At 71.8% G+C, this 56,970-nt stretch carries 50 protein-coding genes (1 of these 50 running past the window's edge); 32 read left to right on the forward strand and 18 right to left on the reverse strand.

Annotation, left to right across the window (positions count from 1 at the left end; all coding sequences use genetic code 11):
• Positions 1-176: 176 nt before the first annotated feature.
• The 5 genes from leuA to ABT137_RS01300 all read left to right on the forward strand — a co-directional run bounded on the left by leuA (position 177) and on the right by ABT137_RS01300 (position 5,858).
• Positions 177-1,898, forward strand: a complete 1,722-nt coding sequence (leuA, locus tag ABT137_RS01280) for a 2-isopropylmalate synthase (RefSeq protein ID WP_351700496.1) — start codon at positions 177-179, stop codon at positions 1,896-1,898.
• 185 nt (positions 1,899-2,083) lie between these two features.
• A complete protein-coding gene (locus ABT137_RS01285) occupies positions 2,084-2,779 on the forward strand; it encodes a TerB family tellurite resistance protein (RefSeq protein ID WP_351700498.1) in 696 nt (231 codons plus the stop codon).
• Positions 2,780-3,046: 267 nt separating this feature from the next.
• A complete protein-coding gene (locus tag ABT137_RS01290; protein WP_351701122.1) occupies positions 3,047-4,225 on the forward strand; it encodes a sialidase family protein in 1,179 nt (392 codons plus the stop codon).
• Between the two features lie 71 nt (positions 4,226-4,296).
• Complete coding sequence (locus tag ABT137_RS01295) at positions 4,297-4,830, forward strand: SigE family RNA polymerase sigma factor (protein WP_351700501.1); 534 nt, start codon at positions 4,297-4,299, stop codon at positions 4,828-4,830.
• The gene (locus ABT137_RS01300; protein WP_351700504.1) at positions 4,827-5,858 is read left to right on the forward strand and encodes a hypothetical protein; all 1,032 of its coding nucleotides are present in this window, start codon (positions 4,827-4,829) and stop codon (positions 5,856-5,858) included. The genes ABT137_RS01295 and ABT137_RS01300 overlap by 4 nt, the downstream gene beginning before the upstream one ends.
• A gap of 28 nt (positions 5,859-5,886) precedes the next feature.
• Here the strand turns inward: ABT137_RS01300 and ABT137_RS01305 are convergent, their stop codons facing one another.
• On the reverse strand, positions 5,887-6,525 hold the full coding sequence (locus tag ABT137_RS01305; RefSeq protein WP_351700506.1) for a TetR/AcrR family transcriptional regulator: 639 nt from the start codon (positions 6,523-6,525) through the stop codon (positions 5,887-5,889).
• Positions 6,526-6,672: 147 nt separating this feature from the next.
• Between ABT137_RS01305 and ABT137_RS01310 the strand changes: the two genes are divergently transcribed.
• The 11 genes from ABT137_RS01310 (at position 6,673) to ABT137_RS01360 (ending at position 17,893) form a co-directional block, all read left to right on the forward strand.
• Positions 6,673-7,089 (forward strand): nuclear transport factor 2 family protein, encoded by a 417-nt coding sequence (locus ABT137_RS01310; protein ID WP_351700509.1) that lies wholly within the window; start codon positions 6,673-6,675, stop codon positions 7,087-7,089.
• 251 nt (positions 7,090-7,340) lie between these two features.
• Positions 7,341-8,945: an ABC transporter substrate-binding protein gene (locus ABT137_RS01315; RefSeq protein ID WP_351700512.1), complete on the forward strand. Its 1,605-nt coding sequence runs from the start codon at positions 7,341-7,343 to the stop codon at positions 8,943-8,945.
• Between the two features lie 4 nt (positions 8,946-8,949).
• Positions 8,950-9,909 (forward strand): ABC transporter permease, encoded by a 960-nt coding sequence (locus ABT137_RS01320; RefSeq protein ID WP_351700515.1) that lies wholly within the window; start codon positions 8,950-8,952, stop codon positions 9,907-9,909.
• Complete coding sequence (locus tag ABT137_RS01325; protein WP_351700518.1) at positions 9,906-11,927, forward strand: dipeptide/oligopeptide/nickel ABC transporter permease/ATP-binding protein; 2,022 nt, start codon at positions 9,906-9,908, stop codon at positions 11,925-11,927. Before ABT137_RS01320 ends, ABT137_RS01325 begins: the two co-directional genes overlap by 4 nt.
• A complete protein-coding gene (locus ABT137_RS01330; RefSeq protein ID WP_351700521.1) occupies positions 11,924-12,931 on the forward strand; it encodes an oligopeptide/dipeptide ABC transporter ATP-binding protein in 1,008 nt (335 codons plus the stop codon). The genes ABT137_RS01325 and ABT137_RS01330 overlap by 4 nt, the downstream gene beginning before the upstream one ends.
• Positions 12,931-13,857, forward strand: a complete 927-nt coding sequence (locus ABT137_RS01335; protein WP_351700524.1) for a dihydrodipicolinate synthase family protein — start codon at positions 12,931-12,933, stop codon at positions 13,855-13,857. The genes ABT137_RS01330 and ABT137_RS01335 overlap by 1 nt, the downstream gene beginning before the upstream one ends.
• A 123-nt stretch (positions 13,858-13,980) precedes the next feature.
• Entirely contained in the window at positions 13,981-14,196 is a 216-nt protein-coding gene (locus ABT137_RS01340; RefSeq protein ID WP_351700527.1) for a hypothetical protein, read from the forward strand.
• A 49-nt stretch (positions 14,197-14,245) separates the two neighbouring features.
• Entirely contained in the window at positions 14,246-14,995 is a 750-nt protein-coding gene (gene recO, locus ABT137_RS01345) for a DNA repair protein RecO (protein WP_351700530.1), read from the forward strand.
• Between the two features lie 43 nt (positions 14,996-15,038).
• A complete protein-coding gene (locus ABT137_RS01350) occupies positions 15,039-15,890 on the forward strand; it encodes an isoprenyl transferase (RefSeq protein WP_351700533.1) in 852 nt (283 codons plus the stop codon).
• 90 nt (positions 15,891-15,980) lie between these two features.
• Positions 15,981-17,333 carry a histidine-type phosphatase gene (locus ABT137_RS01355; RefSeq protein WP_351700536.1) on the forward strand — a complete coding sequence of 451 codons (1,353 nt, stop codon included), beginning with the start codon at positions 15,981-15,983 and terminating at the stop codon, positions 17,331-17,333.
• A 23-nt stretch (positions 17,334-17,356) separates the two neighbouring features.
• Entirely contained in the window at positions 17,357-17,893 is a 537-nt protein-coding gene (locus ABT137_RS01360; RefSeq protein WP_351700538.1) for a YcxB family protein, read from the forward strand.
• Here the strand turns inward: ABT137_RS01360 and ABT137_RS01365 are convergent.
• The 4 genes from ABT137_RS01365 to ABT137_RS01380 all read right to left on the reverse strand — a co-directional run bounded on the left by ABT137_RS01365 (position 17,880) and on the right by ABT137_RS01380 (position 21,028).
• Positions 17,880-18,317: a Fur family transcriptional regulator gene (locus ABT137_RS01365; protein ID WP_351700541.1), complete on the reverse strand. Its 438-nt coding sequence runs from the start codon at positions 18,315-18,317 to the stop codon at positions 17,880-17,882. The two genes, ABT137_RS01360 and ABT137_RS01365, sit on opposite strands and share 14 nt — an antisense overlap.
• Before the next feature lie 61 nt (positions 18,318-18,378).
• Positions 18,379-19,281 carry a metal ABC transporter permease gene (locus ABT137_RS01370; RefSeq protein ID WP_351700544.1) on the reverse strand — a complete coding sequence of 301 codons (903 nt, stop codon included), beginning with the start codon at positions 19,279-19,281 and terminating at the stop codon, positions 18,379-18,381.
• A complete protein-coding gene (locus ABT137_RS01375; RefSeq protein ID WP_351700547.1) occupies positions 19,281-20,045 on the reverse strand; it encodes a metal ABC transporter ATP-binding protein in 765 nt (254 codons plus the stop codon). Before ABT137_RS01375 ends, ABT137_RS01370 begins: the two co-directional genes overlap by 1 nt.
• Before the next feature lie 26 nt (positions 20,046-20,071).
• On the reverse strand, positions 20,072-21,028 hold the full coding sequence (locus tag ABT137_RS01380; protein ID WP_351700550.1) for a metal ABC transporter substrate-binding protein: 957 nt from the start codon (positions 21,026-21,028) through the stop codon (positions 20,072-20,074).
• Positions 21,029-21,190: 162 nt separating this feature from the next.
• Between ABT137_RS01380 and ABT137_RS01385 the strand changes: the two genes are divergently transcribed.
• A complete protein-coding gene (locus tag ABT137_RS01385) occupies positions 21,191-22,573 on the forward strand; it encodes a glycine--tRNA ligase (protein ID WP_351700553.1) in 1,383 nt (460 codons plus the stop codon).
• Positions 22,574-22,647: 74 nt separating this feature from the next.
• Here the strand turns inward: ABT137_RS01385 and ABT137_RS01390 are convergent, their stop codons facing one another.
• Together ABT137_RS01390 and ABT137_RS01395 are read right to left on the reverse strand one after the other, a co-directional pair.
• Complete coding sequence (locus tag ABT137_RS01390; RefSeq protein WP_351700556.1) at positions 22,648-23,775, reverse strand: endonuclease/exonuclease/phosphatase family protein; 1,128 nt, start codon at positions 23,773-23,775, stop codon at positions 22,648-22,650.
• A 174-nt stretch (positions 23,776-23,949) separates the two neighbouring features.
• Positions 23,950-24,996, reverse strand: coding sequence for a chitinase (locus ABT137_RS01395; RefSeq protein ID WP_351700559.1), 1,047 nt, complete (start codon positions 24,994-24,996; stop codon positions 23,950-23,952).
• Between the two features lie 163 nt (positions 24,997-25,159).
• Between ABT137_RS01395 and ABT137_RS01400 the strand changes: the two genes are divergently transcribed.
• Positions 25,160-26,182, forward strand: coding sequence for an aldo/keto reductase (locus tag ABT137_RS01400; RefSeq protein WP_351700562.1), 1,023 nt, complete (start codon positions 25,160-25,162; stop codon positions 26,180-26,182).
• A gap of 26 nt (positions 26,183-26,208) precedes the next feature.
• Positions 26,209-26,811, forward strand: a complete 603-nt coding sequence (locus ABT137_RS01405) for a TetR/AcrR family transcriptional regulator (RefSeq protein ID WP_351700564.1) — start codon at positions 26,209-26,211, stop codon at positions 26,809-26,811.
• Here ABT137_RS01405 and ABT137_RS01410 read toward each other — a convergent pair.
• From ABT137_RS01410 to ABT137_RS01420, 3 genes are all read right to left on the reverse strand, one after another.
• Positions 26,798-27,280 (reverse strand): hypothetical protein, encoded by a 483-nt coding sequence (locus ABT137_RS01410; protein WP_351700567.1) that lies wholly within the window; start codon positions 27,278-27,280, stop codon positions 26,798-26,800. The two genes, ABT137_RS01405 and ABT137_RS01410, sit on opposite strands and share 14 nt — an antisense overlap.
• A gap of 187 nt (positions 27,281-27,467) precedes the next feature.
• Entirely contained in the window at positions 27,468-28,616 is a 1,149-nt protein-coding gene (locus tag ABT137_RS01415; protein WP_351700570.1) for a serine hydrolase domain-containing protein, read from the reverse strand.
• A 58-nt stretch (positions 28,617-28,674) separates the two neighbouring features.
• Positions 28,675-28,893 carry a hypothetical protein gene (locus ABT137_RS01420; protein WP_351490475.1) on the reverse strand — a complete coding sequence of 73 codons (219 nt, stop codon included), beginning with the start codon at positions 28,891-28,893 and terminating at the stop codon, positions 28,675-28,677.
• A 331-nt stretch (positions 28,894-29,224) separates the two neighbouring features.
• On the opposite strand from ABT137_RS01420, the gene ABT137_RS01425 reads away from it, so the two are divergent.
• Positions 29,225-31,477, forward strand: a complete 2,253-nt coding sequence (locus ABT137_RS01425) for a SpoIIE family protein phosphatase (protein WP_351700573.1) — start codon at positions 29,225-29,227, stop codon at positions 31,475-31,477.
• Positions 31,478-31,589: 112 nt separating this feature from the next.
• Here the strand turns inward: ABT137_RS01425 and ABT137_RS01430 are convergent, their stop codons facing one another.
• The gene (locus ABT137_RS01430) at positions 31,590-33,017 is read right to left on the reverse strand and encodes an MFS transporter (RefSeq protein ID WP_351700576.1); all 1,428 of its coding nucleotides are present in this window, start codon (positions 33,015-33,017) and stop codon (positions 31,590-31,592) included.
• 100 nt (positions 33,018-33,117) lie between these two features.
• Here ABT137_RS01430 and ABT137_RS01435 point away from each other — a divergent pair, with 100 nt between their 5' ends.
• The gene (locus tag ABT137_RS01435; RefSeq protein WP_351700579.1) at positions 33,118-34,032 is read left to right on the forward strand and encodes a helix-turn-helix transcriptional regulator; all 915 of its coding nucleotides are present in this window, start codon (positions 33,118-33,120) and stop codon (positions 34,030-34,032) included.
• Positions 34,033-34,166: 134 nt separating this feature from the next.
• The gene (locus ABT137_RS01440) at positions 34,167-34,508 is read left to right on the forward strand and encodes an SCO4225 family membrane protein (protein ID WP_351700582.1); all 342 of its coding nucleotides are present in this window, start codon (positions 34,167-34,169) and stop codon (positions 34,506-34,508) included.
• 24 nt (positions 34,509-34,532) lie between these two features.
• On the opposite strand, the gene ABT137_RS01445 is transcribed toward ABT137_RS01440, so the two are convergent.
• Positions 34,533-35,396: a LysR family transcriptional regulator gene (locus ABT137_RS01445; RefSeq protein WP_351700585.1), complete on the reverse strand. Its 864-nt coding sequence runs from the start codon at positions 35,394-35,396 to the stop codon at positions 34,533-34,535.
• Between the two features lie 319 nt (positions 35,397-35,715).
• Here ABT137_RS01445 and ABT137_RS01450 point away from each other — a divergent pair, with 319 nt between their 5' ends.
• The 6 genes from ABT137_RS01450 to ABT137_RS01475 all read left to right on the forward strand — a co-directional run bounded on the left by ABT137_RS01450 (position 35,716) and on the right by ABT137_RS01475 (position 41,658).
• Entirely contained in the window at positions 35,716-36,411 is a 696-nt protein-coding gene (locus ABT137_RS01450) for an alpha/beta hydrolase (RefSeq protein ID WP_351700588.1), read from the forward strand.
• A 70-nt stretch (positions 36,412-36,481) separates the two neighbouring features.
• A complete protein-coding gene (locus ABT137_RS01455; RefSeq protein ID WP_351700591.1) occupies positions 36,482-37,348 on the forward strand; it encodes an ABC transporter permease in 867 nt (288 codons plus the stop codon).
• A 5-nt stretch (positions 37,349-37,353) separates the two neighbouring features.
• On the forward strand, positions 37,354-38,070 hold the full coding sequence (locus tag ABT137_RS01460) for an ABC transporter ATP-binding protein (RefSeq protein ID WP_351700594.1): 717 nt from the start codon (positions 37,354-37,356) through the stop codon (positions 38,068-38,070).
• A gap of 8 nt (positions 38,071-38,078) precedes the next feature.
• Positions 38,079-39,083, forward strand: a complete 1,005-nt coding sequence (locus ABT137_RS01465) for an ABC transporter substrate-binding protein (protein WP_502984456.1) — start codon at positions 38,079-38,081, stop codon at positions 39,081-39,083.
• A gap of 24 nt (positions 39,084-39,107) precedes the next feature.
• Positions 39,108-40,208 carry an LLM class flavin-dependent oxidoreductase gene (locus ABT137_RS01470; RefSeq protein ID WP_351700600.1) on the forward strand — a complete coding sequence of 367 codons (1,101 nt, stop codon included), beginning with the start codon at positions 39,108-39,110 and terminating at the stop codon, positions 40,206-40,208.
• A gap of 61 nt (positions 40,209-40,269) precedes the next feature.
• Positions 40,270-41,658, forward strand: a complete 1,389-nt coding sequence (locus ABT137_RS01475; RefSeq protein WP_351700603.1) for an FAD-binding oxidoreductase — start codon at positions 40,270-40,272, stop codon at positions 41,656-41,658.
• A 19-nt stretch (positions 41,659-41,677) separates the two neighbouring features.
• Here ABT137_RS01475 and ABT137_RS01480 read toward each other — a convergent pair whose 3' ends face one another.
• A complete protein-coding gene (locus tag ABT137_RS01480) occupies positions 41,678-43,129 on the reverse strand; it encodes an MFS transporter (RefSeq protein WP_351700606.1) in 1,452 nt (483 codons plus the stop codon).
• A 143-nt stretch (positions 43,130-43,272) separates the two neighbouring features.
• Here ABT137_RS01480 and dusB point away from each other — a divergent pair, with 143 nt between their 5' ends.
• Entirely contained in the window at positions 43,273-44,415 is a 1,143-nt protein-coding gene (dusB, locus tag ABT137_RS01485; protein WP_351700609.1) for a tRNA dihydrouridine synthase DusB, read from the forward strand.
• Here dusB and ABT137_RS01490 read toward each other — a convergent pair.
• From ABT137_RS01490 to ABT137_RS01500, 3 genes are all read right to left on the reverse strand, one after another.
• A complete protein-coding gene (locus tag ABT137_RS01490) occupies positions 44,412-46,466 on the reverse strand; it encodes a sulfatase-like hydrolase/transferase (protein WP_502984449.1) in 2,055 nt (684 codons plus the stop codon). The genes dusB and ABT137_RS01490 overlap by 4 nt on opposite strands.
• Before the next feature lie 242 nt (positions 46,467-46,708).
• The gene (locus ABT137_RS01495) at positions 46,709-48,646 is read right to left on the reverse strand and encodes an amylo-alpha-1,6-glucosidase (protein WP_351700612.1); all 1,938 of its coding nucleotides are present in this window, start codon (positions 48,644-48,646) and stop codon (positions 46,709-46,711) included.
• Positions 48,647-48,710: 64 nt separating this feature from the next.
• A complete protein-coding gene (locus tag ABT137_RS01500) occupies positions 48,711-50,165 on the reverse strand; it encodes an MGH1-like glycoside hydrolase domain-containing protein (RefSeq protein ID WP_351700615.1) in 1,455 nt (484 codons plus the stop codon).
• 120 nt (positions 50,166-50,285) lie between these two features.
• Here ABT137_RS01500 and ABT137_RS01505 point away from each other — a divergent pair, with 120 nt between their 5' ends.
• The 3 genes from ABT137_RS01505 to ABT137_RS01515 all read left to right on the forward strand — a co-directional run bounded on the left by ABT137_RS01505 (position 50,286) and on the right by ABT137_RS01515 (position 55,391).
• Positions 50,286-51,506 carry an ROK family transcriptional regulator gene (locus tag ABT137_RS01505; protein WP_351700618.1) on the forward strand — a complete coding sequence of 407 codons (1,221 nt, stop codon included), beginning with the start codon at positions 50,286-50,288 and terminating at the stop codon, positions 51,504-51,506.
• A gap of 420 nt (positions 51,507-51,926) precedes the next feature.
• Positions 51,927-54,647 carry a pyruvate, phosphate dikinase gene (gene ppdK / locus ABT137_RS01510; RefSeq protein ID WP_351700621.1) on the forward strand — a complete coding sequence of 907 codons (2,721 nt, stop codon included), beginning with the start codon at positions 51,927-51,929 and terminating at the stop codon, positions 54,645-54,647.
• A 192-nt stretch (positions 54,648-54,839) separates the two neighbouring features.
• Entirely contained in the window at positions 54,840-55,391 is a 552-nt protein-coding gene (locus ABT137_RS01515; RefSeq protein WP_351700624.1) for a GNAT family N-acetyltransferase, read from the forward strand.
• Between the two features lie 43 nt (positions 55,392-55,434).
• Here the strand turns inward: ABT137_RS01515 and ABT137_RS01520 are convergent, their stop codons facing one another.
• Both ABT137_RS01520 and ABT137_RS01525 read right to left on the reverse strand, forming a co-directional pair.
• A complete protein-coding gene (locus ABT137_RS01520; RefSeq protein WP_351700627.1) occupies positions 55,435-56,178 on the reverse strand; it encodes a rhomboid family intramembrane serine protease in 744 nt (247 codons plus the stop codon).
• 80 nt (positions 56,179-56,258) lie between these two features.
• On the reverse strand, positions 56,259-56,970 hold the 3' portion of the coding sequence (locus tag ABT137_RS01525; protein WP_351700629.1) for an Lrp/AsnC family transcriptional regulator. The gene runs 395 nt beyond the window's last position; the window shows 712 of its 1,107 coding nt (coding positions 396-1,107); the start codon falls outside the window, past its right edge; its stop codon occupies positions 56,259-56,261.

Raw genomic sequence — 56,970 nt, forward strand, 5'->3', positions numbered from 1 at the left:
ATACGGCGCCCCGCGTCCGAAGGGGCTCGGCTAGCATGCGGAGCATCATGCGTTTCGGGCTGCTTCTTCTTAGCTGCCGCGGCGAGGGCCTGTAGTCCAGGTCGACTCCCTCCCCGCGGAGCTTCGCGTTGCGTCGTCGGCCGTCCTTCCGGACACCCACCAGGAGCCCCGCAATCATGGTCAACCGCCAGCAGCCCAGTTCCATGCCGATCCACAAGTACGGCAAGTACGAGCAGGTCGACATTCCCGACCGCACCTGGCCCGGGAAGCGGATCACCGAAGCCCCCCGCTGGCTCTCCACCGACCTGCGTGACGGCAACCAGGCCCTGATCGACCCGATGTCGCCCGAGCGCAAGCGCCGGATGTTCGACCAGCTGGTCAAGATGGGCTACAAGGAGATCGAGGTCGGCTTCCCCGCCTCCGGCCAGACCGACTTCGACTTCGTGCGCTCGATCATCGAGGAAGAGGGCGCGATCCCGGACGACGTGACGATCTCCGTGCTGACCCAGGCCCGCGAGGACCTGATCGAGCGGACCGTCGAGTCGCTGAAGGGCGCCAGGCGGGCCACCGTCCACCTGTACAACGCGACCGCCCCCGTCTTCCGGCGCGTGGTCTTCCGCGGCTCCAAGGACGACATCAAGCAGATCGCCGTCGACGGCACCCGCCTGGTGATGGAGTACGCCGAGAAGCTGCTGGGCCCCGAGACCGAGTTCGGCTACCAGTACAGCCCCGAGATCTTCACCGACACCGAGCTGGACTTCGCGCTGGAGGTCTGCGAGGCGGTGATGGACGTCTACCAGCCGGGTCCGGGCCGCGAGATCATCCTCAACCTGCCCGCCACCGTGGAGCGTTCGACGCCGTCCACGCACGCGGACCGCTTCGAGTGGATGCACCGCAACCTCTCCCGCCGCGAGCACGTCTGCATCTCCGTCCACCCGCACAACGACCGCGGTACCGCCGTGGCCGCCGCCGAACTGGCCGTGATGGCCGGCGCCGACCGCGTCGAGGGCTGCCTGTTCGGGCAGGGCGAGCGCACCGGCAACGTCGACCTGGTCACCCTGGGCATGAACCTGTTCTCGCAGGGCGTCGACCCGCAGATCGACTTCTCCGACATCGACGAGATCCGTCGTACGTGGGAGTACTGCAACCAGATGGAGGTCCACCCGCGCCACCCGTACGTGGGCGACCTGGTCTACACGTCCTTCTCCGGCTCCCACCAGGACGCCATCAAGAAGGGCTTCGACGCCATGGAGGCCGACGCGGCCGCGCAGGGCGTCACCGTCGACGACATCGAATGGGCGGTGCCCTACCTGCCCATCGACCCGAAGGACGTCGGCCGCTCCTACGAGGCGGTCATCCGGGTCAACTCGCAGTCCGGCAAGGGCGGCATCGCCTACGTCCTCAAGAACGACCACAAGCTGGACCTGCCGCGCCGGATGCAGATCGAGTTCTCCAAGCTCATCCAGGCCAAGACGGACGCCGAGGGCGGCGAGGTCACCGGCGCCGACATCTGGGCGGTCTTCCAGGACGAGTACCTGCCGAACCCGGAGAACGCCTGGGGCCGCATCCAGGTCCGCACCGGGCAGTCGACCACCGACACCGACGGCGTGGACACCCTCACCGTCGAGGCCACCGTCGACGGCGAGGACACCGTCCTGACCGGCTCCGGCAACGGCCCGATCTCCGCGTTCTTCGACGCGCTGCAGGGCCTGGGCATCGACGTACGTCTCCTGGACTACCAGGAGCACACGATGAGCGAGGGTGCCTCCGCGCAGGCCGCCTCCTACATCGAATGCGCGATCGACGGCAAGATCCTGTGGGGGATCGGCATCGACGCGAACACGACGCGTGCGTCGCTGAAGGCGGTCGTCTCCGCCGTCAACCGCGCGACGCGATAACCCGTCTGACCGGCGGTTCAGTGGCCCTGATCAGCTCTCGTGGCGATCAGGGCCCCGTCGTTTCCCGGCCATCTCGTTGTGCAGGTCACGGACTGGTCTCGTACGGGGTACTGACTCCGGCTCCTCCATGTGGCTAACATCACGCCAGCGGTGGCGATGTTGCCACGGCGTTACGGAGGTGCGACGTGCTGCCAGTACGGGGACGAGACTGCCGAACCGCCAGGCCTGCCCGGATTCTGGGCACCCGCACCGCCTGGACACCCGTCGGCGACGGGGAGTTCTTCTGCCCCGGCTGCGGCGGTGACCGCAACTACCAGCGGCTCACCGGCCGACGCCGCTTCACCCTGCTCGGCGTGCCCGTGCTGCCGCGCGGCACCACCGGGCCGGTCGTGGAGTGCGCCGCCTGCCGCCACCACTACGGCACCGACGTCCTCGACCACCCCACCACCTCCCGCTTCTCGGCGATGCTCCGCGACGCCGTGCACACCGTCGCCCTGGCCGTCCTGGCGGCCGGCGGCACCTGTGCCCGTACGGCCCTGGAGGCGGCGGCGGGCGCGGTCCGCGCGGCCGGTTTCGAGGAGGCCACGGAGGACCAGCTGAGCGCGCTGGTCGAGGCCCTCGTCGCGGACACCGGGCGGGTCTTCGAGCAGCCGTACCGCGCGAGCCTGGCGATAGAACTGCACGAGGCCCTCGACCCGCTGGCCCCGCATCTCGCCCCCGCCGGGCGGGAGGCGCTGCTCCTGCAGGGCGCCCGGATCGCGCTCGCCGACGGCCCCTACACCAACGCCGAACGCGAGGTCCTCGGCACGGTCGGCGCGGCCCTGACCATCTGCGCCGACGACGTGAGCCGGCTGCTGGCGGCGGCGCGCACGCCGTCCTGAGCCGGTCGCCGGGCGGCGACCGGCAGCCGTTCACCCGCGTGGCCGTAGGGAGCCGGGCGGATCGTCATCGAACCCGTACCCGGGCGCCGTTGGCGGCCCCGGTACCGGCCGCCACCGCAATGCACGACGTCAGCCCGGCGCGCGGGAGCCCGACATGACCCGCTCCACGGCCTGACGGCACGCCAGACCGGCCGACCCGTTCGGCCGTTGTGGAGATGCGGTGAAGGCGGCCGGGAGCACCATGGAAGAGTGAGTCAAGTGTCTCCTGTGACCTGCGCGAGCCGGATCTCCCTCGCCGCCGCCCTGCTGGTCGGGGCGTTCACGGCCGGGCCCAAGGCCTGGGCGACGGCCGGCTGCGAGTCCTCCGTGCCGTACGTCTCCGGCGAGGGCGGCTACGCCCAGTTCCGCATCCCGGCCGTCGTCCGCACCGCGCGCGGCACCCTGCTCGCGTTCGCCGAGGGCCGGCACACCACCACCGGGGACAGCGGTGACATCGACGTCGTGCTGAGACGCTCCGCCGACGGCGGCTGCACCTGGGACCCGCTCCGGGTGGTGGCCGCCGGCGACGGGGACACCCGCGGCAACCCGGCGCCGGTGGTGGACCCGCGGACCGGCCAGGTCGTCCTGGTGACCTCGTACAACGACGGCTCGGTGAGCGAGGACCAGATCATGCGCGGCCAGGTCACCGAGGCGCAGAGCCGCCGGGTGTACGTGCAGCGCAGCGGCGACGACGGCCGCCATTTCACCCGCCCGCACGAGATCACCGCCCAGGTGAAACCTTCCGGCTGGCGCTGGTACGCGACCGGCCCCGGGCACGCCGTCGCGCTCGCCCGGGGACCGCACCGCGGCCGCCTGGTCGTCGCCGCCGACCACTCCGCCGCCCCGCGCGCCGGCTCCGCCGACACCGGCCGGGAAGCCAGGTACTACGGCGGCCACGCGATCTACAGCGACGACGACGGGCACAGCTGGCACCTCGGCTTCGTCGACGACTCCTACACCGGCCACGACAACGCCAACGAGACCACCGCCGCCCAACTCCCCGACGGCCGCCTCTACTTCAACGCCCGCGACCAGAACGGCTCCAGTCCCGGCAACCGCCTGGAGGCCTGGTCGAGCGACGGCGGCGAGACCCTGGACGCCCCCTACACCGTCCAGCCGACCCTGTCCAAGGTCCCGGTGGTCGAGGGCTCCGTCCTCCAGCTCCCGGGCGGCGAGGCCCCGTTGCTCTTCTCCGCCCCCTCGGTCCCGACGGCCCGCAAGGCCATGGCCCTGTGGACCAGCACGGACCAGGGCATCACCTTCGACAGGATCCTCACCCTGTCCGACCGGAAGGCCGCCTACTCGGACCTGGTCCAGGTGGACAAGAGGACCGTGGGGGTGCTGTACGAGACGGGTACGAAGACGGCGTACGACACGATCGAGTTCCGCCGTATCGCGGCCCCCTGAGCGGGACCGCTTCTCCCGGCCGGGCAACCGAATCCACGGATCCGGTGGTCTGGAGGGCGAGGGGGTGGCTGATGCAGGCCGAACTAGAGGTCCAGTTCCAGGAGTTCGTCAGAGCGCGGTGGTCGCATCTCGTCCGGACCGCCTATCTGCTCACCGGTGACCCGCACCACGCGGAGGACCTGACGCAGACCGCGCTGGCGAAGGCCTACCGGTCCTGGCGGCGCGTCTCCCGGACCGACCATCCGGAGGCGTACGTCCGCCGCATGCTGGTCAGCTGCAACAGCGACCGGTTCCGCAAGCGCCGGGTCACCGAGGCGCTGACCGACGCACCGCCGGAGCGCGCGGGGTACGACGACGCCGTGTCCCGGGCCGACGAGCGCGGCACACTGCTCGCGGCCCTCGCCGGGCTGCCGCCGAGGCAGCGTGCGGTGGTGGTGCTGCGGTACTGGGAGGACCTGTCCGAGGGGGAGGTCGCCGAGGTGCTCGGCTGCTCGCCGGGCACGGTCAAGAGCCAGGCGTCCAAGGGCCTGGCGAAGTTGCGTACGGTTCCGGGGCTCGCGCAGGCCATGAGCCACGCGGCGCCCGTGCAGGGAGGCAGCAGGTGAGCGGTCAGAAGCAGGGCGGGGCGGCCGAGCCGGAGTTCGAGGCCCGGGTGCGGGCGCTGCTGGCGGGGGACGCGTCCCTGGTCCGGCCGTCGCCGGTGCCCTACCCGGAGATCCGCCGGCGGGGCGTGCTGGAGCGGCGGCGGCGCCTGGCCGTGGGCGGTGCGGCACTGGCGGCGCTGGCCGTGGTGCCGGTCGGGGCGTACGCGCTGGGCGGCGGCACCACGACGAGCCCGGCCGGGCCCAGCCCCACCGTGCTGACCAGTGCGCGCCCGGCACCGACCGGTCCGGCCACCGCGTCGACCCCGGCACCGGCCGGGACCCCGTCGGCCCCGGCCGCCTCGTCGACCTCGTCGACCTCGTCGGCCTCGTCGCCCTCGGCGCCGTCGGTCACCCCGTCGGCCCCGGCGCGCCCGGTGTCCGCGGCGCACCAGCTGCTGGACGGGATCACCTTCGACCAGGCCGCCGAGGGGCTCGGCAAGTGCCTCGACTACAACAAGGCGCACCGCCTCCCCAAGGACCCGACCTACACCGACCTCGGCAGGCCGGCCGACTACCGGATCATCCTGGCGATGCGCAGCACCGGGGACTCCAACGCCCCCGGCGACGGCTACTTCGTGGTCGCGGTACGGGAGAAGCCGGTGCCGGCCCGGCTCATCTGCACCGTCAAGGACGGCGCGGCCTCCGGTCTCAACACCAGCGTCGGGGACCCCTTCGGCGACGCGCGGACGCCCGTGGTCCCGGACATCAACAGCGGCAAGCTGTACCAGCAGTCGGCCATCGACAAGGGCAACTGGAAGCTTCCGTTCCGCTGGGGGATCATCGGTGGCCGGCGCGCCTCGGTGGCCACGATGACGGTCTCCTACGGCGGCAGCGCGGGCGAGGTGGTCCTCGACCACGGCTGGTTCGTCGCCACCGGCACCCTGGACAAGCAGGTCACCGCGGCCCCGCACCTGAAGGGCTACGACGCGAGGGGCAAGCTCGTCTACGACTCCGACCAGGACGCGTCCTACGAGAAGACCCTGCCGTAGGCCCTGTCGTTCGGATCGCGGTGCGCGCCTAGCCCCTTGTCTCCTCGCGCAGCGCCGTGTCGAGCAGGGCCCGGGCCGCCCAGCGCATGACGTCCTTCGCCTCCTCGGGGTCCAGTTCGCAGACGTCACGGGTCGAGACCAGTGCCTCCACGCCGTAGACCAGGGTGAGCGCCATGGTCAGCCGGCGCAGGGCGGCCGGCGGGAGGGTCGTGGCGAGGGGGTCCAGGGCGGTGCGGGAGAGGTCGAGGCGGGTGCGGCTGCGGACCGGGAAGTCCTCCGCCGGCTCGTCGTCGGAGCCCTCCGCCGGCTCGCCGCCGGTCCGCTTGAAGTACCGCTCCAGGCTCGCGCTCAGCATGGCCCGCCACGCCGGCTCGTTCGCCAGCTGCATGTCGGCGACCCGGGAGACCACCGTGTCCACCCGCCCGGCGGCGTCGGCGGGCAGGTCCGCGGTGACGTCCGGGCTGCGCAGCAGGGTGCGGGTCTCCCGGATCAGCTCCTGAGGGCCGGAGAAGTAGCGGTAGGCGGTGGCGGGCGAGACCCGGGCGGCCTCGGCCACGTCCGCGATGGTGACCGTGTGTCCCTCGCGCAGCAGCTCGGCGGCAGCGTCGACGAGCGCCCGCCGGGTGCGCAGCTTCTGGTTGCGCCGGCCGTCCTGCGCGCCCCTCATGCTTCCTTCGCTCCCCTCCATGATGAGATTCCCCTCTTGTCGTGAGAAACTTCTCTCATTACGGTAGCACTGTCTCATTACGGGGGCCGCGGGCTCCGCGAGGAGTGCGCGGCGTGACGAGAGAGGGGGCTCCCGACCATGGGCTCCATGACACCCGCCGCAATGGAAGCGCTGATCGAGGCGCACATGACCGCCGAGGAACGCGGTGATCCGGAGGGTTCGGTCGCCGTCTACACCGACGACATCGAGCACGACGTCGTCGGCGACCCGAACGGCCCGAAGCACGGCATCCCGGCGGCGCTCGACTTCTACCGGCAGCTGTGCAAGGACTTCCGTGCCGAGAGCGAGGAGCGGACCCGCACCTACTACTCCGACGACGCCGTCACCATGGAGAACGTGATGACGGGTACCGTCCCGGGCTCCTTCCTGGGCATCCCGGGCGGCGGCCGCCGGATCGCCTTCCGGATCCTGCACGTCTTCGAGTTCCGCGACGGCCGGATCTCCCGGGAGAACGTGTGGCTGGACGGCGCCGCGGTGGCCGCCCAGCTGACGGCTCCCGCGTAGCACCCGGGCGCCGGCCGCCGCCCGTGCGGCCGGCGCCGACTCCGTGCGGGCGGCGCCAACTCCGTGCGGGCGGCGCCAACTCCCGCGCACCGGCGGTGGCATGTGCCCGCCCGCACGGCGTCATTGGTCCCACCTCTGACGGTTTACGCCATTCGCGCGCCTTGCCTTGACCGCCCCCGAACCCCCTCTTATGGTCGCGCTAACACAGGACGTCCGACGTCTCCTTTCCAGACCCCACGCTGGAGGTACCGTTGCGCGACGAGGCGACCCACGGCCGCAGGACGTTCCTGAAACACACCGGCGTGCTGGGCGCGGCAGCCGCCCTGTCCTCGCTGACGGGGTGCGGCCCCAAGTCCACGATCGACCTCGGCGGCAGCGGCTCCGACCGCACCCTCACCGCGGTGATCGGCTACGGCAACGACGGCAGCTGGGACCCCACCCAGACCGCGTCCGCGTTCGCGATGGCCGCCAACAACCACCTCTACGAGGGCCTGGCCGACACCGACCCGATCACCCGCGCCCCCTACCCGGCGCTGGCGGCCCGGCTGCCCGCCGACGCGAACGCCACCACCTGGCGGTTCACCCTGCGCTCCGGCGCCACCTTCCACGACGGGAGACCGGTCACCGCCGACGACGTGGTCTTCGTCTTCGACCGGATCCTCGACCCGGGCACCCAGACCCTCGCCCAGGGCTTCTTCGCGAGCTGGCTGAAGGAGGCCCGCAAGGTCGACACCCGGACCGTCGACCTGGTGCTGAAGTTCCCCTTCCCGGACGGCGTCGCCCGCCTCACCCTCGCCAAGATCATGCCGGAGCACGTGTTCTCCCGGCCCGGCGCCTGGGACGACGCGATCAGGGGACTGGCGGTCGGCTCGGGACCGTACCGGCAGACCGGGCACCACCCGAAGTCGAACACCACCTTCGCCGCGTACGACCGCTACAACGGCCCCCGCAAGCCGGCCTTCCGGAAGATGAACTGGCTGACGATCGTCGACGCCGCCTCCCGCGTGGCGCGGATCTCCGGGGCCGACGCCGGCGCCCAGATCTCCGACAACATCCCCTACGCCAACATCCCCCGCCTCGAACAGGGCGGCCTCTCGGTCGGCGGCGGCGCCGGGATGAACAACGCGTTCCTGATGTTCAACACGCAGCACAAACCCTTCGACGACGTCCGGGTCCGCCAGGCCCTGCACTATGCGATCGACAAGGCGAAGATCGTCGAGGTCGCCCTCAAGGGTCACGGAAAACCGGCGAGTTCGTTCCTGAACGAGACCAACCCCGCCTACCGCCGGGCGAAGACGGTCTACGACCACGACCCCGACAAGGCGAAGGCCCTCCTGCAGGCCGCCGGAGTCAGCGGCCTGCATGTGAACATCCTCGCGGCCAACGTGAGCTGGCTCGTCGACTGCCTGCCCACCATCAAGTCGTCCTGGGACGCGATCGGCGTCGCCACGACCCTGTCCCCGCAGGAGACCACGGCCGTGTTCACCAAGATGGACCAGAAACAGGACTACCAGGTCGTCGCCGCCGTCTCGAACCCCAACCAGTTCGGCCTCGACGCCGACCTGATCATGCACTACAACTACGGCCCCCGGAACCTGTGGATGGGCTACGCCCGCTGGGCCGACAACGCTGTCGCGCGGCAGCTCTTCAAGGACATGGACGCGGCCACCCGCGAACCGGACCGGGACAAGAAGAAGACGATGATCCAGGACTACATCGACGTCGTCGCCGAACAGGCCGTCCTCTACCCGGTCGTCCACAACGAGCTGATCACCGCCTGGGACCCGCGCAGACTCACCGGCATAAGGGCCCAGCCCTACCCGGGCATCAACGTCCTCACCGCCCAGTGGGCCTGACCGCATGACCGCCGTCCTGCGCATCCTGCTGCGCCGCACCGCCCTGCTGGTGCCCCTGCTGCTCGGCATCGCCCTGTTCGTGTTCCTGGTGATGCGGTTCTCCGACGCCGACCCGGCGTCCGCGTTCTTCCAGGGCGCCAACCCCACCCCGCAGCAACTCCACGACTTCCGCGAACGCAACGGCCTCCTCGACCCCCTGCCGCTGCGCTACGTCCACTTCGTCGGCGGCCTGCTCCACGGCGACCTCGGCACCAGCGCCCTCACCCGCACCCCGGTCCTCGACCAGGTCCTCACCGCCCTGCCGCTCACCCTCCAGCTGACCTTCCTCGGCCTCGGCATCGCCGTCGTCCTGGCGCTGGCAGGAGGCGTGACCGCGGCCATCCACCGGGACCGGGCCGCCGACCAGGCCATCCGTGTCCTCTCCCTGGTCGGGGTCGCCGCCCCCGCCTTCTGGCTGGCGCTGCTGATGATCCAGTACCTCGCGGTCGACCGCGGCTGGTTCCCGTCCGGCGGCTACATCAACCCCGAGGACTCCGTCACCGGCTGGCTCAGGACCATGGCCCTGCCCGCCCTCGCGCTCTCCCTCCCGGTGGCCGCCCAGCTCACCCGGATCGTCCGCACCTCGGTGGTCGAGGAACTCGACAAGGACTACGTCCGCACCGCGATCGGCAGCGGCCTGCCGCCCCATGTCGTGGTCGGCCGCAACGTCCTGCGCAACGCCCTGGTCAACCCCCTGACCGTGCTGGGCCTGCGGGTCGGCTACCTGCTCGGCGGCGCCGTCGTCATCGAGACCATCTTCGCCCTCCCCGGCATGGGCAAGCTGATGATCGACGCCGTCCAGAACGGCGACCCCGCCGTCGTCCAGGGCGTCGTCCTCACCACCGCGACCGGCTTCGTCGTCGTCAACCTCGTCATCGACATCCTCTACCTGCTGGTCAACCCGCGCCTGAGGGAGGCCACATGACGACGTTCACCCGCGCGGCCCTCACCGCCGCCCTCGCCCGCCCCGGCGTACGCCTGCGCAGGCTGTCACCGCTGTCGAAGACGGCCCTCGCCTTCCTGACCGTGATCGTCCTGGTGGCGGTGTTCGCCCCCCTCCTCGCCCCCGACGACCCCCTCACGCAGCAGGCCCCCGTCGACGGCACCGGCCACCCCTCCGCCGGCCACTGGATGGGCCAGGACAGCCTCGGCCGGGACATCCTCAGCCGGCTGATGTACGGCGCCCGCTGGTCCCTCGCCATCGGCCTCGGCGCGACCGGCCTCGCCCTGGTCGCCGGCGCCCTGCTCGGGGCCCTCGCGGCCACCTCCCGCAAGGCCGTCGACGAGACCCTGATGCGCTGCCTGGACGTGGTGATGGCGTTCCCCGGCATCGCGCTCGCCGCCGTCCTGGTAGCCGTCTTCGGCGGCGGCATCACGGTCCTGATCTGCGCGATCGCCTTCCTGTTCACCCCGCCGGTGGCCAGGGTCGTCCGCGCCAACGTCCTCGACCAGTACGGCGAGGACTACGTCACCGCGGAACGCGTGATCGGCGCCCGCACCCCGCACATCGTCGTCCGCCACGTGGCGATCAACTGCCTCGCCCCCGTCCTCGTCTTCTGCACGGTCCAGGTCGCCGAGGCCATCGTCTTCGAGGCGTCCCTGTCCTTCATCGGCGCGGGCGTACGGCCCCCCGACCCGTCCTGGGGCAGCGTCATCGCCGACGGCAAGAACATGGTCCTGACCGGCGGCTGGTGGGCCACCCTCTTCCCCGGCCTGCTCATCCTCCTCACGGTCCTCTCCCTCAACATCCTCTCCGAGGGCGTCTCGGACGCGTGGGCGTCACCGGCGGCGAGGGAGCCGGAGCCGGCGGAGTCCGATCCCGTGGAGGCCGGCGAGCCCGGTGCGGTCCTGGAGCTGCCCGGCCTGGCGGAGGCGGGGGAGCGACTGCGCCGACGCGCCCGGCCCCTGCCCTCCCAGGAGGGCCCGCCGGTGCTGTCGGTCCACAACCTCACCATCGGCTTCGCCGACCGCCACCGGGGCGTGAACATCGTCGACGGCATCGGTTTCGAGGTACATCCCGGCGAAGTCCTGGGCTTGGTGGGGGAGTCGGGCTGCGGAAAGTCCCTGACCGCACTCACGATCATGGGGCTCCAACCCAAGGAGGCACGGGTAACGGGCCGAATCGACTACTACGCCGGTGAGTCGACGCGCCCCAAAGGGGCGCGGGGAACTGCGCGAGCAACCCCCACCGACCCGCACCCGCCCGTCGACCTGACCACCCCCCACCGCCGCCTCCTCGGCCACGAGATCGCGATGGTCTACCAGGACGCCCTGTCCTCCCTGAACCCCTCCATGACCATCAACGCCCAGCTGAAGCAACTGGTGAGACGCGGCGGACACCGCACCCCCGCCGAACTCCTCACCCTCGTCGGCCTCGACCCCACCCGCACCCTGCGGAGCTACCCCCACGAACTCTCCGGCGGCCAGCGCCAACGCGTCCTGATCGCGATGGCCCTCTCCCGCGACCCCCGCCTGATCATCGCCGACGAACCCACCACCGCCCTCGACGTCACCGTCCAGGCCCAGGTGATGGAGCTCCTGCTCCGCCTCCGCGAGGAACTCGGCTTCGCGCTGATCCTGGTCTCGCACGACCTCGCCCTGGTCGCCGACGTCACCGACCGGGTGGTGGTGATGTACGGCGGGCAGATCGTCGAGACCGGCGTCACCGCCGAACTGGTCGGCGCCCCCACCCACCACTACACGCGCGGCCTGCTCGGCAGCGTGCTGTCGCTGGAGTCCGGGGCCGAGCGGCTCACCCAGATCAGGGGCGTGGTGCCGTCCCCCGCCGACTTCCCCGCAGGGTGCCGCTTCAGTGACCGGTGCCCGGCGGCGACCGACGTCTGCCGTACGACACCACCGGGCCTCGTCGGCACCCCCACCCACACCGCGGCCTGCCACCACCCGGCCGTCGACCTGGCGGCGAGCACGGAGGCGGTGACGTGAGCGCGGTGGAGCTGACCGGTGTCGACGTGGTCCACAGGGCCCGTGGCGGGGGCGTGTTCGGGCGGGACCGGGTGTACGCGCTGACCGGCGCCGACCTCACCGTGGCGCCCGGTGAGACGGTCGGTGTGGTCGGCGAGTCGGGGTGCGGGAAGTCGACGCTGGCGAAGGTGCTGGTCGGCATCCAGCGGCCGACGGCCGGGACGGTCACCTTCCACGGCCGCGATCTGTGGGCGATGCCGCAGGCCGAACGCCGGACGACCGTCGGCGCGAGCACCGGCATGGTCTTCCAGGACCCGTCGACGGCCCTCAACCGCCGCCTGTCCGTACGCCGTATCCTGCGCGACCCGCTGGACGTCCACGACCGCGGCACGAAGGCCGAACGGGAGGACCGGGTACGGGAGCTGATGAGCCTCGTCGGCCTGCCCCGGGCCCTCGCCGAGGCCCTCCCCGGGCAGCTCTCCGGCGGCCAGCGCCAGCGCGTCGCGATCGCCCGCGCCCTCGCCCTGGACCCCGACCTGGTGGTGGCGGACGAACCGACCAGCGCCCTGGACGTCTCGGTCCGCGCCCAGATCCTCAACCTCCTCCTCGACCTGCGGGAACGCCTCGGCCTCGCCCTGGTCTTCGTCTCCCACGACATCCAGACGGTACGGCGGATGAGCGACCGGGTGATCACCATGTACCTGGGCCGGATCGTCGAGGACACCCCGGCCGCCGACGTCACCGACCACGCCCGGCACCCGTACACCCGGGCCCTGTTCTCGGCCACCCCGGGTCTGCTCAACCCGATCGACCCCATCCCGCTCACGGGGCCGGTGCCGTCGGCGACCCGGCCGCCGTCCGGGTGCCCGTTCCGCACCCGCTGCTGGCGGGCGGACGACGCGTGTGCCGTCCGCATGCCTGACTTCTCGGCCGCGTCACGGCCCGGTCACCGCTACCGCTGTCATCACCCCGTGGATCCTGTGGAGGAGGACCAGCCGAGCCACAGCCTGCCCAGGGAGCCCTGATGACGCTGCCCACCCCGCTGACCGGTGTCGTACCGCCCGTCTGCACGCCCCTGACACCGGACCGCGAGGTGGACGTCGCCTCCCTGCGCAGGCTCGTCGACCATCTGACGGCGGCCGGGGTGGACGGCCTGTTCGTGCTGGGCTCGACGTCGGAGGTGGCGTACCTGACGGACCGGCAGCGCAGGCTGGTCACCGAGACGGTGGTCGGCCACGTGGCCGGCCGGCTCCCGGTCCTGGCGGGCGTGATCGACATGACGACCCCCCGGGTCCTGGACCACGTCGCGTCCGTCACCGCGGCCGGCGCGGACGCGGTCGTCGTCACCGCCCCGTTCTACACCCGCACCCACCCCGCCGAGATCGCCCGCCACTTCCGCCTGGTCGCCGAGCGGTCCCCGGTTCCGGTCATCGCGTACGACATCCCGGTCGCCGTCCACACCAAGCTCCCCGCCGACCTGGTGCTCGAACTGGCCGCCGACGGGGTGCTGGCCGGGCTGAAGGACTCCAGCGGCGACCTGGCGGGCTTCCGCGAGGTCGTCACGGGCAGCAGGGGGCTGTCCGGCTTCAGCGCGCTGACGGGGTCCGAGCTGACCGTCGACTCGGCGCTCGCGCTGGGCGCCGACGGGGCGGTCCCGGGCCTCGCCAACGTCGACCCGGACGGGTACGTCCGCCTGGACCGGCTCTGCCGGGCGGGCGACTGGGAGCGGGCGCGGGCCGAGCAGGAGCGGCTGTGCGGTCTCTTCCGGATGACCGGCGTCGGGAACCCGGCCCGGATGGGCGGCAGCTCGGCGGGGCTGGGGGCGTTCAAGGCGGCGCTGCACCTGCGCGGGGTGATCGACTGCCCGGCCACCGCCGAGCCCCAGGTGCCGCTGTCGCAGGAGGAGACCGAGTGCGTGGCGAAGTACCTCGCGGGCGCGGGCCTGATGTAGCGGCCGCCGCGGCCCGCTGCGGGTCCCGGGACAGACTCCGGCCGAGTCTAGGCACGCAGCGCCACACCGGTGATGCGAAGCGTGAAATTCCCAGGGGCGGGGGAGCCAGGTGAGGTGAACGCGATGAACCTCCCCATCGGCTCCTGTGCCGTCGACACCCGTACCGGACGGCTGGGCATCGTCATGGGCCACGAGGGCCCCTACGTGCAGTTGCGGCCGTACGGGGGAGGACGGGAGTGGGACGCGCACCCGGACGCCGTACGCGTCGCCACCCAGGCCGAACGGCTCAGCGCGGCCACCGCCCACGCCAACGCCCGCAGCCGCGGCGAGGCGTCCTGAAGGTCGCCTTGCCCCACGCCCCCTTCCGAAGGCAGGGCAGAATGGGCCCATGAGCCTGTTCCGCGACGACGGCATCGTGCTGCGCACCCAGAAGCTGGGTGAGGCGGACCGCATCATCACGATGCTCACCCGCGGACACGGCCGGGTGCGGGCCGTGGCCCGTGGCGTTCGGCGGACCAAGTCGAAGTTCGGGGCCCGGCTGGAACCGTTCTCCCACGTCGACGTGCAGTTCTTCGCCCGGGGGAGCGAGCTGATCGGGCGCGGGCTGCCGCTGTGCACGCAGAGCGAGACCATCGCGCCGTACGGCGGCGCGATCGTCACCGACTACGCGCGGTACACCGCCGGGACGGCCATGCTGGAGACCGCCGAGCGGTTCACCGACCACGAGGGCGAGCCGGCCGTGCAGCAGTACCTGCTGCTCGTGGGGGGTCTGCGGACCCTCGCCCGCGGGGAGCACGCCCCGCACCTCGTCCTCGACGCCTTCCTGCTGCGCTCCCTCGCCGTCAACGGCTACGCGCCCAGCTTCGAGGCCTGCGCCAAGTGCGGCATGCCCGGACCGAACCGCTTCTTCTCGGTCGCCTCCGGCGGCAGCGTCTGCGTCGACTGCCGGGTGGCCGGCAGCGTCGTACCCTCTCCGCAGACCCTGGTTCTGCTCGGCGCGCTGCTTACGGGAGACTGGGAGACCGCGGACGCGGCCGAGGCCCGGCACGTCCGGGAGGGCAGCGGGCTGGTGTCGGCCTATCTGCACTGGCATCTGGAGCGCGGGCTGCGCTCGCTCAGGTACGTAGAGAAAAGCTAGCGGGAAGAGCTAGCGGGAAAAGCCAGAGGGAGACGAGAAGCACATGGTCGTACGCGGGATCCTGGGGCGCCAGCGCCGCGAGTACAGGACGCCGGAACCGCACCCGTCCGGCGCCCGCCCGCCGAAGCTCCCGGGCGAGCTGGTCCCGAACCATGTGGCGATCGTCATGGACGGGAACGGCCGCTGGGCGAAGGACCGCGGGCTGCCCCGCACCGAGGGCCACAAGGTCGGCGCCGAGCGCGTCCTCGACGTGCTGCAGGGCTCCATCGAGATCGGCGTCCGGAACATCTCGCTCTACGCCTTCTCCACCGAGAACTGGAAGCGCTCACCCGAAGAGGTCCGCTTCCTGATGAACTTCAACCGCGACTTCATCCGCAAGACCCGTGACCAGCTCGACGAACTCGGTATCCGGGTGCGCTGGGCGGGCCGGATGCCCAGGATGTGGAAGTCGGTGGCCAAGGAGCTCCTGGTCGCCCAGGAGCAGACCAAGGACAACGACCTGCTCACCCTGTACTTCTGCATGAACTACGGCGGCCGGGCCGAGATCGCCGACGCGGTGCAGGCGATCGCCGAGGAGGTGAAGGCGGGCCGCCTCGACCCGTCGAAGATCTCCGAGAAGACCATCCAGAAGCACCTGTACTACGGGGACATGCCGGACGTGGACATGTTCCTGCGGCCCAGCGGCGAGCAGCGCACCTCCAACTACCTGCTCTGGCAGAGCGCTTACGCCGAGCTGGTCTTCCAGGACGTGCTGTGGCCCGACTTCGACCGCCGTGACCTGTGGCGGGCGTGCGTCGAATTCGCCTCCCGCGACCGGCGGTTCGGCGGCGCCATCCCCAACGAGGAACTGCTGGCCATGGAGGGCCGTACGGAGGAGAACCCCTCCGGCATCTGACGGCCATTCGGCGTTCATGAGGGCCGTCGAGGATGCGGAAGATCCATCGCTGGCCACCCCCGGTCGTCTCCCGCCTCTGGAACGGTCCTCATGAAGCGCGTCATCCCCGTCCTCTCGCTCGGCGCCCTGCTCCTGACCGCGCTGCCCGCGCACGCCACGGACACCGGGCTCACCCACCGCGACAGCTACGGCACCAAGGCCGTCTACTCCCCCGGCCAGAACCCGCGCACCTACCAGCAGCCACCCGCCGGTTACACCGCCGTCTTCACCGAGAACGTCTCCCGGCACGGCTCCCGCTCCGCCACCGACGGCGAGGACGGCGACACGATCCTCGCGCTCTGGAACCAGGCGCAGGCCGACGGCCAACTCACCGCGCGCGGTGAGAAGTTCGGCCCGGACGTGCAGGCCCTCGAAGCGGCCATGAGCGCGATCGGGTACGGCAACCTCAGCGGCCGCGGCAAGGACGAACTCCGCGCCACCGCCGTCCGCCTGGAGAAGCGCCTGCCGTCCCTCTTCTCCTCGATCGCCGAGAACGGCGAGAAGATCGACGTCGTCAGCTCCGGCCAGGGCCGCGCGGTCGACAGCGGTACGGTCTTCGCCACCGCCCTCACCGACGCCGACCCGGCGCTGAAGTCCTCCCTCGGCACCGCCCGCGTCGACAAGAACCTGCTCTACTTCCACAAGTCGGCCGGCGGCGCCGACTACCAGAAGTGGCTGGCGAGCGACGAGCGCCTCGCCTCGACCCTGAAGTCGATCACCGACCAGCCGGCCTCGCACAAGGCGGCCGCCCGGGTCCTCGGCAGGATCTTCAAGCCGGCCTTCGTCCAGCGCATCGTGAACGGCGAGTTCGCCGCCACCGCCGACGACATCACCGCCGCCACCGCCGTCTACAACCTCTACGCCATCGCGCCCGCCATGGGCGAGGAGAGCCCGGACGGCAAGGGCTGGGACTTCGACCGCTACATCGCCCCGCGCGACGCGGCCTGGTTCGGCTACCTCAGCGACGCCGAGGACTTCTACCAGAAGGGCCCGAGCTTCTCGGACAGCGACATCACCTACAAGATGGCGGACGTCCTGCTCGACGACTTCTTCGAGCAGGTCGAGGCCAAGCGGGACGGCACCAGCACGCTGGGCGCGGAACTCCGCTTCACGCACGCCGAGGAGATCATCCCGCTGGCCGCGCTGATGCGGCTGCCGGGCAGCGAGAAGGCGGCGACGCCGGGCGAGACGTACACGTACGCGAACAACACGTGGCGCGGCGCCGAGGTCGCCTCCCTCGCCTCCAACATCCAGTGGGACGTCTTCAAGAAGGGCGACGACTACCTGGTGCGGATGCTCTACAACGAGAAGGAGATCGCCTTCAAGGCGGGCTGCAAGCCGATCTCGAAGCACAGCAAGTTCTACGACCTGAACGAGCTGGAGAAGTGCTTCGACCGGAGCTGACCGGCGCCGGTACGATCCGCCCCATGGTCATGGACATGGGGCGGGACGCCGGACAGGGCGTGGTGGAGCTGGCCTACCGGCCGGTCGCGGAGGATTTCCTGGGGGCGCTGCGGGAACGCGAGCGGTTGAGACGGCGGAGGTGGCTGCGGCACTGGGCCCTCGGTCTCATCGCGTTCGCCTTCGTGCTGAACGGGTCCCTCTCGGTGGCGGGGAGCGAGCGGCCCGACTGGTTCCTGCTGATCTGGATGCCGTTGGCCGTGGTCCTGCTGTGCCTCACACCCCGGCTCCAGGCCCGCGCCTTCCTCAAGCTCGCCGCCCGCAACGGCACGTACCGTGCGACCGTGGGGGACGCCGGGCTGACGATGGCCACCGACAACAGCACGACGTCGGTCAACTGGGCGGCGCAGCCCCGCTATCGGGAGACGAAGGACGCCTTCGTCACCTACAGCGACGACAAGAACGCCTCGTGCTTCACCGTGCTGCCCAAGCGCGGCCTCCCGGACCCCGCCGACGTCGACCGGCTGCGCGCGATCCTCGACCGGCACCTCACGCGCGCGTAGCCGAGCAGCCCCCCGCGGACCCCGCGCAGTCCGCGCACGTACCGAAGATCTCCACGGTGTGGGCGACGTTGACGTACCCGTGCTCGGCGGCGATGGCCTCGGCCCACGTCTCCACCGCCGGGCCCTCCACCTCCACGGCCTTGCCGCAGGCTCTGCAGACCAGGTGGTGGTGGTGCTCGCCGGTGGAGCAACGGCGGTAGACCGACTCGCCCTCGGACGTGCGCAGGACGTCCACCTCGCCGGCGTCGGCGAGGTTCTGGAGCGTGCGGTAGACCGTGGTCAGGCCGACCGAGTCGCCCTTGTGCTTGAGCATGTCGTGCAGTTCCTGCGCGCTGCGGAACTCCTCGACCTCGTCCAGGGCCGCCGCCACGGCTGCCCGCTGACGGGTCGAGCGGCCCTTCACGGGCTGTCCAGCGGTCGTCACCGGTTGCCTCCTCACGTCACTGCCTCTGCCGGGCCATTGTGCCAGCCCGGGCCGAGGGCGTTCAGACGCCGACCTCGTCGGCGGCCCCCCGGGTGGCCGGAATCGCGCACTCCGCCGGATCCCCGGCGGGCCGTCGCGCGGCGGCCGCGCGGGCGCGTCGGCGGGCCAGCGGGGTGGCCAGCACGCTCAGCACGATGAACGCGGCGATGGTCAGCAGGACGATCGTCGCACCCGGCGGGACGTACTGGTAGTACGACGTGATCGTGCCCCCGATCGTCACCGTCACACCGATCGCGACGGCGATCGCGAACGTGGCCGCGAAGCTGCGGCTCAGCTGCTGGGCCGCGGCCACCGGAACGACCATGAGCGCGGAGACCAGCAGCAGGCCCACCACCCGCATCGCGACCGTCACGGTCACCGCCGCCGTGATCGCCGTCAGCAGGTTCAGCGCCCGGACCGGCAGTCCGGTCACCCGCGCGAACTCCTCGTCCTGGCTCACCGCGAACAGCTGCCGGCGCAGGCCGAGGGTGACCAGCAGGACGAAGGCCGCCAGCAGGCAGATCGCGGTCACGTCGGACTCGGACACCGTCGACAGCGAGCCGAAGAGGTACGACATCAGGTTGGCGTTGGAGCCGCCGGGCGCGAGGTTGATCAGCATCACCCCGCCGGCCATCCCGCCGTAGAAGAGCATCGCGAGCGCGATGTCGCCGCGGGTACGGCCGTACCAGCGGATCAGCTCCATCGCGATCGCGCCCAGCACCGACACCGCCGTCGCCATCCAGACCGGGGACGTCGAGAGCAGGAAGCCGAGGCCGACGCCGGTCATCGCGACGTGGCCGATGCCGTCGCCCATCAGGGCCTGGCGGCGCTGGACCAGGTAGATGCCGACGGCGGGGGCGGTGATGCCGACCAGGACGGCGGCGAGCAGGGCCCGCTGCATGAAGGCGTAGTTCAGGAAGTCCATCAGCTCAGCAGTCCTGTGCGCAGTGGTGTGTGCTCGTCGTGGGGGTGGACGTGGTCGTGGCCGGGGAGGGCGTGCTGGCCGACGGCGCGCGGGGGCGGGCCGTCGTGGAGCACGCAGCCGTCGCGGAGGACGACCGCGCGGTCGATCAGCGGCTCCAGCGGGCCCAGTTCGTGCAGGACGAGGAGGACCGTGGTGCCCTGCCCGACCTGCTCGTGCAGGGTCTGCGCGAGGATCTCCTGGCTGGCCAGGTCGACGCCCGCCATCGGCTCGTCCATGATCAGCAGCTCGGGCTCGGCGACCAGCGCGCGGGCGATCAGCACCCGCTGGTGCTGGCCGCCGGAGAGCGCCTCGACGTTGTCCTTGGCCCGCTCCGCCATGCCGACCAGGCCGAGCGCGTGCCGTACGGCCGCGTGGTCGGCCTTGCGGAAGAGGCCGAAGCGGGTGCGGGAGAGGCGGCCGGCGGAGACGACCTCGGTGACGGTGGCGGGCACGCCACCGGCCGCGGTGGTGCGCTGCGGGACGTAGCCGACCCGCGACCAGTCCCGGAAGGTACGGCGGGGGGTGCCGAACAGCTCGACCTCGCCGCCGCTCACCGGCACCTGGCCGACGATCGTGCGGATCGCCGTCGACTTGCCGGAGCCGTTCGCGCCGAGCAGCGCGACGACCTCACCGCGGTGCACGGTGAGGTCGATGCCGCGCAGGACGGGGCGCGAGCCCAGCTCGGCGGTGACGCCGCGCAGGGATATGACGGGCTCGCCGCTCATCTCGTCGTCTCCTGTCCCTTGGCGTGTCACTTGGCGCCCAGTGCCTGCTGGAGCGCCTTGAGGTTGGCTTCCTGGACCGCGAAGTAGTCCCTGCCGCGGGACTTGGCGGTGATGCCCTCGATCGGGTCGAGGACGTCCGTCTTCAGCCGGGCGTCGGCGGCGATGGTCTTGGCGGTCTTGTCGCTGACGAGCGTCTCGTAGAACACGGTGGTGACGCCGTCGGCCTTGGCCATGGTCTCCAGGTCCTTGACGCGGGCCGCGCTCGGCTCCGACTCGGGGTCGAGGCCGTTGATGGCCTCCTCGGTCAGGCCGTAGCGCTCGGCGAGGTAGCCGAAGGCGGCGTGGGTGGTGATGAAGACCTTGGACTTCGTGTCGGCGAGGCCGTTCTTGAACTGGGTGTCGAGCGCGTCCAGCTTCTTCACCAGGGCGGCGGTGTTCTTCCTGTAGTCGGCGGCGTGGTCCGGGTCGGCCTTCTCGAAGGCCTTGCCGACGCCCTGGGCGACCTGGGCGTAGCGCACCGGGTCGAGCCAGATGTGCGGGTCGAGGCCGGACAGCTCCTCGTTCTCGGAGGTGTCGTGCGAGGCCGCGTGCCCGCCGACCTCGTTGCCGTGCTTCTCCAGCGTGGTCAGGGAGGCCGCGTCGATCTTCGTCTTGACGGACGACTGGGCGACCGCGTCGTCGACGGAGGGCTGGAGGTTCTTCAGATAGAGGACCGCGTCGGACTTCTCGATCCCGATGATCTGCTTGGGGCTGATCTCCAGGTCGTGCGGCTCCTGGCCGGGCTGGGTGAGACTGGTGACGTGGACGTGGTTGCCGCCGATCTGATCGGCGAGGTAGGCCATCGGATAGAACGACGCGACGACGTCGAACTTGCCGGTCTGGGCCGCCGTGGCGTCGCCGCCGCAGGCCGTGAGGGTGGCTATGCCGAGTGCGGTGACGGTGGTCGCGGCGGCCGTGGGTATGAGGCGGCGTCGTACGTTCATGAGAGTCATTTTCAACAAATATGGAAACCGTTGTCAACAAGCCTGGGTGAGAGGCCGGTAAGGGACACCGATTTGATTGAGGGGGAGGCCCCGCCGGTAACCTGAAGCATTCGCTCTGAAGCATCTCGCTTCGTCGCCCGTCGTCGTAATGAAGAGAGCACCGTGGCCGCCGACAAGATCGACACCATCGTCAGCCTGAGCAAGCGCCGTGGCTTCGTATTCCCGTGCAGTGAGATCTACGGCGGTCAGCGTGCCGCCTGGGACTACGGGCCGCTGGGTGTCGAGCTCAAGGAGAACCTGAAGCGCCAGTGGTGGCGTTACATGGTGACGTCGCGCGAGGACGTGGTCGGTCTCGACTCGTCCGTCATCCTGGCCCCCGAGGTCTGGGTGGCCTCCGGTCACGTCGCCACCTTCACGGACCCGCTGACCGAGTGCACCGCCTGTCACAAGCGGTTCCGCGCGGACCACCTGGAGGAGGCCTACGAGGCCAAGCACGGCCGCCTCCCGGAGAACGGCCTGGCGGACGTCAACTGCCCGAACTGCGGCAACAAGGGCCAGTTCACCGAGCCCAAGCAGTTCTCGGGCCTGCTCTCCACCCACCTCGGCCCGACCCAGGACAGCGGCTCCGTCGCCTACCTGCGCCCCGAGACGGCTCAGGGCATCTTCACCAACTTCGCCCAGGTGCAGACCACCTCGCGCCGCAAGCCGCCGTTCGGCATCGCGCAGATGGGCAAGTCCTTCCGCAACGAGATCACGCCCGGCAACTTCATCTTCCGCACCCGCGAGTTCGAGCAGATGGAGATGGAGTTCTTCGTCAAGCCGGGCGAGGACGAGAAGTGGCAGGAGTACTGGATGGAGCAGCGCTGGAACTGGTACACCGGCCTGGGCCTGCGCGAGGAGAACATGCGGTGGTACGAGCACCCGAAGGAGAAGCTCTCCCACTACTCCAAGCGCACCGCTGACATCGAGTACCGCTTCCAGTTCGGCGGCAACGAGTGGGGCGAGCTGGAGGGTGTCGCCAACCGCACCGACTACGACCTGAACGCCCACTCCAAGGCCTCCGGCCAGGACCTCTCCTACTTCGACCAGGAGGCCGGGGAGCGCTGGACGCCGTACGTCATCGAGCCGGCGGCGGGCGTCGGCCGCGCCATGCTGGCCTTCCTCCTGGACGCGTACGTCGAGGACGAGGCACCGAACGCCAAGGGCAAGCTGGAGAAGCGCACGGTGCTCCGCCTGGACCACCGCCTCGCCCCGGTCAAGGTCGCGGTCCTGCCGCTGTCCCGCAACCCCGAGCTGTCCCCGAAGGCCAAGGGCCTCGCCCAGGCGCTGCGCGGGCACTGGAACATCGAGTTCGACGACGCCGGTGCGATCGGGCGCCGCTACCGCCGCCAGGACGAGATCGGTACGCCGTACTGCGTGACCGTCGACTTCGACACGCTCGAGGACAACGCGGTCACGGTGCGCGAGCGCGACACGATGAAGCAGGAGCGGGTCTCCCTGGACCAGATCGAGGGTTACCTCGCCGGGCGCCTGCTGGGCTGCTAGGTCCGCGCCGCTTCCTCCTCCTTCGCCCACCCGCCACCCGACTCGGTCGGCTGGAGGGTGGGCGTTCTGGTTCCCTACAGGTCCAGGTCCACGTACAGCGCCGCGTGGTCCGACGCCTCCGTGAGTTTCGATGTCACCGTGTCGAAGGACTTGATGCCGTCCGCGAAGATGCCGCGGGTCTCCAGGCCCACGTGCTGGACCTCGTGCCACAGCGGCGGCGGCAGCAGCAGGTAGTCGATCTTGTCCTGGAGCCGGGAGCACTCCCCGTGCGTGCCGGGCTCCCCGTGGTAGGAGGGGTGGCTCATGACATCGCGCAGCCCGGTGGCCAGAAGCTGCGCCACCGCATCGCTCTCCGGGTCGTCGTTGAGGTCCCCGGCGACCATGACGTGCGGGGTGCGCTCCGCCGCCGCCCGGTAGATCTCCGTGACCCGCCTGGCCTGGGCCAGCCGCAGCTCCGGGTCGTCGCGGAACTTGCTCTTGAGGTGGTTGCCCAGGATCACCAGCGGCGTTCCGTCGAGCTGGATCTCGAACTCGGGGCAGTCACGGCTGAACAGCCGGTCGGCCGGATGGTCCGGGTCGGTGTCGAAGAGGTGGGACCGGACGGACGAGATCGGGTGACGGCTGAGGATCCCGATGTCGATGCCCCGGGGGTCGTTGCCGTCGATGAGCAGGTTGTACGGGTACGGCCGTCTGCCCAGCGCATCCGCCAGGACGTGGGTGTTGAAGCGTTCCAGGGTGAGCCGGTCCTCCACCTCCACGGTCAGCAGGATGTCGGCGTCGACCTCCGCGACCACCCGCCCGGTGTTCCGCACCATGCTCATGTCCAGGTCGTCCTGCCCGAGTTCGGCCCAGCCGGTCCATGAACCCCGGCCGGTGGCGATGATGTCCTGAGGGGTCTTCGGCGGCCTGGTCGTGTCGAACAGCCCGGTGTGCTTCCCCGGGCGGGACTGGTTGATGACGATCGGCGGCGGGCCCTTCGGGTTCGGGTGCTTCGGGTCGTCGATGTCGAACGCCCGGTACTTCGTGACGATCCGGACGATCTCCGTCTTGTCGGTGTCCGAGTACGTAGGCAGGTCGAGGACGGCGACCAACTTGGCGAAGTCGTCGAGGACTTGCTCCCGGTCGGCCGGATTCTCCAGGCGGAAGACAGTGGGCCGGCGGAAGAGGTTCTCCATGTTGAACGTGGCGATACGGATGGTCATGGCGGGCCTCCTCGGCAGCGCGAGAACACCGCCCGGAACGGCCGGCGGCAGGCGCCGCCGGTGACTGCTCGCCGGCACTTCCATTCTCGGAGCCCGGACGGTGTCTGTCGAACGGAGGGCGGGGCCGGCCTCCGCGGCCCGGCCCCGCCCCGCCCGCCCCGGCACCGGGCGGGCTCAACGCCCCTGAAGAGACTTCACGTTGTCGCCGAACGTCCAGTTCTTCGAGCCGTCCCAGTTGATCGACCAGGTCATCAGGCCCTTGAGGGACGTGCCGTAGTGGTTCCAGGCCTGGGAGACCAGGGACGGGGACATGTAGCCGCCGCCCGCCCCGGACTGCGCGGGCAGGCCCGGGACCTGCTTGTCGTAGGGCACCTTGATGGTCGTACCCTGCACGACCAGCCCCTTGTTGAGGCAGTCGGTCTGTGCGGTGAAGCCGGCGACCGTGCCGGCCGCGTACGAGTCGCCCGAGCAGCCGTACATGCTGCCGTTGTAGTACTGCATGTTGAGCCACCACAGGCGGCCGTTGTCGGCGTACTTCTTGACGATCGGCAGGTAGGCGCCCCAGATCGAGCCGTAGGTGATGCTGCCTCCGGTGACGTACGCCGTCTCCGGGGCCATCGTGAGGCCGAAGTTGGAGGGCATCTGGGCGAGGATGCCGTCGATGATGCGGACCAGGTTGGCCTGGGAGGTGGAGAGCTGGCTGATCGACCCGCTGCCCACCAGGCCGGTCTCGATGTCGATGTCGATGCCGTCGAAGTTGTACTTCTTCAGGATCGGGACGATCGTCGAGACGAACTTGTCGGCCACGGTGGCGGAGCTGAGGTCGATGCCCGCCGCCGCGCCGCCGATCGACAGCAGGATGGTCTGGCCGGAGGCCTTGGCCGCGCACATCTCCGCGGGCGTGGCCACCTTCACGCCGGTGTCCATGCCGTCCTCCCAGAGGGCTGTTCCGTCGGAACGGATCACCGGGAAGGCCGCGTTGATCACGTTGTAGCCGTGGGCGGCGATCCTGGAGTCGGTGATCGGGGTCCAGCCGAAGGGCGGGTGGACGCCGTTGGCGGAGCCGTCCCAGTTCTCCCAGTAACCCTGCAACACCTTGCCCGCGGGACGGGACTTGACCGCGCAGGTGTCGGCGGCCGAGGCGGGGGCGGCGGCGGGGAGCTGGGTGAGCGCTGCGGTCGTGAGCGCGGCGGCGAGCAGGGCGAGGGTGCGGCGGATCATGCGAGGCCTCCCGGTGGGGTCGGGGCGCGGCGCGGATGTCGTAGACATGACAGTGCTCGTGGTCCAGACCTCACGTCAATAGGTCTGGACCATTCGGGCCGACTGGAGTGACTATGGAATGACAGATATTGAAATCTGTCAGCTGTCATGCCAAGGTGGAGCCATGACGACGCACACCCGTTCCCTCGGATCCACCGGCCCCCAGGTCTCCGCCCTCGGCCTCGGCTGCATGGGCATGTCCGCGCTGTACGGCGAGGCCGACCGCGCCGAGTCGATCGCCACGATCCACGCCGCCCTCGACGCCGGCGTGACCCTGCTCGACACCGGTGACTTCTACGCCATGGGCCACAACGAGATGCTGATCGGCGAGGCCCTGCGCACCGCCCCGGCCGCTCTCCGCGAAAAGGCGCTGACCAGCGTCAAGTTCGGCGCCCTGCGCGACCCGGACGGCGGCTGGAACGCCTACGACGGCCGCCCGGCCGCCGTGAAGAACTTCGCCGCCTACTCCCTGCAGCGGCTCGGCGTCGACCACATCGACGTCTACCGGATCGCCCGCGTCGACCCGGACGTGCCGATCGAGGAGACGGTCGGCGCCATCGCCGAACTGGTCGAGAAGGGGCACGTCCGGCACATCGGCCTCAGCGAGGCGAGCGTGGCCAACATCCGGCGGGCCGCTGCCACCGCGCCCATCTCCGACCTCCAGATCGAGTACGCGATCATCACCCGCGACATCGAGCGGGAGATCCTGCCGACCACCCGTGAGCTGGGCATCGGCATCACCGCGTACGGCGTGCTCTCCCGGGGGCTGATCTCCGGCCACTTCACCCGCGACCGGCAGCTCGGCGCGGGCGACTTCCGGGCCTTCTCACCGCGCTTCCAGGGCGACAACCTCCAGCACAACCTCGACCTCGTCGAGGCGCTGCGCAAGATCGCCGACGAGAAGGGCGTGACGGTCGCGCAGATCGCCATCGCCTGGGTGATCTCCCGGGGCTCGCAGCACAACAACGACATCGTGCCGCTCGTCGGCGCCCGCACCCGCGAGCGGCTCGCCGAGTCGCTGGGCGCGCTGGACGTCACCCTGGACGCGGCCGACCTGGCGGCGATCGAGGAGGCCGTGCCGGCGGACGCGGCGGCGGGCACCCGCTACCCGGCCGCGCAGATGAGCCATCTCGGCACCGAGCACTGACCGCGGCGCCAGGTACCGTCTAGGCCATGGCAGCGACGTCCCCGACCCCGACCCCGGCCCTGACCGCCGAACGCATCCTCGAGGCGACCGAGGAGGTGCTGCGCCGGCACGGCCCGGCCAAGGCCACCGTGGTGGACGTGGCCCGCGCGCTCGGCGTCAGCCACGGCAGTGTCTACCGGCACTTCCGGACCAAGGCGGCGCTGCGCGAAGCGGTGACGAAGCGGTGGCTGGACCGCACCTCGGAGCAGCTGTCCGGCATCGCGGCCGGCGACCGGGACCCGGAGGCCCGGCTGCGCGACTGGCTGCGGGCCCTGTTCGACGCGAAGCGCCGCAAGGCGGGCGCCGACCCCGAGCTGTTCGCCACCTACATGGTGCTGGTCGACGAGAACGGCCCGGCGGTCACCGAGCACATCGCCGACCTGACTGGGCAGCTGACCGCGATCATCGCGGACGGGGCCGGGACCGGTGTCTTCACCGTGCCCGACCCCGCCGCCGCGGCCCGGACCGTCTTCCAGGCCACCGGCCGCTTCCACGACCCGGGCTACGCGCGGGAGTGGGTGCGGCCGGAGGCCGAGGCGGACTTCGGGTCGCTGGTGGAGCTGCTGCTGCGGGGCCTCAGCTCACGTTGACCGTCACGGTCGGGGAGTAGACCTTCTTGCCGACCGCCGAGACCCGCAGGTGCTCGGTGCCCGGGGTGCTGAGCTTCGTGGTCAGCGAGTAGGAGCTGCCGTTCTTGACCTTCGCGGTCGCCTTGAGCGGGATCCACTTGCCGCCCATCTGGTGCTCGAGCACCAGCGGCCAGCCGACCTTCAGGCCGGAGGTGCGGCCGGTGACGGTCACCGAGTCACCGGGCTTGACCGAGGTCGTGTTCGCCTTGGCCGAGATCGAGCCCATGGTGGTCGGGCTCGGCTTCGGCTTCGGCTTGGCGCTCATGGTGGGCGTCGGGGTCGGCTTCGGCTTCGGCTTGGCGCTCATGGTGGGCGACGGGGTCGGCTTGGCCTCGGTGGCGAAGGCCCCGGCGGAACCGGCCGACAGCAGGGCCACGGAGAGCGCACCGGCCGCGAGGGCTCGGGAGATCTGGCGCTGGGTGGTGTGCATGGAAGTACTCCTGTCGAGGGACGGGGGGACCTCTCAAGGCTTGGCCGGGTCGCGCCGGGCGGCGACCCGGGCGCTCTCGGAAGCGGTGTGCACCGCCTTGGGATTCGGTAAAGACCGCAGGTGGCAACGGGTGCTCTGACCTTGTGATTCCTGTTCGGAAGCTCACCCGAACGGCGTAACGCGCGAGCTAGGCGGTGACCCGCCAGAAGTCCCGCATCAACGGGGTCGGCGTCGGACCCGTCATGGCCGTCTGTGTCAACAGGACCGTGACCGTGCCGGTGGCCGGGACGAGGTGTGCGGTGGTGCCGGTGCCGCCGACCCAGCCGTAGCGGCCGGGCACCGACCAGGGCTCGGCCGGGGCGACGTCGACCGAGCCGCCGTACCCCCAGCCCTGGCCCTCCAGGAACAGCGCGGCGCGCTCGCGCTGGGCCGCCGTCAGGTGGTTGGTGGTCATGCGGCTGACCGACGTGGCGGTCAGGAGACGGCGGCCGTCCGGGGTGGCACCGGCGTTCAGCAGCAGCCGGGCGAACGCCAGCCAGTCGTCGGCCGTGGAGACGAGGCCGCCGCCGCCCGAGGGGAAGCGCGGCAGGGCGCTGTACGCGCCGTCCGGGGTGTCCGTCAGGCGCAGGGTGCCGTCCGCGGCGGGGGCGTAGGAGAAGGTGAAGCGGTGCCGTTTCGACGCGGGCACCTCGAACGCCGTGTCCCGCATGCCCAGCGGCTCGAAGATCCGCTCCGCCAGGAAGTCGGGGAAGGTGCGGCCCGACACCCGGGCGACCAGGATGCCCTGGAGGGCGGACGAGGTGCCGTACAGCCAGGCCTCGCCCGGCTGGTGCAGCATCGGCACCTGGGCGAGCAGGCCCAGCCAGGTGTCCGGGTCCGGCCAGTCCCGGAAGGGGCGGCTGTGGTCCTGGATCGCGGACAGGGCCCGCACGGCGGGCAGCGAGAAGTCGTCGGCGAGGCCCCAGCCGGTGCGGAAGTCGAGCAGGTCCTCGACGGTGACCGGGCGGACCGCCGGCACCACGTCGTCGACGGGGCCCGCGGGCGTACGGACCACCATCGGCTTCGCCAGCTCCGGGAGCCAGTCGGCCACCGGGTCGCCGAGGCCGATCCGGCCCTCGTCCACCAGCATCAGCACCGCGGCGGCGGTGATCGGCTTGGTGACCGACGCGATGCGGAAGACCGAGTCCCGGGCCATCGGGGCGGACCCCTCGACGTCGGTGTGCCCGACGGCCACCACCTCGACGTCGTCGCCGCGGGCCACGAGGCCGACGGCTCCGGGGACGGTGCCGGCCTCGACGTGGCGGCGCAGGGCGGCGTGCAGCGGGGAGACGGTCATCGGTCGTCCTTCCGGTGGGCGCGGTGTCGGCCGGTACGACTCCCGCGCCCGCGGAAAGTCATCGCGAGGGCTGGGTGCCCGCGGGGTCCACGGTGGCCTGGTGGGCCTCGGCCAGATGCTCCTCCGCCTTCAGCCAGGGCAGGAACTGCGCGCCCTTCTGCCAGCCGCAGGTGTCGCATTTGATCGTGCGCTGCACCCCCGTGCGCTGCACCCGGACCACGTGTTCCCGGCCGTGCTGGTCCCAGCGGCTGACCTTGCTCTCGTCGATCTGCGACATTGACGCCTCCGGAGTCTGTGCCCGGTCTGCTGTCCGGTACGTGTCGACGGCGGGTCGACGGCAAGGAGTGTGCAACAAGACCAACATCAACGGGGATTTCTTCACCGGGTTTTGTCGAGGATGTCCCCGGAGTTCACACGGCGGACGAGACCCGGCCGCGCCGGACGAGGACGAGGTCAGGGCGGGCCGGGGGGTACCTTCCGAAACCTCCCGGTCTCAACCGCCGGATCATGAGCCGGACTTGGTCTACCGGCGGAAACCCTGGACAGGGAATTGACCCTGGCTCAAGATGAAAGCGACCTTGTGAAGCGGCCACCGGCACGGAGAGGCGATGCTGCCGGATCCTCAACGTTTCCTGGCCGTTGCCGGCCGCCGGATCGCGCGCGCCGAGGGCGCTGCCCAGGCCGTCGATGAGCTGTACCGGGTGACGGTCCCGGACCTTGCGGACGGGATGTTCGTCTACCTCGGCGACCGCTCGCCGGACGGGGCGGAGCCGGAGCGCCTGGAGTTGAACGGGGTACCCGCCCAACTCGGCGGCGTCATGGGCGGGACGCCCCCGCAGTCGAGACCGGTGGCGCCCGACGGCGCGCTCGCCGCTCTGCTGCGCTGCGGCAGGGCACGCGGCCGCGGCCCGGACGACGTGGACGAGGCCCTCCGCGAACTCCTGGGGACGGCAACCCGGCTGCCGCAGGGGAACCGGGTCCTGCTCGCCCCGCTGCGCGCCCCCGACGCCGTCGTGGGCGTGGCGGTGTTCCTGCGGCGCCCGGACCGGGAGGACTTCGTGGACGACGACATCGCCCTGGCCGACGCGCTGTCGGCGCAGACCGCGCTCGGCGTGCGCGAGGACGCCCTCGCCTCCGTGCCGCCCGCCGCGCCGAAGGCCCCGGACGAGGACCGCCTCCGCTACGTCGGCGCCGCCACCCGGCGGATCGCCCGCGGCTTCGACACCGACGAGATCGTGCTCGGCCTGTGCCGGGCCGCCGTACCGACGTACTCCGACGCGGCCCTCGTCTACCTGCGCGACCCGCTCCCGGTCGGTGACGAACGCCCCAACGGCCCGGCCGTGCTGCGGCTGCGCCGCACCGACCGGCTCAAGGGCCCCGGCGCCGAGGGCCTGGTCTGGCCCGCGGAGACGGTGGACGACGAGCAGGACGACCTGGACGCCTCCGACTGGAGCGAGGTGGTGCCCGGCGGCGCCCTCGCCGAGGTGCTGCGCGGGGTCCGGCCGGTGTTCGCCGACACCCCGCCGACCCGTGACGCGCTGGGCGAACTCGTCGGCGCGGACAGCGCGTTGAACGACTGGGTCGGCTCGCACGCGATCCTCGCCCCGCTGCGCGGCCGCCGCCGGGTCACCGGCGCCGTCGTCTTCCTGCGCCGGCCCGAGCGCCCGGCGTTCGAGCCGGCCGACCTGCTGGTCGCCGCCCAGCTCGCCACCCACACCGCGCTCGGCGTCGACAAGGCCGTCCTGTACAGCAGGGAGGCCTTCATCGCCGACCGGCTGCAGCGCGCCATGCTGCCGCACTCCCTGCCCCGGCCGACCGGCGTCCGGCTGGCGGTGCGCTACCTCCCCGCCGCCGAGACCGCGCGGGTCGGCGGCGACTGGTACGACGCGATCCCGCTGCCCGGCAGCCGGGTGGCGCTGGTCGTCGGCGACGTCATGGGCCACTCCATGACCTCGGCGGCCGTCATGGGCCAGCTGCGCACCACCGCGCTGACCCTGGCCGGCCTCGACCTGCCCCCGCAGGAGGTCCTGCACCACCTCGACGAACAGGCCCAGCGGCTCGGCACCGACCGCATGGCCACCTGCCTGTACGTCGTCTACGACCCCGTCTCGCACCGCATGACCATCGCCAACGCCGGCCATCCGCCGCCGATCCTGCTGCACCCGGGCGGCAAGACCGAGGTCCTCACGGTGCCGCCGGGCGCCCCGATCGGCGTCGGCGGCATCGACTTCGAGGCGGTCGAGCTGGACGCCCCCACCGGGGCCACCCTGCTCCTCTACACCGACGGCCTGGTCGAGTCCCGGCTGCGCGACGTGTGGACCGGCATCGAGCAGCTGCGCGAGAAGCTCGCCGCCACCGCCCAGCTGACCGGGCCCGACCGGCCGCCGCCCCTTGAAGCCCTGTGCGACGAGGTGCTCGACATGCTCGGCCCGGGCGACCGGGACGACGACATCGCGCTGCTCGCCGCCCGCTTCGACGGCATCGCGCCGACCGACGTGGCGTACTGGACCCTGGAACCGGAGGTCGGCGCCCCCGGCCGGGCCCGCCGGCTCACCCGGCAGGCCCTGGCCGGCTGGGGTCTGGAAGACCTCACCGACACCGCCGAGCTGCTGGTCAGCGAGATCGTCACCAACGCCGTACGGCACGCCTCCCGCCCGATCAGCCTGCGGCTGCTGCGCACGGACGTGCTGCGCTGCGAGGTCGGCGACGACGTGCCGCAGCTGCCGAGGCTGCGCCAGGCCAAGGCCACCGACGAACACGGCCGCGGCCTGTACCTGGTGCACCGGCTGGCCCGGCGCTGGGGTACGACCCGGCTCGGCACCGGCAAGATCGTGTGGTTCGAACTGGGCGGCAGCGGCTGAGCGCTCCGCCTGCAGTGCCGCGATATGCCGTGTGCGGCGCCGTCGTGGCTGGTCGCGCAGTTCCTCCCCCAGCTTCGGCCGGGGGTACCCCCAGCGCCCCTCGGGGCGCTGGTCAGCTCACGGTGCGGGGCAGCCGCAGGCTGAGCAGGCCGGTCACCACCGCCAGGCCCAGTTGCACCAGCAGGGTGGTGATCAGGGCGTCCCGCATGCCCTGGTGCGGGACCAGGGACAGGAACAGGGTGCCCAGGGTGGCCACGCCGAGGGCGAGCGCGGACTGCTGGGTGGTGACCATCACGCCACTGCCCACCCCGGCCCGGGCCGGCGGCACCTCCGACATCACCAGCCGCAGCACGTTGGGCAGTTGCAGGGCCTGACCGGCACCGGCGATGGCGACCCCGGGCAGCAGCCCGGTGAAGTCCAGGTGCGGCCAGTCCCGCCGGGCGGCGAGCACGATGAGGACGATGCCGGCCATCTGGATCACGGACCCGGCGGTCACCACCCGGCTGCCGTACCGGGCGATCAGCCGCGGTCCGGCGAGCGAGACGAACAGGAAGGCGACCGCCATCGGGGCGAGCGCCATCCCGGCCGGGACCGGCCCCAGGTTCTCCCCGCTCTGCAGGGCCACGGCGATCACGAACATGAACCCGCTGAACCCGATCGAGAACGGCAGCATCAGCGTCAGCCCCCGGCGCAGCGAGGCGAGTTCGAACAGGCTCGGCGGGACCAGCGGCGTACGGCCCGCCCGGTCGGCGCGCCGCTCCACGGCGTAGAAGGCGGCGGCCACGCCCGGGAACGCGGCCAGCGACAGCCAGGTCCACAGCGGCCAGCCCGCCGCCCGGCCCTCGGTGAGCGGGGCGAGCAGGGCGAGCAGGGAGGCGGCGAGCAGCACGGTCCCGGGTCCGTCGACGGGCTCGGGCGTCTGGGACCGCGTCTCCGGCACGAACCGCGCGCCGAGCACCAGCCCGACGACCACGACCGGCACGTTGACCAGGAACACGGCACGCCAGCCGGTGCCCGCGATGTCGGCGGCGACCAGCACCCCGCCGAGTATCTGCCCGGCCACCATGGAGAGGCCGGCGGTGGCGCCGTACAGGCTCATGGCACGGGCACGGCGGCCGCCGCGGGTGGCGGCCTGGATGGTGGCGAGGACCTGCGGGAGCATCGCGGCGGACGCGGCGCCCTGGGCGACCCGGGCGGCCACCAGCGTCCAGGCGCTGGGCGCGAGTCCGCAGGCCAGCGAGGTCAGGCCGAACGCGGCCATGCCGCCGAGGAAGAGCCGGCGGCGCCCGAACAGGTCGCCGAGCCGCCCGCCGAGCACGAGCAGCACGGCGTAGGCGACGCCGTACCCGGCGACGACGAGTTCCAGGACCGCCTCGCCCGCGTGCAGGTCGGCGCCGATGGTGGGCAGGGCGACGTTGACGATGAAGAAGTCGATGAGAGGAAGTGCGGCGGCGAGCAGGACGGTGAACAGCCCGGAGCCGCCGAGCGCCGGTGGCGCGGACGGGGACCGTACGGTCGCGGTGGTGGCGGTTTCGGTCATGCACCGAGCCTGCGGTCTGTCTCAGACTGGTACCAGAGTCTCCTTGTCCTGGTAGCAGAAGTACCTGGCAACAGGATCGGCGAGGCGGCAGTCTGGATCCATGACGACGACGGCGCAGGAGACGACGAGCCCCCGGCAGACAGCGGCCCCCGCCCCGGGCCGGGGTGCCGACATCCGGCGGCACGAGCTGGCCGCGTTCCTGCGCAGCCGCCGGGAGCGGATCACCCCGGAGGAGGTGGGCCTGCCGCGCGGCACCCGCCGCCGCACCCCCGGCCTGCGCCGCGAGGAGGTCGCGCAGCTCTCCGCGGTCGGCGTCACCTGGTACACGTGGCTCGAACAGGCCCGGGACATCCAGGTCTCCGTCCAGGTCCTGGACGCCCTCGCCCGCACCCTGCGGCTCGACGGCACCGAGCGCGCCCACCTCTTCCAGCTGGCCGAAGCCGTCGACCCGACACCGGCCGCGAGCTGCACGGGCGTCACCCCGGCCCTGCACGAGATGCTCCGCGCCCTGGAACCCCTCCCGGCCTCCGTCCAGAACAGCTGCTACGACATCCTCGCCTACAACCGCACCTACGGCCGCCTGATGGGCGACCTCGACGCGGTGCCGCCCGAGGACCGCAACTGCATGATCCTCGTCTACACCAACCCCGAGTGGCGCCGCTCGATCGTCAACCTGGAGGAGACCCGCCGCCTGATGGCCGCCAAACTCCGCGCGTCCATGGCCGGCCATCTCGCCGAGCCGGCCTGGAAGATGCTGGTCAAGCGGCTGGCGGCGGAGTCCGCGGAGTTCCGCGAGAACTGGGAGCGCTACGAGGTGGTGGACCCGCGCGCCAGGACCAAGCAGTTCCTCAACCCGTACGTCGGCCACCTCACCCTGGAACACACGGACCTGTTCCTGAACCCGGGGTCCGGGGCGCGGATGGTCACCTACGTCCCGGCCGACGAGGACACCCGGGAGCGCCTGGAGCGGCTGCACGACCTGGCGCGGGCGGGGACGGCGAAGCCGAACTCCTGACCGGGTCACGGGAATTCGTTCGCGCAACTGAGTACGCGTACTCAGGACCGGGGCGCCGTCCTCCCCCGACCATGCAGGAGGGGAGTGGGAACGACGAATCGACGTATCGACGACCGGCCACGGGGGAGAAGACGATGGAATCCGGCCCGGCCCGCACCGTTGTCCGGCTGATGCTCACCAACCGCCTCTCGGTGGCCTACCTGGTCCTGGTCGCGGTCGTCATCGCCAAGGCCGCCGTCGACTCCGGCGACGCCGACGAGCACGGCTCCGACTACGCCTGGCTCTGGCCGCCCCTGGTCACGTTCCCGGTCTTCCCGCTGCTCGCGGCGCTCGGCAGGACGGCCTGGCGCACGGACACCCCGAACTGGTTCTTCATCGGCACGGTCGTCGTCTCGGCCCTGCTCCAGTCCCTGGCCCTGGGCGCTCTGCGCCACGCCGTCCTGGCCCGGCACCGCCGCTCGGTCCACTCCTGCTGACCGCCGTCTGCGATCGCGCCCCGGTCAGACTCCGGCCGCCCCGCCGAGCAGCTCCCGCACGGCGTCGAGCGCGGCCCGTACGGTCGTGGGGTCGGCGCCGGGGCGGGCGAGGGCGCTCATCGGGATGGGGGTGACGGCGGGCAGGCCGTCGTACCGGCTCAGGCCGTCCGGGGCCGGGCCGACCGCGGCGATGAGGGCGACGCCCTGCCCGGTGCGGGCGATGTCGAGGACGCCCGCGAGATAGCCGGCGTCGCCGACGACCGTGGCCGGCACGCCCTGCGCGGCGAGGGTGGCGATGGCCCGGCGGCGGATGGCGCAGGGTTCCTCGATGGCGACCAGCGGCACGGGGGAGGGGGCGTCGGGCCGCCGCCAGCCGGGGGTCGCGTGCCAGGAGAGCGGAAGGCCGCCGACGGGTGTGCCCTCGGTGGCCGCGGCCTCGGTGACGTACACCGCCACGTCCACGCCGCCCCGCTCGACCGCCTCCACCAGCCGTGCGGAGCGGTCGATGCGGTACCGGACCCGGCAGCCGGGCCGCACCTCCTGGACGGCGGCGGTGAGCCGGGGCAGGAACTGGTCCGCCGCGTGCTCGGTGGAGCCGATGGTGACGGTGTCGCCGTCCGTGTCCAGCAGCACCCGCAGGGCCTCGTCGTGGACGGCGAGGATGCGCCGGGCCTGTTCGAGCAGCAGGCGTCCCTCGGGGGTGAACCGGGTGCCGCGTCCCTCGCGTTCGACCACGGGGTGCCCCAGCGCCTTCTCCAGTCTGCGCACGTGCTGGCTCACCGCCGACTGGCTGAGGGCGAGGGCGCGGGCGGCCCGGTGGAAGCCGCCGCAGTCGGCCACCGCGGTCAGGCTGCGCAGGGCCACGATGTCGAGGACGGGCTGGGGCATACCGGTGACGGTAGCCGTTCGCCCGACCGATCGCGATCCCTGATCGGTTTCGATGCGGAATCATCGTTGGACGCGTTCGGTCGCCGCCGCTCATGATGGACGCATGTTCGCGACCGCCACGGCTGCCCTTCTGACGCAGCGCCGAGTCATCGACTTCGGCGTGGCGTGCAGCGCCCGCTGTCGCTGATTCCTCCGCGCGTACGCGCGCCCTTCCGCCGCCTCCACCGACATCGCAACGTGGCTGACACGTGCCGGTGACGGCCGCCCGCTGCTTCCCCACCGTCTCTTTCCCCTGCTCCGGAACGGGAGTTGCCCCCTCATGCCCTCCTCCTGGGACGAACCCGAAGGCCTCGCCCCGCGCGGCACGCTGATCGTGCTGGTCGGCCGCGGTGAACACGGCGGCGTGTACGAGCGGTTCGGCCGCCGGCTGGCCTTCGACGCCTACCGCGTCCGCGCCCTCGGTGACCCGGCCGCCGACCCCTCGGTCCTCGACGAGGCCGCCAAACTGCTCGCCGACGAGTCGCTGCCCGGCCCGAAGGTCCTGGTCGGCTCGGACAGCGGCGCCCGGTACGCCGTGGAGCTGGCCGTCGAGCCCGCCTCCGGGGCCGACGCGCTGATCCTGGCCGGGCTGCCCACCGGCCCCTGGACGGCGGACGGTTGGGAGACCGAGATCGAGGCACGCACCGGCTGCCCCACCCACCAGGCCCGGCTGGCCGGCGACCCCGCGTTCCGGCGCGGGGCCCTCGACGAGACCCCCGACCTGTCCGACCTGCGCTGGGACGCGGTACGGGTACCGGTGCTGGCCCTGCACGGCAAGGACGACCCGGTCAGCCCGGTGGCTGCGGCCCGCGCGGCCTACGACGGCTCCCCGGCCCACCTGGTGGAGTTCACCGGCGGCCGCCACGACGTCCTCAACGACGCCCTGCACCGCACGGCCGCCGCCACCGTCGTGCTGTTCCTGGAACGGCTGCGCCTGTCGCCCGAGCTCCCCCTGATCGCGGAGGGCCTCGCATGAGCGGGCGGGTGCCGCCCGGCACCGACGGCCCGGCCGCGACCGGACCGCTCCCGGCGCTGAGGGGTTGCGCATGACGACCGAATCGCTGAAGGCCCCGCTGCCCGCGCCGCAGGCCGCGCCCACGGCCGGGCGCGTCACGATCCGCGGCACCGTCCGGCAGGGCCGCCGGCCGGCCGTGCCCCGTTCCGTGCGGCGCGCGGCCGGACCGGTCGGCCTGGTCCTGCTCTGGTTCCTGGCCTCCGCCACCGGCATCCTGCCGGAGTCCGTGCTGGCCTCCCCGGTGGACGTGCTCAAACAGGCCGTCGACCTCACCAAGGACGGCGAACTGCCCCGCGCCGTCGCCGCGTCCGGCCGCCGGGCCGCCGTCGGCTTCCTCATCGGCGCCACGGTCGCCCTCGTCCTCTCCCTCCTCGCCGGGCTGTTCCGGCTCGGCGAGGACGTCATCGACTCCTCGATGGGCATGTTCCGGGCGATCCCCTGGGTCGGTCTGATCCCGCTGTTCATCGTCTGGTTCGGCATCGAGGAGACCCCGAAGATCGCCCTGGTCGCGCTCGGCGTCACCTACCCCCTGTACTTCAACATCTACGGCGGCATCCGCTCCGCGGACGCCCAACTCGTCGAGGCCGCGCGGATGATGGGCCTCGGACGGCTCGGCCTCGTCGTGTACGTGATCCTGCCGAGCGCGCTGCCCGGTGCCCTCGTGGGCCTCCGGTACGCCCTGTCGACGGCGTGGCTGGCCCTGGTCTTCGCCGAGCAGATCAACGCGGACGCGGGCCTCGGCTACCTGATGAGCAACGCCCAGCAGTACTTCCGTACCGACGTCATCGTGCTCTGCCTCGTCGTCTACGCGCTGCTCGGCCTGGCCTGCGACCTCGTCGTACGGATCCTGTCGCGCCGCCTCCTGACCTGGCGCGCCAACTTCGAGGGCGAGGCGTGAGCGTCATGGCCAACAGCGTGGAGACCAGGGCGCTTTCCCGGACCTTCGACGGCAACACCGTCCTGCACGACCTCGATCTCGACATCCGCGAGGGCGAGTTCGTGGCCCTGCTCGGGCACAGCGGCTGCGGCAAGTCGACGCTGCTGAGGATCCTCGCCGGCCTCGACGACGAGATCGGCGGCGAGGTGACCGTGCCGGTGCGTCGCAGCGCCGCGTTCCAGTCGCCCCGGCTGCTGCCCTGGCTGAAGGTGTGGCGCAACGTCGTCCTCGGCCTGCCCGGCCGACCCGACCGGGCGCTCGCCGCGAAGGCTCTGGACGAGGTGGGCATCGCGGACCGCGCCGGGGTGTGGCCGAAGACCCTCTCCGGCGGCCAGGCGCAACGCGTCTCGCTGGCCCGCGCCCTGGTCCGGGAGCCCGAACTGCTGCTCCTGGACGAGCCGTTCGGCGCCCTCGACGCCCTCACCCGCGGCAGGGTCCAGCAGCTCGTCGCCGAACTCTGGCAGTCGCACGGCTGTGCGGTCCTCCTGGTCACCCACGACGTGGAGGAGGCACTGCTGCTCGCCGACCGGGTGCTGGTGATGGACGGCGGCCGCATCGCCCACGAACTCACCGTCGGCCTGCCCCGCCCCCGCGACCTGACCACCCCCGACTTCGTCTCCCTGCGCGCCCGGCTGCTCGGCTGGCTCGGCGTCACCCGCACCTTGGAAGGAACCCCCTCGTGACACGCGCCATACGTGGAACACGCAGACTCGCCGCCACCGCCACCGCCACCGCCACCGCCGCCACTGCCGCGCTCAGCGCCCTCGCCCTGCTGGCCCTGACCGCCTGCGGCGCGGACTCCTCGGCGGACGCCTCCTCCAAGGGGCAGGTCACCCTCACCATCGGCGACCAGGCCAAGACCCTGCAGACGATCGTCGCCGCCTCCGACGCCCTCAAGGGCGCCGCGTACAAGGTGAAGTGGGCCGAGTTCGAGGGCGCCGCCCCGCTCTACCAGGCCGTCCAGGCAGGGGCCGCCGACACCGGCTACTCCGCCGACCTGCCCGCCCTCCAGGCGCTCAGCGGCGGGGTGAAGCTGAAGAACGTCGCCGCCCTGAAGAACGACGGCACCCACGTCGGCATCGTCGTCCGCAAGGACTCCGGCATCGACAGCGTCAAGGACCTCAAGGGCCGGAAGGTGGTCGTCTCCTCGGCCAAGGGCAGCGTCTCGGAGTACCTGCTGGCCAACGTGCTGAAGCAGAACGGGCTCAGCTACCAGGACGTCCAGGTGCAGTACCTGCTGCCGACCGACGCGCAGGCCGCCTTCGCCTCCGGGAAGATCAGCATCTGGGCGACCTTCGGCGTCTACCAGGCCGTCGGACTGGAACAGGGCGGCCGGCTGCTCGTCGACGGCGCGGACGGCCGGGTCAGCGGCATCGGCTTCGTCAACGCCTCCGACAAGGCCCTCGCGGACGCCGGCAAGAAGGCCGCGCTGTCCGACTTCCTCAAGCGCCTCGGTACGGCCCTGAAGTGGACCAGCACCCATCAGGACGCCTACGCGAAGGCCATCGAGCAGCGCAACGGCGCCGACGCGTCCGTGGCCAGGACCCTCGCCTCGGCCGCGTACAGCCAGGTGCTGCCGATCACCTCCGACGTGAACACGACCGTCCAGGGCGTCGCCGACCTCATGAACGGCATCGGCGTGCTCGACCCGAACGTGGACGTGGCGAAGGCCGCCGACACATCCCTCCTCAAGTAGCCGCAGCAGCCAAGGGAGTCGTTCATGCCCGTCGAGTTCATCAGCGCCGTCCACACCGACGCCGGAGCCTCAGGACCCGCCGCCTCCAGCCGTACCGGCCTCGACGTCGGCCACCTGCGCACGTACGCCCGCGCCCTGGACGACGGCGGCTTCGACCACACCCTGGTCGCCTACCACTCCGCCTCCCCGGACGCCTTCCAGGTCGCCCAGTTCGTCGCCACCCACACCGAACGCGTCCGCCCGATCCTCGCCCACCGCCCGGGCGTGATCTTCCCGACCCACGCGGCCCGCGCCCTCGCCACCCTCGACCGGATCAGCGACGGCCGCCTCACCCTGCACGTCATCTCCGGCGGCAGCGACGAGGAGCAGCGCCGCGAGGGCGACTACCTCGACAAGGCCGAACGGTACGAGCGCTCGGACGAGTACATCCAGATCCTCCGGAAGGTCTGGCAGGCCGACGGCCCCGTCTCGCACGAGGGCAAGTACTTCAGGTTCGAGGGCTACCACTCGGACGTGAAGCCGGTGCACGGCCTGGTCCCGATCTCCGTCGGCGGCTCCTCCCAGGACGCCTACCGGGTCGGCGGACAGCAGGGCGACATCTTCGGCCTGTGGGGCGAGCCGCTGAAGGAGACGGCCGAGCAGATCGCCGCCGTCAACGCGGTCGCCGACGCGGCCGGCCGCCCGCACCCCCGGATCTGGGTCTCCTTCCGCCCGATCATCGCGCCCACCGAGGAACTCGCCTGGGAGAAGGCACACCGCACCCTCGGCGTCCTCAAGGACCAGGCCCGCACCACCGAACAGCTCCGCCACTACCGCACCACAGGACGTCCGGCGAACGTCGGCTCCCAGCGGCTGCTCGACATCGCCGAGCGCGGCGAGGTCCACGACCGCTGCCTGTGGACCGCCCCCGCCGTCGCCACCAACGCGGCCGGCGCCTCCACCGCCCTCGTCGGCACCCCCGAGACCGTCGCCCGGGCACTCCTCGACTATGTCGACATCGGCTGCGACCTGCTGTCGATCCGCGGCTACGACCCGCTCAACGACGCCATCGACTACGCCCGGCACGTCCTCCCCCTGGTCCGCCAGGAACTGGCCCACCGCGCGGCGACCGCCCCCGCCGCCTGACCTCTGCGGAACCTCGCGCGTACGCCGGGGAGACCGGCGACCGGAACGAAGGCCAGAACCCGTGACCACCACAGACACCACCACAGACTCCACCACTGCCCCCGCCCGGCTGCTCGGCCTGCTCGCCCGCGACCTGCCGCCCGACCGGCTGGCCACCGACCCCCGCACGCCGGCCGCCCACGCGACCGACCGCTCCGGCACCCGCCCCGAAGGGCTGCCGCTGGCCGTCGTACACGCGCGGCGCACCGAGGACGTCACCGTGACCCTGCGGCACGCGCACGCGCTGCGGGTGCCGGTGGTTCCCCGGGGCGCGGGCACCGGTCTGTCGGGCGGGGCGACGGCCGGCGAGGGCTCCCTGGTCCTGGACCTGTCCGGGATGAACCGCATCCTCGAACTGTCCGCGGACGACCAGCTGGCGGTCGTCGAACCGGGCGTGATCACCGCCGAGTTGGACCGCGCGGCGGCCGCACACGGGCTGCGTTACGCACCCGACCCGGCGAGCGCGGCCCTGTCCACGATCGGCGGCAACATCGCCACCAACGCGGGCGGCCTGCGCTGCGTCAAGTACGGCGTGACCCGGGACAGCGTGCTGGGTCTTGAGGCGGTCCTCGCGGACGGCACGGTGATCACCACGGGCCGCCGTACCGTCAAGGGCGTCACCGGCTACGACCTCACCGCGCTGCTGACCGGCTCGGAGGGCACCCTCGCGGTGATCACCGGGGCCACCCTGCGGCTACGGCCGCTGCCCGCGGCGACGGCGACCCTGGCCGCGTACTTCGCCACGTTCGAGGCGGCGGCACAGGCGTCGTACGCGATCGCGCGGGCCGGGGTGGTCCCGGCCCTCGCGGAACTGCTCGACGGACCGGTCCTCGAGGCCGTCGACCCGGCCCTGCGCGAGCGCGGCGCCGCCCTGCTGATCGTGCAGTGCGACGGCGCCGGGGCGACCGCCGAGGCGCAGGCGGTGGCGGACGTCCTGGCGCCGTCGGCCACCAGCGTGCGGACGACCACCGACCCCGCCGAGGCGGAGGCCCTGCTGTCCGCCCGGCGCCAGGCCCTCCCCGCGCTGGAACGCCTCGGACGCCCCCTCATCGAGGACATCGCGGTACCCCGCTCCCGGCTCGCCGAGGCGGTCCGCGAGATCCGCGCGATCTCGGCCCGCCACGAGACGCCGGTCTTCACCGTCGCCCACGCGGCCGACGGCAACCTGCACCCGATCCTCGTGGTCGACCCGGCCCTGGACCGCCTGCCGGACGCGGCCTGGGAGACGGCGGGCGAGATCTTCGCCCTGGCCCTGCGCCTGGGCGGCACTCTCACCGGCGAACACGGGGTCGGCGTCCTCAAGCGGCAGTGGGTCGCCGAAGAACTCGGGCCGGCCGCGCACGCATTGCAACGCCGCCTGAAGGAGGTCTTCGACCCGCACGGGATCCTCAACCCGGGCAAGGCCCTGTGAGCTTCTGAGGGCGGTACCTCTAGACGCGCTCCGCGCTCCCCACGGCCGCGCGGATCTCCGGTGCCGCCAGCCGCTCCGCGGCCCGCTCCGCCGTGGCGCGGGCCCAGCTGCCGTTCGTCACGGCGCCCAGAAGCAGGACCGCGAAGCCGCAGCCGGCCAGGATCCACCAGCCGGGGCGGGCGGCGCCCACGAACCGGCCGGCGTACGACGACGAACCGATCCCGGAGGCCAGCACCGCGCCGATCACCGCGACGCCCAGGGTCTGGCCCAGCTGGCGGCTGGTGGAGGCGACCGCGGCGGCGACGCCGGCCTGGGACCTCGGCATGCCGGAGACCGCCGTGTTGGTGATCGGGGCGTTCACGAAGCCGAAGCCGATGCCGAACAGGACGTAACCGAGGAAGAGGGTGGTGTCGGAGGTCTCCGCCTCGAACGCGGCGAACAGGACCGCGCTCGCGGTCATCGCGACGCCGGCGATCACCAGCGGCAGGCGCGGGCCCCGGCTGCCGACCAGACGGCCGGCCAGCGGGGCGCACAGGAACATCGGGACCGCCATCGGCAGCATCCACAGGCCCGCGTGCAGGGCGTCCAGTCCGCGCACGTTCTGCAGGTACAGCGTGGAGAGGAACAGGAAGCCGCCCAGGGACGCGAACGCGCTGATCGCGATCACGGTTGCGCCGCTGAACGGCGCCGAGCGGAAGAAGCGCAGGTCGATCAGGGGCTCGTCGCGGCGCGGCTCGAACCAGAGGAGGCCGGCCAGGGCGACGAGGGCCACCGCGGCGAAGGGGAGGACCGTGCCCGCGCCGGCCGTCGGCGCCTCGATGATCGCGTACGTCAGCGAGCCGAACAGGGCGATGACCAGCACCTGGCCGACCGGGTCGGGCCGGCGGGCCTTCGGCGCCCGGGACTCCGGCACGAAGCGCAGCGTCAGCAGGACGGCCGCCAGGCCCACCGGGATGTTGACCCAGAAGATCGCCCGCCAGCCGACCGACTCCACGAGCAGGCCGCCGACCAGCGGTCCGGCGGCCATGGATATACCGACCACCGCACCCCACACGCCGATCGCCCGGGCCCGCTCGCGCGGGTCGGTGAAGGTGTTGGTGATGATCGACATGGCGACCGGGTTGAGCATCGAGCCACCCACCGCCTGGACCATGCGGAACGCGATCAGCGAGTCCAGGTTCGGCGCGAGGGAGCAGAGCAGCGAGCCGATCGAGAAGACGACCAGGCCGGTCATGAAGACCTTCTTGCGGCCGACCCGGTCGCCCGTGGAACCGGCGAGCATCAGCAGCGAGGCGAGGACCAGGGTGTACGCGTCGATCGTCCACTGCAGGCCGGCCGTCGAGGCGTGCAGCTCGCGCTGCATGGACGGCAGGCCGACATTGAGCGCGGTGGTGTCGAGACTGACGATGAGCAGGCTCATACAGCAGATGGCGAGGACGAGCATGCGGCGGCGGGGGCTGAGCTCGGGCATGCGCTCCATCGTACGCCCGTTTCGATAGTGCGTCTAACTAATGAGTGATACATGATCGTGACGGGGGAGTGCGGGAGAGGCGGTTGTCCACAGGGCGGACGAGCACCGGACGAGCACCGCGCGGCGTACGGGACAATGGGGGAATGCCCGAGCCCACGTCCCCCCTCCAGGTCGGCCCGCACACCGTCCGGCCGCCGGTCGTCCTCGCCCCCATGGCGGGGATCACCAACGCGCCCTTCCGGACCCTGTGCCGGGAGTTCAGCGGCGGCAAGGGGCTGTTCGTCAGCGAGATGATCACGACCCGGGCGCTGGTCGAGCGCAACGAGAAGACCATGCAGCTGATCCGCTTCGACGAGACCGAGAAGCCCCGGTCCATCCAGCTGTACGGCGTCGACCCGGCCACCGTCGGCAAGGCCGTCCGCATGATCGCGGAGGAGGGCCTGGCCGACCACATCGACCTGAACTTCGGCTGCCCGGTCCCGAAGGTGACGAGGAAGGGCGGCGGGTCCGCCCTCCCCTACAAGCGGAACCTGCTGCGCGCCATCCTCCGCGAGGCCGTCGCCGGCGCCGGTGACCTGCCCGTCACCATGAAGATGCGCAAGGGCATCGACGACGACCACATCACCTACCTCGACGCCGGCCGGATCGCCGTCGAGGAGGGCGTCACCTCCATCGCGCTGCACGGCCGCACCGCCGCCCAGCACTACGGCGGCACCGCCGACTGGGAGGCCATCGCCCGGCTCAAGGAGCACGTCCCGGAGATCCCCGTGCTCGGCAACGGCGACATCTGGTCGGCGGAGGACGCGCTCCGGATGGTGCGGGAGACGGGCTGCGACGGAGTGGTCGTGGGCCGCGGCTGCCTGGGCCGGCCATGGCTCTTCGCGGACCTGGTCGCCGCCTTCGAGGGCCGTACGGAGGACGTCCTGAAGCCGTCCCTCCGTGAGGTCGCCGACGTCATGGTCCGGCACGCGACCCTGCTCGGCGAGTGGCTCGGCGACGAGTCCAAGGGCGTCGTCGACTTCCGCAAGCACGTCGCCTGGTACCTGAAGGGCTTCGCGGTCGGCAGCGAGATGCGCAAGCGCCTCGCCATCACGTCGTCCCTGGCGGAACTCCGCGCCGGCCTGGACGAACTGGACCTCGACCAGCCCTGGCCCGCCGGTGCCGACGGGCCCCGCGGCCGTACGTCCGGCAACAACCGGGTGGTGCTGCCGGACGGCTGGCTGAAGGACCCGTACGACTGCGCGGGCATCGGCGAGGACGCGGAACTGGATACGTCCGGGGGCTAGTTGGTCTTCGGGTGCGGGGTGGAGCCGTACGCCGTCAGGAACTTGTCGCGGAACGCGCTCATCTTCCACACCGGGGCGTTGTGCGCCGGACGCAGGCCGTCGGTCCAGTTCCAGGAGTCGATCGCGTCAAGGACCTTCGGGTCCTTGGCGACGATCGAGATCGGCACGTCACGGCTGGCCTGGTTGCCGCTGACCCGGGCGATCGGCTGGTGGTCGCCGAGGAAGACGAGCACCGTGTTGTCGTTGCCGTAGCGCTCCAGCCACTCGGTGAGCGCGGTCACCGAGTACTGGATCGACTTGCCGTACTCCTGGCGGGACTTGGTGGTGTCGGCGATGACGTCGGACGCCTTGTTGCCGGCCTTCTGGATGGCGTCGAAGATCGAGCCGTCGCCCAGCTGGTCCCACGGCACCATCTTCGGGATCGGCGCCCACGGCTGGTGGCTGGAGGTCAGGATCAGGAACGACATCCGGGACTTGCCGTCGGCCGGCTTCTTGCTGTGCACCCGGTCCTGGAACTGCTGGAGCGCGTACTGGTCGGGCATCGTCGACCAGCTGAACTTCGGTCCCTTGTAGCCGAGCTGGAAGGCGTTGTAGACCTTGTCGAGGCCGTAGTAGCTCTGCTCCGGCCAGCCCTTCTGGATGCCCGGCATCACGCCGACGGTGTCGAAGTCACCGGTCTTCTGGAACGCCTTGGTGATGCTCAGGTGGTCACTGGCCATGACGGTCCGGTAGCGCTGCTGGTTGCTCACCCACAGCCCCGACATGGTCGTGGAGTGCCCGAGCCAGCTGCTGCCGCCGTAGGTCGCGGACGTCAGCCAGCCGCTCTTCGCGTGGAAGCCGGCCTTCGCGAGGGCCTGGGTCCGGACGGCGAGGGTGCTGTCGACGCCGGGCGCCTCGATCGGGTCCTCGACGGCGCTGCGGCCGTAGCTCTCGATGAACGTGAAGACCACGTCCTTGCCGCGCAGGCTGGTCAGCAGCTGGTCGGGCGGGGTGTTCCCGAAGGCGTCCACCTTGGCGACCTTCTGGAACTCCGCCTCGTCGTGCAGGGTGTCCTTCACCTGACGGGCCTTGATCTCCAGCGTGGTCGCGGTGCTGTCGGCGGCGAGCGGCACACCGCCGGCGAGCTGGACGCCGAAGGAGGAGCAGGTGATCCAGACGACCCCGGCGATCAGCGTGCCGCGGGTGGCCCGCCCCGGATGCCGGGCGAGCAGATTGCTCAGCCGGACCGTCGCCAGCGCGAGCAGCACGAACAGCAGCAGCACGAGGACTACGGCACCGACGCTGACGGCGAGGGTGGCCGTCCGGCCCAGCGTGTCCTCCAGATACGACTCCGCGTCGCCGAGCAGGCTCCAGTCCAGGATGGCGTTGAAGCTCCGGCCCAGGTACTGCTTGAACCCCATGTCGAGGGCGTTGACCAGGGTCAGCGCGCCCAGCACCACGCCGAACAGCGCGGCCAGCACGATCCGGGGCCGCCGGGGCAGCGCCAGCGCGACCGCGGCCGCGATGATCCCCTCGGACGGCAGCCGCACGAACTTCGCGGGCCCGAGCGCGACGACGGTGTTCGGCATCACCAGCGCCGCGATCACGAGCGCGGCACAGAGCACGGTGACACTGATCGACAGCACGGAGGCAGCGGTGGGATGAGCCTCCCGCCACGCCTCCCGCCGCTCCCGAACCCGCCCACTCCAGGCGGCCCAGCCGCGCCGCCGGGGGCGGGGGGTGTCCGGGGCGGGGGCGGGTTCCGGGTCGGCTTTGGCGACGGCCTTGGGCTCGGGGTCGGTTTCGACGGCGGCTTCGGGCTCGGATCCGGGATCGGTCCCGGCGGCGGCTATGGACTCGGGGGCGGCCTCAGGGGTCGCTTCGGCCTCGGGCGCGGCGTCGCTCGACTCGTCGGCGGACGCGGCCTCGGCATCGGGCTCGGGAGTCCCGGACGCCTCGGAAGCCGCTTCCTGCTCGGACTTCGCGACCTCGGACTCCTCCGGCGGAGTTTCGCGTTCGGACGGCCCGGACGGCGTGTCCGATGGCTGGCGAATGCTCGTGTGCTGAGACAACCCGGAGGTCCTTCCGTGCGAGACCCGTGAAACGGAAGGCGGGCCAACGCTCGGAGGCCGAACCCGCCACAATTCCGTACGGCTCTCTTTAGGTCCGTGTTCAGGCCATTCGGCAAACACCGGGCAAACACAGCATGCGACGCCGGGAGGCGCCCCCGAAGGGGCGCGGGGCTGTGTCCATGTGCGGCTCCGCCGCGTGGGCGCGACCAGCCCCCACCGGCCCGCACCCGGCGTACGGCCCCCTACGCACCCCCCACTGCAGTCAGCAGCGCCAACGGAGCCGCCGCCGACCGGGACTCCCGTACGCACGCATGCGGATACGGCACCGGCTCCGGATGCGAGTCCCTGCCGTACCCGGCCAGCACCTCCGGCAACCGGTGCCCGCCGGCCGTCGCCGCGTCCACCAGCCCGTGCGCCACGGCCCGTGCCTCGTCGTGCAGCCCGTACCGGGCCAGCCCCAGCGCGATCAGCGCGTTGTCGTGCGGCCACACCGACCCGCGGTGGTACGACAGCGGGTGGTACGCCGCCTGCCCCGCGGCCAGCGTCCGCACCCCCCACCCCGAGAAGAAGTCCGGCTCCAGCAGCCGCCGCCCGACCACCTCCCCGTACTCCTTGTCCAGCAGCCCGGACCACAGCAGATGCCCGGCGTCCGAGGCGAGCGCGTCGACCTGCCGTCCCTCCCCGTCAAGGGCCAGCGCGGGGAAGGACGCCTCCCGCATCCAGAAGTCCTGCTGGAACCGGTCCCGCAGATCACCGGCGGCCTGCTCCAGGAGCGCCGCGTACGTCTCGTCGGCCCACGCCGTCCGCGCCAGCCACGCCGTCCGGCGCAGCGCGTCGTACGCGTACCCCTGCGCCCCCGCCGCCATCACGGTCCCCATCGGCCGGCTGCCGTCGGCGGAGCAGATCGCGCCGGGGGAGTCCTTCCAGTTCTGGTTGGCGAGGCCGCCCTTGTCCGCGCGGTAGACGAGGTAGCCGCGCGAGGTCAGGCCGCCGTGGTCGAGCATCCACCCGACGGCCGCGCGGGCGTTGCGTTCGAGCCGCCGGGCCATCTCGGCGTCCCCGGTCTGCTCCACGTACGCGCCGAGCAGGATCAGGAACAGCGGTGTCGCGTCGACCGATCCGTAGTAACGCCCGTACGGCACCTGCCCGAAGTGGGCCAGTTCGCCGTGGCGTACCTCGTGGACGATCTTCCCGGGCTGGGCCACGGAGTGCGCGCCGGTCTCGGTGGCCTGGGTGGCGGCGAGGGCGGGCAGGGTGGCGGCGGCCAGACGGGGGCGGTAGGGCAGGGCGAAGAGGGAGGTGAGGAGGGCGTCGCGGCCGAGCAGGGTGAGGAACCAGGGGGCCCCGGCCGCCGGGACCCTGAGCTCCTCGCCGTCCGGTCCGGTGGCCGGCACCTGGAGCGCGGCGAGGTCGGAGAGGCCGCGGGCGCAGGCCGCCGCCAGCTCCGGCCAGCCCGTCGGGAAGGCCACGCCCTCCACGAACTCGCCCTCCAGCGCGAGGAGCTGCTCGTTCAGCGCGGCCGGGTCCCGGGGCACCCGGAGCGCCCGCCGGTCGCCGTGCGGGCGCGCCATCACCCGGACCAGCAGCTCGGTGGTGCCGTGCGGTTCCAGCTCCAGTGTCCACACCATGCGCCGGGCGCCGGTCCCGGTCTCCTCCACGCCGTCCGGAGCCGGCTCGGCGGTGATGGTCGTACAGGACCGCCACTCGCCCCGGCGGTAGCCGAACTCCAGCCCGTCGTCGAGGGCCTGACGGGAGCGGACGGCGCCGGACTTGGTGTAGGTGCGGTGGTCGGCGCGGAGTTCGAACTGGTCGGTGAAGTCGGCGTCGGCGGTGATCGCGAGCCGGATCGTGGTCGGCACCGGACGGTTGCTGGTGACCCGCAGGGACTCGGCGAACGAGCCGTCGCCGACGGCCTGTTCCCTGAAGAGCGTGTGCGCGGGCGGTTCCTGGCGGCCGCCGCGCGGGACCAGGACACAGCGCGTGCCGTCCCCGTCGGCGACCGGCGTCAGCACGTCGGGCAGCGCTCCGTCGACCGTCAGCTGCCAGCGGCTGAGGTGCCGGGCGTCCCGTACGAATAACCCGTCCGGGGCGCCGCCGCCCCGCACGCCGCTGATGTCGCCGCGGTCGTCCACAGCCGCGAACGTCGTGCCGTGCACGAGCAGATGATGCCGGTCCGTCATCCCCGGTCCCCTCCTTCGTCCCTCTGGTCGAACGTGCGGTGTCCGCCGAAGACACCCCGTTTTGTCAGCTCTTGTGCAGGTTTTGACGTTCACCTTGTGGCTCTTCGTGCGACGTGGCGTGCGGGGCCGCGTGCCGCTGGTGGTGCAGGTCCAGCGCGAGCGCCGCGGTCCAGCCGAACCCGGTCGCGCCGCACGCCTCGCCGGTGTACGGGTCGACGTACTCGGCGAACCCGCTCGTGTCGGCCGTCCGTACGACCGCCTCGGCGAGCGCGTCCGCCCGCTCCCGCTCGCCGTGCTTTCGCAGCCCCCGCTCCAGCAGCCAGCCGGTGTTGAACCAGGCGGGCCCGCGCCAGTAGCGGTGCGGGTCGAAGGCCTCGCCGAGCAGGTCGTAACTGGGCACCAGGCCGGACCCGGTGCCGAAGTGCGGGCCGTCCAGGGTGCGCACGAGCGCGGCGGCGATCTCCCGGGGCAGGCTGGGCAGGAGCAGCGGGACCAGCCCGGAGACCCCCCGCTCGGGGATGAGCGATCCGTGTTCGCCGCCCCGCAGGTCCCGGCACAGGAAGATCTCCTTCTCCGGGTCCCACAGCCGGTCCACCAGCACCGCGGTCAGCCGCTCCGCCCGCGCGTGCCGGGCCGTGCCGGGCGCGCCCAGCTCCCGTGCGATGCGGGCGAGGGCGTGCTCGGAGGCGATGAGCAGCGCGTTGAACGCGGGGTCCTCGACGGCGAAGTCCCTGGTCCGGTCGGCGTATCCGGCGTCCCGGTAGTCGGCCGCCAGCCGCACGTACCGCCCGTAGTCCAGGTCCGTCGGCCGGTCCTCGGCGGCGCCGTGGTCCAGGTCGGCACGGCGGAAGGAGCGGGCCGGGGCGGGCACGACCCGGGCGAGCGGGGCGTCCCAGGCGGGGCTGTTGTCCATACCCTGTTCCCAGGGGTGCACGACGGAGGCCAGCCCGCCCCCGCCCAGGTCGCGCCGGTGCAGCAGATAGCGGTGCCAGGCGGCGAGCCGCGGGTAGACACCGGCCAGGAAGCCCCGTGCACGCGACAGGCCCGGGTCGGCGAGGTGCACCAGCCAGGCCGCCAGCGCGTGCACCGGTGGCTGCACGATCCCGGAGGTCTGTACGGTGCGCGGGGCGCCCGCAGCGCGCCCCGCGGTCGAGGAGCGCCAGAAGTCGGGGCTCGGGAAGTACGCGTCGAGGGGCACGGAGGGGTTGAACACGATGTGCGGGATCCGCCCGTCGCCCCACTGGGCGGCCAGCAGCGTCTCCAGCTCCGTCTGCGCGCGCAGCGGCGAGAGGTGCCTGAGGCCGATCGCGATGAACGCCGAGTCCCACGACCACTGGTGCGGATACAGGCTCCGGGAGGGCACGGTCGAACTGCCGGTCCAGTTGTCGTCGAGCACCTGTGCGGCTCTGACGTGCAGCGACCGTCGTGCGCCGGCGCTGGGTACGGCGCAGGCGGACGGCGGATCGTATGCAATACCGCGATCGAGCGCATGGGTGCTGAGCTGGGCAGTGCGATCCACTCGGGACTCCCCGAAGACGTCCGGCCGACCGGGTTCGGCAGTGGCTACCGTAGGGTTACGTCTATTTAACACGCAAAACTCAATATGTAATGCAAGCTTGAGAAACACAAGGGGGTGCGCATGACCGGACGTCCCGGCAGGACCGGCAAGGGCGGCGGGCAGGCGAGCGCCGGAGATCTGCTCGAACTGGTGCGCAACGGGCGGGCCGTGACGCGCGGAGCGCTCCAGCAGGCCACCGGGCTCTCCCGCGCGACCGTCGGCCACCGCCTGGACCGCCTGTTCCGCGCCGGCTGGCTGCGCGAGGGCGCCGGCGGCCCGGTCGACTCCCCGCTGGGCGGACGCCCCTCCATCACCCTCGAATTCGACGACTCCCACGCGGTCGTCCTCGCCGCCGACCTGGAGACCCGCCACGCCCGCGCCGCCGTGCTCTCACTCACCGGCGAGCTCCTCGCCGAGCACTCCGGCACCCTGGTCATCCAGGACGGTCCCGAGGCCGTACTGGCCGAACTCGGCCGCTGGTTCGCCGAGTTGCTGGAGAAGGCCGGCCGCCGCGCGACGCAGGTGTGCGGGATCGGCGTCGCGGTACCGGGCCCGGTCGACATGGACACCGGCCGGGTCGTCCAGCCACCGATCATGCCCGGCTGGGACGGCTACGACATACGGGGCCGGCTGGCCAGGGCGTTCACGGAGCACACGGGTGCGCCGGCGGTCCCGGTCCTGGTCGACAACGACGCGAACCTGATGGCGTACGGGGAGCAGCGCACCGGATACCCGGACTGCTCGGCCTTCGTCCTCGTCAAGGTCTCGACGGGTATCGGCGCCGGGGTCGTGGTGGACGGCTCGATCTTCCGGGGCGTCGACGGCGGCGCCGGGGACATCGGCCACATCCGGGTGGGTGCGGAGGCGCAGTGCCGGTGCGGTTCGTACGGCTGCCTCGCCGCGGTCGCCAGCGGCGGTGCCGTGGCCCGGCGGCTGGCGGAGGCGGGGATACCGGCCTCCTCCGGCTCGGACGTGCACGACCTGCTCGCCTCGGGCCATCCGGAGGCGGCCTCGCTGGCCCGGGAGGCCGGCCGCCTGGTCGGGGACGTGCTGGCGACGGTCGTGACCCTGCTCAACCCGGGCGTCCTGATGATCGCGGGCGACCTGGCGGGCACCCCGTTCCTCACCGGCGTCCGCGAACTGCTCTACCAGCGGGCGCTGCCCCGCTCCACCGCTCATCTGGACGTCGTGACGTCGCGGCTGGGGGAGCGGGCCGGGGTGGTCGGGGCGGGGGCGCTGGTCGTGGAGCACCTGTACGCGCCGGAGCGGGTCGAGGAGCGGCTGCTGGCGCTGGGCGTGTGACCGGCGCGTTTCCAGCGGGTTCTGGTGTCCGCCCCCGCGTCCGCATGGTGAACTCCGGCGGTCTGTGGCAGCGTGATTCTCGCCACCCTTGATAAGGGTTGCGCTCAGATGAGCGGATCATGGGCGACTGCACTTCTCCAAGGGGTGGCACTGGGTGCCACCCCTTGATCGTTCATCGATCGAAATCAGGTGTGCGGTACGACCGCTCAACTGAGCGGAAAGGTGCGGTGCTGAGCGGTCTTGCGTTCAAGAAGTGAAAACACAACCCGGTCTCCGCTTGCCAAGCTTTGACTTTCGATCCGGTGGCGGACGACTGGTTACGGGCGCATGACACGCAAGTAGACGTACCCAGGCGCCTTCGATCTGGGTATGTTCCTGGCCGTCAGGGCAGCCACCGAGTCCTCGAGGGAGTCGAGACCCGTGTCGGAAAACAAAGATCCTCATGGTGTGAAGTTCGTTTATGACTTCACCGAGGGAAACAAGGACCTCAAGGACCTCCTGGGTGGCAAGGGTGCGAACCTCGCCGAGATGACCAACCTGGGGCTCCCCGTTCCCCCCGGCTTCACCATCACGACCGACGCCTGCAAGGTCTACCTCGACAGCGGCGAGGAACCGGCGGCACTCCGTGACGAGGTGAGTGCGCACCTCGAAGCCCTCGAAGAGCGGATGGGCAAGAAGCTCGGCCAGGCCGACGACCCGCTCCTGGTCTCGGTCCGCTCCGGCGCCAAGTTCTCCATGCCCGGCATGATGGACACGGTCCTGAACATCGGCCTCTCCGACAAGTCCGTCCAGGGCCTCGCCAAGCAGGCCGGCGGAGACCGCTTCGCGTGGGACTCCTACCGCCGCCTCATCCAGATGTTCGGCAAGACGGTCCTCGGCGTCGACGGCGAGCTCTTCGAGGAGGCCCTGGACGCGGCCAAGGAGGCCAAGCAGGTCACCGTCGACACGGAGCTGGAGGCGGCCGACCTCAAGAAGCTGGTCACCAGGTTCAAGAAGATCGTCAAGGCGGAGGCCGGCCGGGACTTCCCGCAGGACCCGCGCGAGCAGATGGACCTCGCGATCCGCGCGGTCTTCGACTCCTGGAACACCGACCGCGCCAAGCTCTACCGCCGTCAGGAGCGCATCCCCGGCGACCTCGGCACGGCCGTCAACGTCTGCTCGATGGTCTTCGGCAACCTCGGCCCGGACTCCGGCACGGGCGTCGCCTTCACCCGCGACCCCGCCTCCGGCCACCAGGGCGTCTACGGCGACTACCTCCAGAACGCCCAGGGCGAGGACGTGGTCGCGGGCATCCGCAACACGGTCCCGCTGGCCGAGCTGGAGAACATCGACAAGAAGTCGTACGACCAGCTGATGCAGATCATGGAGACGCTGGAGAACCACTACAAGGACCTCTGCGACATCGAGTTCACGATCGAGCGCGGTCAGCTGTGGATGCTCCAGACCCGCGTCGGCAAGCGCACGGCGGGCGCGGCCTTCCGGATCGCGACCCAGCTGGTGGACCAGGGCCTGATCGACGAGACGGAGGCCCTCCAGCGCGTGACGGGCGCCCAGCTCGCCCAGCTGATGTTCCCCCGCTTCGACGAGCAGGCGAAGGCCCAGCAGGTCGGCCGCGGCATCGCCGCCTCGCCGGGCGCGGCGGTCGGCAAGGCGGTCTTCGACTCGTACACGGCGGTGAAGTGGTCCCGCTCGGGCGAGAAGGTCATCCTGGTCCGCCGCGAGACCAACCCCGACGACCTCGACGGCATGATCGCGGCGGAGGGCATCCTCACCTCCCGGGGCGGCAAGACCTCCCACGCGGCCGTGGTCGCCCGCGGCATGGGCAAGACCTGTGTCTGCGGCGCGGAGGAGCTGGAGGTCGACACGAAGCGCCGCCGCATGACGGTCCCCGGCGGTCACGTCGTCGAGGAGGGTGACGTCATCTCCATCGACGGCTCCTCGGGCAAGGTCTACCTGGGCGAGGTCCCGGTCGTACCCTCCCCTGTCGTCGAGTACTTCGAGGGCCGGATGCACGCGGGCGCCCAGGACGCCGACGAACTCGTCGAGGCGGTCCACCGCATCATGGCCTTCGCCGACCGCAAGCGCCGGCTGCGGGTGCGCGCCAACGCCGACAACGCCGAGGACGCGCTGCGCGCCCGCCGCTTCGGCGCCCAGGGCATCGGCCTGTGCCGCACCGAGCACATGTTCCTCGGCGACCGCCGCGAGCTGGTGGAACGCCTGATCCTGGCGGACACCGCGGAGGACCGCGAGGAGTCCCTGAGCGCCCTCCTCCCCCTCCAGAAGAAGGACTTCGTCGAACTCTTCTCGGCGATGGACGGCCTTCCGGTCACGGTCCGCCTCCTGGACCCCCCGCTGCACGAGTTCCTCCCGGACATCACGGAGCTCTCGGTCCGCGTGGCCCTCGCGGAGTCCCGCCAGGAACCCCACGAGAACGAACTCCGCCTCCTCCAGGCGGTCCACCGCCTGCACGAGCAGAACCCGATGCTGGGCCTGCGCGGCGTACGCCTCGGCCTGGTCATCCCCGGCCTGTTCACGATGCAGGTCCGCGCCATCGCCGAGGCCGCCGCGGAACGCAAGAACGCCAAGGGCGACCCCCGTGCGGAGATCATGATCCCCCTGGTCGGCACGGTCCAGGAACTGGAGATCGTCCGCGAGGAGGCCGACCAGGTCATCGCGGAGGTGGAGGCGGCGACGGGCACGAACCTGAAGCTGTCGATCGGCACGATGATCGAACTCCCGCGGGCCGCCCTGACGGCGGGTCAGATCGCCGAGGCGGCGGAGTTCTTCTCCTTCGGCACGAACGACCTGACCCAGACGGTCTGGGGCTTCAGCCGCGACGACGTCGAGGCCTCCTTCTTCACGGCCTACCTGGAGAAGGGCATCTTCGGCGTCTCCCCCTTCGAGACGATCGACCGCGACGGCGTCGGCTCCCTGGTCGCAGCCGCGGCGAAGGCCGGCCGCGCCACCCGTCCCGACCTGAAACTCGGCGTCTGCGGCGAGCACGGCGGCGACCCGGAGTCCGTCCACTTCTTCCACGAGGTGGGCCTGGACTACGTCTCCTGCAGCCCGTTCCGCATCCCGGTGGCCCGCCTGGAGGCGGGCCGGGCGGCGACCCAGTCGGCGGGCAGCGACCACCGCTGACGTCTCCCGACAGGAGGCCGCCCGTTGATTCGGCCGGCCTCCTCCGAACCCCGGGTCCGCCGTCCGTCCCCGACCCTCAAGACCGATGGACGGCGGCCCCGGCACGCAAGAAGAGGGGCGGCATCCTGTGCGGGGGTGCCGCCCCTTCGTGCGTGTGGCCAACGGGAGTTGACGATCTGTTAGCGTGCGCGGATGGAAGATCTGAGCCCCGTGGAGTGGCCGCCCCGGCCGATCGTCACCGAACGGCTGGTGCTCCGTGAGTCCGAGTCCCGGGACCGTGCGGCGTTCGTCGAGCTGCTCGCCTCGCCGGAGGTGCACACCTACCTCGGCGGGCCCCGGCCGCGTGACGAGGTCGAGCGCGAGTTGTCCGGGGTGCCCGAGCGGTGGCCCGGGAGCTTCGTGGTCGAACTCGACGGGGCGATGATCGGCCAGATCCTGCTCAGGAGAGCGACGGGGCACCGTCGCCCGGCCGCCGCGGGGAAGGCCGATCTCGGCTACCTGTTCCTGCCGCGGGCGTGGGGGTTCGGGTACGCCGCCGAGGCGTGCGCGGCGGCACTCGGCTGGCTCGACGGCGCGCTTCCCGGCGAGCCGGTGGTGCTCACCACCCAGACCGCCAACGTCGCCTCGATGCGCCTCACGGTGAAGCTGGGATTCACCGAGGTGGAGCGGTTCGAGGCCTGGGGCACCGAACAGTGGCTCGGCATGCGGTCCCCGGTCACGTCAGGAGGCGACACTCCGCAGTGATGCGATGAGGAGGCCAAGGCCTCGGTGAGGAACGCGCGGGCGGTCAGAGCAGCCCGAGGTCGCCGAGCTCCTTGTACAGGTCGGCGCGCGGGGAGTCGGGGCGGGGCTGGGGGGTGTTGCCGCCGGTCGGCGTACGGGGGGCGATGTCGCCGGTGGCGGGGCGCGGTGCGCGGCGGTCGCGGAAGAGCCAGGCTCCGACCAGGCCCCCGAGCAGCCCGCCGAGGTGGCCGAGCCAGCTCACGCCGGGGGTGCCGGGTACGGCCACGGTGAGGAGGTAGGCGAAGGACGCGCCCATGACGATCCCGACCAGCGTGTCGATCAGGTGCCGGTCGAAGAGGCCCCGTACGACGACGTAGCCGAAGTACCCGAAGATCAGGCCGCTGGCGCCGACCGTCGCCACGTCGCCGTGCTCGAAGAACCAGACGACCAGGCCGCTGCTCAGCGCGATCAGGAGGGTGAGGCCGAGGAACCGGGCCACTCCCCGGTAGGCGGCGAGGAAGCCGAAGACGAACAGCGGGCCGGAGTTGCTCTCGATGTGTGCCCAGCTCCAGTGCAGCAGCGGCGCGACCAGGATGTCGGGCAGGGTGCCGACGTCACCGGAGACCACCGCGTAGTCCCGGGAGAGGGCGTAGTGGTCGGAGAAGTTGGCCAGTTGCACCAGCCAGACGACCGCGAGCAGGCCGAACATCACGAAGAACGCCTTCCGCGCCTCCGCGATCATCTGCTCGGGGCTCATCGGTACCGGTACGGGCCGGTCTTTCTTCGGTGCCTTCTTAGGCGCACCCATGGCAGGCTCCCCCCTCGAACGCCGTCGCGTCCCCACCACGGCGCACTTTACGGCAGTCCGGTGACAGGCACCGAGGGCCACTACAAGGCCGGTTCCGCCCACAGGTCCGCCGGTACGACGCCGACGGAACGGCCGTGCGCGTCCAGGAGGCGGCCGAGGAGTTTGTCCTGGCGCAGGGTGATGACCCGGTCCGCGATGTCGAGGGCCGGGTGGGTCGTGGCCAGGTGGGTCTCCAGGCGGAGGATGTCGCTGACCGAGTGCAGGCTGGCCTGGAGGATGAGGTTCTGCGGGCCGCTGATGGCGGCACAGTTGCGGGTCTCGGGAAGGCGGATGAGGGACTGGCCGATCGCGGGGAGGTCGGCGGGCGGCACCCTGGCCCAGAAGGTGACGGCGACCGGCCAGCCGCCGAGGGGACGGGCGAAGTCGCAGCGGAAGCGGAGCAGGCCGTGGCGGGTGAGGGCCTCGACGCGACGCTTGGCGGTGGACAGGCTGACGCCGAGGTCCCGCGCCAGGGTCTGGTAGGGCGCGCGGCCGTCGTGGGCGAGGCGGACGGCGAGGGCGCGGTCGGAGGAGGTGAGCTGCCGTTGGTCGGTCCGTCGCACGGCGGGGGCGGGTGGCTGCGCCGTCAGCCGGGCGCGTTGGGCGGGGGCCAGGGCGGCGATGCGCCAGTGGCCGCCCTCGGTGAACATGTGGGTGACGATCCGGGACCGTACGGCGGTGATGCCCGGCAGGTGGGGCAGCAGGTCGAGGGTGTAGCGGGACAGGGCCGGCAGGTCGCGGGTGGCGACCGTG

The sequence above is a fragment of the Streptomyces sp. NPDC001980 genome (assembly GCF_040296885.1).
Lineage (GTDB): Bacteria > Actinomycetota > Actinomycetes > Streptomycetales > Streptomycetaceae > Streptomyces.

Bases quoted from the DNA above. Each gene is read 5' to 3' on its own strand.
- ABT137_RS01405 (WP_351700564.1), top strand. From the start codon at position 26,209: ATGGCAGCGACGTCCCCGACCCCGACCCCGGCCCTGACCGCCGAACGC.
- ABT137_RS01375 (WP_351700547.1), bottom strand. From the start codon at position 20,045: ATGAGCGGCGAGCCCGTCATATCCCTGCGCGGCGTCACCGCCGAGCTG.
- ABT137_RS01395 (WP_351700559.1), bottom strand. From the start codon at position 24,996: ATGATCCGCCGCACCCTCGCCCTGCTCGCCGCCGCGCTCACGACCGCA.
- dusB (WP_351700609.1), top strand. From the start codon at position 43,273: ATGCCCGAGCCCACGTCCCCCCTCCAGGTCGGCCCGCACACCGTCCGG.
- ABT137_RS01355 (WP_351700536.1), top strand. From the start codon at position 15,981: ATGAAGCGCGTCATCCCCGTCCTCTCGCTCGGCGCCCTGCTCCTGACC.
- ABT137_RS01340 (WP_351700527.1), top strand. From the start codon at position 13,981: ATGAACCTCCCCATCGGCTCCTGTGCCGTCGACACCCGTACCGGACGG.
- ABT137_RS01310 (WP_351700509.1), top strand. From the start codon at position 6,673: ATGACACCCGCCGCAATGGAAGCGCTGATCGAGGCGCACATGACCGCC.
- ABT137_RS01430 (WP_351700576.1), bottom strand. From the start codon at position 33,017: ATGACCGAAACCGCCACCACCGCGACCGTACGGTCCCCGTCCGCGCCA.
- ABT137_RS01305 (WP_351700506.1), bottom strand. From the start codon at position 6,525: ATGAGGGGCGCGCAGGACGGCCGGCGCAACCAGAAGCTGCGCACCCGG.
- ABT137_RS01470 (WP_351700600.1), top strand. From the start codon at position 39,108: ATGCCCGTCGAGTTCATCAGCGCCGTCCACACCGACGCCGGAGCCTCA.
- ABT137_RS01350 (WP_351700533.1), top strand. From the start codon at position 15,039: ATGGTCGTACGCGGGATCCTGGGGCGCCAGCGCCGCGAGTACAGGACG.
- ABT137_RS01415 (WP_351700570.1), bottom strand. From the start codon at position 28,616: ATGACCGTCTCCCCGCTGCACGCCGCCCTGCGCCGCCACGTCGAGGCC.
- ABT137_RS01370 (WP_351700544.1), bottom strand. From the start codon at position 19,281: ATGGACTTCCTGAACTACGCCTTCATGCAGCGGGCCCTGCTCGCCGCC.
- ABT137_RS01450 (WP_351700588.1), top strand. From the start codon at position 35,716: ATGCCCTCCTCCTGGGACGAACCCGAAGGCCTCGCCCCGCGCGGCACG.
- ABT137_RS01325 (WP_351700518.1), top strand. From the start codon at position 9,906: ATGACGACGTTCACCCGCGCGGCCCTCACCGCCGCCCTCGCCCGCCCC.
- ABT137_RS01335 (WP_351700524.1), top strand. From the start codon at position 12,931: ATGACGCTGCCCACCCCGCTGACCGGTGTCGTACCGCCCGTCTGCACG.
- ABT137_RS01460 (WP_351700594.1), top strand. From the start codon at position 37,354: ATGGCCAACAGCGTGGAGACCAGGGCGCTTTCCCGGACCTTCGACGGC.
- ABT137_RS01400 (WP_351700562.1), top strand. From the start codon at position 25,160: ATGACGACGCACACCCGTTCCCTCGGATCCACCGGCCCCCAGGTCTCC.
- ABT137_RS01360 (WP_351700538.1), top strand. From the start codon at position 17,357: ATGGTCATGGACATGGGGCGGGACGCCGGACAGGGCGTGGTGGAGCTG.
- ABT137_RS01505 (WP_351700618.1), top strand. From the start codon at position 50,286: ATGACCGGACGTCCCGGCAGGACCGGCAAGGGCGGCGGGCAGGCGAGC.
- recO (WP_351700530.1), top strand. From the start codon at position 14,246: ATGAGCCTGTTCCGCGACGACGGCATCGTGCTGCGCACCCAGAAGCTG.
- ABT137_RS01425 (WP_351700573.1), top strand. From the start codon at position 29,225: ATGCTGCCGGATCCTCAACGTTTCCTGGCCGTTGCCGGCCGCCGGATC.
- ABT137_RS01445 (WP_351700585.1), bottom strand. From the start codon at position 35,396: ATGCCCCAGCCCGTCCTCGACATCGTGGCCCTGCGCAGCCTGACCGCG.
- ABT137_RS01435 (WP_351700579.1), top strand. From the start codon at position 33,118: ATGACGACGACGGCGCAGGAGACGACGAGCCCCCGGCAGACAGCGGCC.
- leuA (WP_351700496.1), top strand. From the start codon at position 177: ATGGTCAACCGCCAGCAGCCCAGTTCCATGCCGATCCACAAGTACGGC.
- ABT137_RS01410 (WP_351700567.1), bottom strand. From the start codon at position 27,280: ATGCACACCACCCAGCGCCAGATCTCCCGAGCCCTCGCGGCCGGTGCG.
- ABT137_RS01390 (WP_351700556.1), bottom strand. From the start codon at position 23,775: ATGACCATCCGTATCGCCACGTTCAACATGGAGAACCTCTTCCGCCGG.
- ABT137_RS01440 (WP_351700582.1), top strand. From the start codon at position 34,167: ATGGAATCCGGCCCGGCCCGCACCGTTGTCCGGCTGATGCTCACCAAC.
- ABT137_RS01515 (WP_351700624.1), top strand. From the start codon at position 54,840: ATGGAAGATCTGAGCCCCGTGGAGTGGCCGCCCCGGCCGATCGTCACC.
- ABT137_RS01420 (WP_351490475.1), bottom strand. From the start codon at position 28,893: ATGTCGCAGATCGACGAGAGCAAGGTCAGCCGCTGGGACCAGCACGGC.
- ABT137_RS01320 (WP_351700515.1), top strand. From the start codon at position 8,950: ATGACCGCCGTCCTGCGCATCCTGCTGCGCCGCACCGCCCTGCTGGTG.
- ABT137_RS01295 (WP_351700501.1), top strand. From the start codon at position 4,297: ATGCAGGCCGAACTAGAGGTCCAGTTCCAGGAGTTCGTCAGAGCGCGG.
- ABT137_RS01480 (WP_351700606.1), bottom strand. From the start codon at position 43,129: ATGCCCGAGCTCAGCCCCCGCCGCCGCATGCTCGTCCTCGCCATCTGC.
- ABT137_RS01520 (WP_351700627.1), bottom strand. From the start codon at position 56,178: ATGGGTGCGCCTAAGAAGGCACCGAAGAAAGACCGGCCCGTACCGGTA.
- ABT137_RS01455 (WP_351700591.1), top strand. From the start codon at position 36,482: ATGACGACCGAATCGCTGAAGGCCCCGCTGCCCGCGCCGCAGGCCGCG.
- ABT137_RS01495 (WP_351700612.1), bottom strand. From the start codon at position 48,646: ATGACGGACCGGCATCATCTGCTCGTGCACGGCACGACGTTCGCGGCT.
- ABT137_RS01380 (WP_351700550.1), bottom strand. From the start codon at position 21,028: ATGAACGTACGACGCCGCCTCATACCCACGGCCGCCGCGACCACCGTC.